52 protein-coding genes and 2 tRNA genes (2 of these 54 cut by a window edge) are annotated in these 57,671 nt (G+C 41.4%); 31 read left to right on the top strand and 23 right to left on the bottom strand.

Annotated elements, in window-relative coordinates:
• From secDF to EGN73_RS15680, 7 genes are all read left to right on the top strand, one after another.
• Positions 1 to 1,706, top strand: the 3' portion of a protein-coding gene (gene secDF / locus EGN73_RS15650; RefSeq protein WP_219291912.1) for a protein translocase subunit SecDF. It extends 1,276 nt beyond the left edge of the window; 1,706 of the gene's 2,982 nt are visible here — the last part of the coding sequence; its start codon lies beyond the left edge, outside the window; the stop codon is at positions 1,704 to 1,706.
• Positions 1,707 to 1,893: 187 nt separating this feature from the next.
• On the top strand, positions 1,894 to 2,694 hold the full coding sequence (locus tag EGN73_RS15655; protein ID WP_246611609.1) for a hypothetical protein: 801 nt from the start codon (positions 1,894 to 1,896) through the stop codon (positions 2,692 to 2,694).
• A 37-nt stretch (positions 2,695 to 2,731) separates the two neighbouring features.
• The gene (locus EGN73_RS15660) at positions 2,732 to 3,157 is read left to right on the top strand and encodes a hypothetical protein (RefSeq protein WP_219291915.1); all 426 of its coding nucleotides are present in this window, start codon (positions 2,732 to 2,734) and stop codon (positions 3,155 to 3,157) included.
• A 9-nt stretch (positions 3,158 to 3,166) separates the two neighbouring features.
• The gene (locus EGN73_RS15665) at positions 3,167 to 3,847 is read left to right on the top strand and encodes a hypothetical protein (RefSeq protein ID WP_219291918.1); all 681 of its coding nucleotides are present in this window, start codon (positions 3,167 to 3,169) and stop codon (positions 3,845 to 3,847) included.
• 176 nt (positions 3,848 to 4,023) lie between these two features.
• The gene (locus EGN73_RS15670; RefSeq protein WP_219291921.1) at positions 4,024 to 4,785 is read left to right on the top strand and encodes a sensor histidine kinase; all 762 of its coding nucleotides are present in this window, start codon (positions 4,024 to 4,026) and stop codon (positions 4,783 to 4,785) included.
• A 36-nt stretch (positions 4,786 to 4,821) separates the two neighbouring features.
• A complete protein-coding gene (locus EGN73_RS15675) occupies positions 4,822 to 5,448 on the top strand; it encodes a response regulator (RefSeq protein WP_219291923.1) in 627 nt (208 codons plus the stop codon).
• Positions 5,449 to 6,448: 1,000 nt separating this feature from the next.
• Positions 6,449 to 7,051 (top strand): nitroreductase family protein, encoded by a 603-nt coding sequence (locus EGN73_RS15680; RefSeq protein WP_219291928.1) that lies wholly within the window; start codon positions 6,449 to 6,451, stop codon positions 7,049 to 7,051.
• 80 nt (positions 7,052 to 7,131) lie between these two features.
• On the opposite strand, the gene EGN73_RS15685 is transcribed toward EGN73_RS15680, so the two are convergent.
• Positions 7,132 to 7,665 carry a DinB family protein gene (locus EGN73_RS15685; protein ID WP_246611610.1) on the bottom strand — a complete coding sequence of 178 codons (534 nt, stop codon included), beginning with the start codon at positions 7,663 to 7,665 and terminating at the stop codon, positions 7,132 to 7,134.
• A gap of 77 nt (positions 7,666 to 7,742) precedes the next feature.
• Between EGN73_RS15685 and gldD the strand changes: the two genes are divergently transcribed.
• Positions 7,743 to 8,318, top strand: a complete 576-nt coding sequence (gene gldD / locus EGN73_RS15690) for a gliding motility lipoprotein GldD (RefSeq protein WP_219291931.1) — start codon at positions 7,743 to 7,745, stop codon at positions 8,316 to 8,318.
• Between the two features lie 64 nt (positions 8,319 to 8,382).
• Here the strand turns inward: gldD and EGN73_RS15695 are convergent, their stop codons facing one another.
• Positions 8,383 to 10,158, bottom strand: coding sequence for a sodium:solute symporter family protein (locus tag EGN73_RS15695; RefSeq protein ID WP_219291934.1), 1,776 nt, complete (start codon positions 10,156 to 10,158; stop codon positions 8,383 to 8,385).
• 173 nt (positions 10,159 to 10,331) lie between these two features.
• On the opposite strand from EGN73_RS15695, the gene EGN73_RS15700 reads away from it, so the two are divergent.
• Positions 10,332 to 11,384 (top strand): phosphotransferase enzyme family protein, encoded by a 1,053-nt coding sequence (locus EGN73_RS15700; protein WP_219291937.1) that lies wholly within the window; start codon positions 10,332 to 10,334, stop codon positions 11,382 to 11,384.
• A 268-nt stretch (positions 11,385 to 11,652) separates the two neighbouring features.
• On the opposite strand, the gene EGN73_RS15705 is transcribed toward EGN73_RS15700, so the two are convergent.
• Positions 11,653 to 13,704 carry a protein-disulfide reductase DsbD family protein gene (locus tag EGN73_RS15705; protein ID WP_219291940.1) on the bottom strand — a complete coding sequence of 684 codons (2,052 nt, stop codon included), beginning with the start codon at positions 13,702 to 13,704 and terminating at the stop codon, positions 11,653 to 11,655.
• A 110-nt stretch (positions 13,705 to 13,814) separates the two neighbouring features.
• Positions 13,815 to 15,203 carry a dipeptidase gene (locus tag EGN73_RS15710; RefSeq protein WP_219291943.1) on the bottom strand — a complete coding sequence of 463 codons (1,389 nt, stop codon included), beginning with the start codon at positions 15,201 to 15,203 and terminating at the stop codon, positions 13,815 to 13,817.
• A gap of 122 nt (positions 15,204 to 15,325) precedes the next feature.
• On the opposite strand from EGN73_RS15710, the gene EGN73_RS15715 reads away from it, so the two are divergent.
• The 11 genes from EGN73_RS15715 (at position 15,326) to EGN73_RS15765 (ending at position 27,510) form a co-directional block, all read left to right on the top strand.
• The gene (locus EGN73_RS15715) at positions 15,326 to 16,858 is read left to right on the top strand and encodes a zinc-binding dehydrogenase (protein WP_219291946.1); all 1,533 of its coding nucleotides are present in this window, start codon (positions 15,326 to 15,328) and stop codon (positions 16,856 to 16,858) included.
• A gap of 173 nt (positions 16,859 to 17,031) precedes the next feature.
• Positions 17,032 to 17,745 (top strand): LytR/AlgR family response regulator transcription factor, encoded by a 714-nt coding sequence (locus EGN73_RS15720; protein WP_219291949.1) that lies wholly within the window; start codon positions 17,032 to 17,034, stop codon positions 17,743 to 17,745.
• Between the two features lie 55 nt (positions 17,746 to 17,800).
• Positions 17,801 to 19,561 carry a ligand-binding sensor domain-containing protein gene (locus tag EGN73_RS15725; protein ID WP_219291952.1) on the top strand — a complete coding sequence of 587 codons (1,761 nt, stop codon included), beginning with the start codon at positions 17,801 to 17,803 and terminating at the stop codon, positions 19,559 to 19,561.
• Positions 19,562 to 19,633: 72 nt separating this feature from the next.
• Positions 19,634 to 20,719 (top strand): sensor histidine kinase, encoded by a 1,086-nt coding sequence (locus EGN73_RS15730; protein ID WP_219291955.1) that lies wholly within the window; start codon positions 19,634 to 19,636, stop codon positions 20,717 to 20,719.
• A gap of 1,031 nt (positions 20,720 to 21,750) precedes the next feature.
• Complete coding sequence (locus EGN73_RS15735; protein WP_219291958.1) at positions 21,751 to 21,975, top strand: DUF6140 family protein; 225 nt, start codon at positions 21,751 to 21,753, stop codon at positions 21,973 to 21,975.
• A gap of 23 nt (positions 21,976 to 21,998) precedes the next feature.
• Positions 21,999 to 22,451: a hypothetical protein gene (locus EGN73_RS15740; RefSeq protein WP_219291961.1), complete on the top strand. Its 453-nt coding sequence runs from the start codon at positions 21,999 to 22,001 to the stop codon at positions 22,449 to 22,451.
• 3 nt (positions 22,452 to 22,454) lie between these two features.
• The gene (locus EGN73_RS15745; RefSeq protein WP_219291962.1) at positions 22,455 to 23,672 is read left to right on the top strand and encodes a hypothetical protein; all 1,218 of its coding nucleotides are present in this window, start codon (positions 22,455 to 22,457) and stop codon (positions 23,670 to 23,672) included.
• A 66-nt stretch (positions 23,673 to 23,738) separates the two neighbouring features.
• Positions 23,739 to 24,101, top strand: a complete 363-nt coding sequence (locus EGN73_RS15750; protein WP_246611611.1) for a hypothetical protein — start codon at positions 23,739 to 23,741, stop codon at positions 24,099 to 24,101.
• 2 nt (positions 24,102 to 24,103) lie between these two features.
• Positions 24,104 to 24,472, top strand: a complete 369-nt coding sequence (locus EGN73_RS15755; protein WP_219291968.1) for a hypothetical protein — start codon at positions 24,104 to 24,106, stop codon at positions 24,470 to 24,472.
• A 726-nt stretch (positions 24,473 to 25,198) separates the two neighbouring features.
• Positions 25,199 to 26,905: a GMC oxidoreductase gene (locus EGN73_RS15760; protein ID WP_219291972.1), complete on the top strand. Its 1,707-nt coding sequence runs from the start codon at positions 25,199 to 25,201 to the stop codon at positions 26,903 to 26,905.
• Positions 26,906 to 26,916: 11 nt separating this feature from the next.
• Positions 26,917 to 27,510, top strand: coding sequence for a gluconate 2-dehydrogenase subunit 3 family protein (locus EGN73_RS15765; RefSeq protein ID WP_219291975.1), 594 nt, complete (start codon positions 26,917 to 26,919; stop codon positions 27,508 to 27,510).
• Positions 27,511 to 27,608: 98 nt separating this feature from the next.
• On the opposite strand, the gene EGN73_RS15770 is transcribed toward EGN73_RS15765, so the two are convergent.
• Positions 27,609 to 27,854: a hypothetical protein gene (locus EGN73_RS15770; protein WP_219291978.1), complete on the bottom strand. Its 246-nt coding sequence runs from the start codon at positions 27,852 to 27,854 to the stop codon at positions 27,609 to 27,611.
• Positions 27,855 to 28,652: 798 nt separating this feature from the next.
• On the opposite strand from EGN73_RS15770, the gene solA reads away from it, so the two are divergent.
• Positions 28,653 to 29,807, top strand: a complete 1,155-nt coding sequence (solA, locus tag EGN73_RS15775; protein WP_219291981.1) for an N-methyl-L-tryptophan oxidase — start codon at positions 28,653 to 28,655, stop codon at positions 29,805 to 29,807.
• Positions 29,808 to 29,900: 93 nt separating this feature from the next.
• On the opposite strand, the gene EGN73_RS15780 is transcribed toward solA, so the two are convergent.
• Complete coding sequence (locus EGN73_RS15780) at positions 29,901 to 30,602, bottom strand: NUDIX hydrolase (RefSeq protein ID WP_219291984.1); 702 nt, start codon at positions 30,600 to 30,602, stop codon at positions 29,901 to 29,903.
• Positions 30,603 to 30,953: 351 nt separating this feature from the next.
• Here EGN73_RS15780 and EGN73_RS15785 point away from each other — a divergent pair, with 351 nt between their 5' ends.
• Complete coding sequence (locus EGN73_RS15785) at positions 30,954 to 32,594, top strand: carboxylesterase/lipase family protein (RefSeq protein WP_219291989.1); 1,641 nt, start codon at positions 30,954 to 30,956, stop codon at positions 32,592 to 32,594.
• Between the two features lie 394 nt (positions 32,595 to 32,988).
• Here the strand turns inward: EGN73_RS15785 and EGN73_RS15790 are convergent, their stop codons facing one another.
• The 3 genes from EGN73_RS15790 to EGN73_RS15800 form a co-directional block, all read right to left on the bottom strand.
• On the bottom strand, positions 32,989 to 33,903 hold the full coding sequence (locus tag EGN73_RS15790; protein WP_219291991.1) for a sterol desaturase family protein: 915 nt from the start codon (positions 33,901 to 33,903) through the stop codon (positions 32,989 to 32,991).
• A gap of 188 nt (positions 33,904 to 34,091) precedes the next feature.
• Positions 34,092 to 35,045, bottom strand: coding sequence for a proline iminopeptidase-family hydrolase (locus EGN73_RS15795; RefSeq protein WP_246611612.1), 954 nt, complete (start codon positions 35,043 to 35,045; stop codon positions 34,092 to 34,094).
• A 10-nt stretch (positions 35,046 to 35,055) separates the two neighbouring features.
• Positions 35,056 to 35,520: a GlcG/HbpS family heme-binding protein gene (locus tag EGN73_RS15800; RefSeq protein WP_219291994.1), complete on the bottom strand. Its 465-nt coding sequence runs from the start codon at positions 35,518 to 35,520 to the stop codon at positions 35,056 to 35,058.
• Between the two features lie 115 nt (positions 35,521 to 35,635).
• Between EGN73_RS15800 and EGN73_RS15805 the strand changes: the two genes are divergently transcribed.
• Positions 35,636 to 36,739, top strand: a complete 1,104-nt coding sequence (locus EGN73_RS15805; protein WP_219291998.1) for a Gfo/Idh/MocA family protein — start codon at positions 35,636 to 35,638, stop codon at positions 36,737 to 36,739.
• A gap of 145 nt (positions 36,740 to 36,884) precedes the next feature.
• Here the strand turns inward: EGN73_RS15805 and recG are convergent, their stop codons facing one another.
• The 6 genes from recG to dapF all read right to left on the bottom strand — a co-directional run bounded on the left by recG (position 36,885) and on the right by dapF (position 46,324).
• Entirely contained in the window at positions 36,885 to 38,978 is a 2,094-nt protein-coding gene (recG, locus tag EGN73_RS15810) for an ATP-dependent DNA helicase RecG (RefSeq protein WP_219292001.1), read from the bottom strand.
• Between the two features lie 259 nt (positions 38,979 to 39,237).
• Entirely contained in the window at positions 39,238 to 40,020 is a 783-nt protein-coding gene (locus EGN73_RS15815; RefSeq protein WP_219292003.1) for a S1/P1 nuclease, read from the bottom strand.
• A gap of 300 nt (positions 40,021 to 40,320) precedes the next feature.
• On the bottom strand, positions 40,321 to 41,508 hold the full coding sequence (locus EGN73_RS15820) for a M20 metallopeptidase family protein (RefSeq protein ID WP_219292006.1): 1,188 nt from the start codon (positions 41,506 to 41,508) through the stop codon (positions 40,321 to 40,323).
• Positions 41,468 to 42,034, bottom strand: a complete 567-nt coding sequence (locus EGN73_RS15825; protein ID WP_219292009.1) for a hypothetical protein — start codon at positions 42,032 to 42,034, stop codon at positions 41,468 to 41,470. The genes EGN73_RS15820 and EGN73_RS15825 overlap by 41 nt, the downstream gene beginning before the upstream one ends.
• Positions 42,035 to 42,047: 13 nt before the next feature.
• Entirely contained in the window at positions 42,048 to 45,425 is a 3,378-nt protein-coding gene (gene secA / locus EGN73_RS15830; protein ID WP_219292014.1) for a preprotein translocase subunit SecA, read from the bottom strand.
• A gap of 110 nt (positions 45,426 to 45,535) precedes the next feature.
• Complete coding sequence (gene dapF, locus EGN73_RS15835) at positions 45,536 to 46,324, bottom strand: diaminopimelate epimerase (protein ID WP_219292017.1); 789 nt, start codon at positions 46,322 to 46,324, stop codon at positions 45,536 to 45,538.
• Between the two features lie 192 nt (positions 46,325 to 46,516).
• On the opposite strand from dapF, the gene EGN73_RS15840 reads away from it, so the two are divergent.
• From EGN73_RS15840 to EGN73_RS15850, 3 genes are all read left to right on the top strand, one after another.
• On the top strand, positions 46,517 to 47,293 hold the full coding sequence (locus EGN73_RS15840) for a superoxide dismutase (protein WP_219292019.1): 777 nt from the start codon (positions 46,517 to 46,519) through the stop codon (positions 47,291 to 47,293).
• Positions 47,294 to 47,504: 211 nt separating this feature from the next.
• Positions 47,505 to 48,269 (top strand): hypothetical protein, encoded by a 765-nt coding sequence (locus EGN73_RS15845; RefSeq protein WP_246611613.1) that lies wholly within the window; start codon positions 47,505 to 47,507, stop codon positions 48,267 to 48,269.
• A 79-nt stretch (positions 48,270 to 48,348) separates the two neighbouring features.
• The gene (locus EGN73_RS15850; protein WP_219292025.1) at positions 48,349 to 48,813 is read left to right on the top strand and encodes a pyrophosphohydrolase domain-containing protein; all 465 of its coding nucleotides are present in this window, start codon (positions 48,349 to 48,351) and stop codon (positions 48,811 to 48,813) included.
• A gap of 111 nt (positions 48,814 to 48,924) precedes the next feature.
• On the opposite strand, the gene EGN73_RS15855 is transcribed toward EGN73_RS15850, so the two are convergent.
• From EGN73_RS15855 to mutS, 4 genes are all read right to left on the bottom strand, one after another.
• Positions 48,925 to 49,008 (bottom strand) — tRNA-Leu (locus EGN73_RS15855).
• A gap of 68 nt (positions 49,009 to 49,076) precedes the next feature.
• Positions 49,077 to 49,152 (bottom strand) — tRNA-Gly (locus EGN73_RS15860).
• Positions 49,153 to 49,298: 146 nt separating this feature from the next.
• Complete coding sequence (locus EGN73_RS15865; RefSeq protein WP_219292028.1) at positions 49,299 to 50,099, bottom strand: LuxR C-terminal-related transcriptional regulator; 801 nt, start codon at positions 50,097 to 50,099, stop codon at positions 49,299 to 49,301.
• Between the two features lie 47 nt (positions 50,100 to 50,146).
• Complete coding sequence (mutS, locus tag EGN73_RS15870) at positions 50,147 to 52,759, bottom strand: DNA mismatch repair protein MutS (RefSeq protein ID WP_219292031.1); 2,613 nt, start codon at positions 52,757 to 52,759, stop codon at positions 50,147 to 50,149.
• A gap of 86 nt (positions 52,760 to 52,845) precedes the next feature.
• Between mutS and EGN73_RS15875 the strand changes: the two genes are divergently transcribed.
• Positions 52,846 to 53,391, top strand: a complete 546-nt coding sequence (locus EGN73_RS15875) for an RNA methyltransferase (protein ID WP_246611614.1) — start codon at positions 52,846 to 52,848, stop codon at positions 53,389 to 53,391.
• 47 nt (positions 53,392 to 53,438) lie between these two features.
• On the opposite strand, the gene EGN73_RS15880 is transcribed toward EGN73_RS15875, so the two are convergent.
• Positions 53,439 to 53,816, bottom strand: a complete 378-nt coding sequence (locus EGN73_RS15880) for a hypothetical protein (protein ID WP_219292033.1) — start codon at positions 53,814 to 53,816, stop codon at positions 53,439 to 53,441.
• Between the two features lie 79 nt (positions 53,817 to 53,895).
• On the opposite strand from EGN73_RS15880, the gene EGN73_RS15885 reads away from it, so the two are divergent.
• On the top strand, positions 53,896 to 54,231 hold the full coding sequence (locus EGN73_RS15885) for a tRNA-binding protein (RefSeq protein ID WP_219292035.1): 336 nt from the start codon (positions 53,896 to 53,898) through the stop codon (positions 54,229 to 54,231).
• Between the two features lie 116 nt (positions 54,232 to 54,347).
• On the opposite strand, the gene EGN73_RS15890 is transcribed toward EGN73_RS15885, so the two are convergent.
• Positions 54,348 to 54,671 (bottom strand): Rieske (2Fe-2S) protein, encoded by a 324-nt coding sequence (locus tag EGN73_RS15890; RefSeq protein ID WP_219292038.1) that lies wholly within the window; start codon positions 54,669 to 54,671, stop codon positions 54,348 to 54,350.
• A 51-nt stretch (positions 54,672 to 54,722) separates the two neighbouring features.
• On the opposite strand from EGN73_RS15890, the gene EGN73_RS15895 reads away from it, so the two are divergent.
• Positions 54,723 to 55,466 (top strand): hypothetical protein, encoded by a 744-nt coding sequence (locus EGN73_RS15895; RefSeq protein ID WP_219292040.1) that lies wholly within the window; start codon positions 54,723 to 54,725, stop codon positions 55,464 to 55,466.
• Positions 55,467 to 55,698: 232 nt separating this feature from the next.
• Here the strand turns inward: EGN73_RS15895 and EGN73_RS15900 are convergent, their stop codons facing one another.
• Both EGN73_RS15900 and EGN73_RS15905 read right to left on the bottom strand, forming a co-directional pair.
• The gene (locus tag EGN73_RS15900; protein WP_219292043.1) at positions 55,699 to 56,289 is read right to left on the bottom strand and encodes a DNA-3-methyladenine glycosylase I; all 591 of its coding nucleotides are present in this window, start codon (positions 56,287 to 56,289) and stop codon (positions 55,699 to 55,701) included.
• A 5-nt stretch (positions 56,290 to 56,294) separates the two neighbouring features.
• Complete coding sequence (locus EGN73_RS15905; protein WP_219292045.1) at positions 56,295 to 56,600, bottom strand: DUF4286 family protein; 306 nt, start codon at positions 56,598 to 56,600, stop codon at positions 56,295 to 56,297.
• Positions 56,601 to 56,706: 106 nt separating this feature from the next.
• Here EGN73_RS15905 and EGN73_RS15910 point away from each other — a divergent pair, with 106 nt between their 5' ends.
• Positions 56,707 to 57,384 carry a carotenoid biosynthesis protein gene (locus EGN73_RS15910; protein WP_219292048.1) on the top strand — a complete coding sequence of 226 codons (678 nt, stop codon included), beginning with the start codon at positions 56,707 to 56,709 and terminating at the stop codon, positions 57,382 to 57,384.
• Positions 57,385 to 57,430: 46 nt separating this feature from the next.
• Positions 57,431 to 57,671 carry the 5' portion of a sterol desaturase family protein gene (locus EGN73_RS15915; protein WP_219292051.1) on the top strand. The gene runs 206 nt beyond the window's last position, so the window shows 241 of its 447 coding nt (coding positions 1-241); its start codon is at positions 57,431 to 57,433; its stop codon lies beyond the right edge, outside the window.

Consider the following 57,671-nt stretch of genomic DNA (forward strand, 5'->3'; position numbering starts at 1 on the left):
CAGTAGTGCTTGATGATTATGTGTATACTGCCCCTGTGGTACAAAGTGAAATCCCATCCGGACAATCTGAAATCACCGGTAATTTCTCCATTGAAGAAGCGAAGGATTTGGCCAACATCCTAAAGTCAGGTTCACTTCCTGCTCCGACCAGAATTGTGGAAGAAGCGATCATAGGACCGACATTAGGTAAAGAAGCCCTCAACCAAGGTTTGATTTCCATGGTAGCGGGTCTTGTTTTGGTAGTATTGTTTATTGTAGCCTACTATGCTAAAGGTGGCTTGGTAGCCATCGCAGCATTGGTATTCAACATCTTCTTTATCTTAGGAATTCTTGCCCAGTTGGGAGCGGCACTTACCTTGCCCGGTATTGCGGGTATTGTGTTGACCATTGGTATGTCTATTGATGCCAACGTACTTATTTTCGAAAGGATCAAAGAAGAATTACGAAACGGAGCAGGGCTACTTGTAGCCATCAACCAAGGTTATAATAAAGCATTCTCCGCCATTCTTGACTCCAACGTAACCACTTTCCTTACCGGTGCCATTCTCTATGCTTTGGGACAGGGGCCTGTCAAAGGATTTGCCATCGTATTGATGATCGGTATTGCTTCTTCTTTCTTCTCTGCGGTATTTATCACAAGAGTAATTGTAAGCTGGATGACCACTAAAGGTGAAAAGAGCAAGGTTTCCTTTGAAACTCCGCTTGCAAGAAATATCCTCAGCGAACTTAACATTGACTTCCTGAGCAAAAGAAAAGTGGCCTACCTCATTTCTACCTCTATCATCGTAGTTGGTCTAGCTATCGCTGCGATCAATGGCCTGAAATTCGGCGTGGACTTTACAGGTGGTAGGTCTTACATAGTAGAATTTTCAGAGCCAGTATCTGCTTCAGAATTAAAAGTTGGATTGGACGGAGAGTTCGATGGCTCTGTAGAAGTAAAAACTTATGGTGCAAACAATATCATGAAAGTCACTACTTCTTACCTCATCAATGAGGATGATGATGCTTCCAACCAGGAAGTGGAAACCAAAGTGAGAGAAGGTATAGCCTCGGTATTGGGCTTGACTTATTCCACAGATGCAGAAAATCTGGGCGAAACACAATTCGCGATCACGGGCTCTTCCAAAGTAGGTGCCACCGTAGCAGACGACATCAAAAACTCTTCTGTCAATGCGATGTTCTTTGCTTTGGTAGCCATCTTCCTTTACATCTTGTTGAGGTTCCGTAAGTGGCAGTTCTCATTGGGTTCCATCATAGCTTTGGTACACGATGTGTTCTTTGTGATTGCTGCTTTTGCGATCGCTACGGCTTTGGGAGCTACATTTGAGATTGACCAGGTATTTATCGCCGCTGTACTGACAGTAGTAGGTTACTCCATCAACGATACCGTGATTGTATTTGACCGTATCAGAGAAAACATCAGCAACAGAGGTACATCCAAGCTGGTGAAGATGTTTAATGATGCCATCAATCAGACCATGGCCAGAACATTGATCACTTCTGCCACTACTTTGATAGTGGTATTGGTCTTGTTGATTTTCGGTGGTGAAGTATTGAGAGGCTTCTCTTTTGCTTTGATGATCGGTGTATTGGTAGGTACTTATTCTTCGATTTATATCGCTACACCTATCGTAGTGGATTTGATGAAAAGAGAACTGGAAGCGGACAATTCTCCGCAGACAGCACCTGCCAAAAAGACGGCATAATGTCTAACGGTTTTAGATAAATAAACGTATTGATGCCAGTTTGTTAACTGACTTACAAAATAGTCTGAATAGATACTAATTGATATTCGATATTGGTTGATATTCTATAAAAACGATCTTTGATACTAAGTTTCAAGTTTACTGGCAAAGCAACGTATAATAAGATAATTTTATAAAGTAAAAGGAGTTGGAGTCATCCAGCTCCTTTTTTTGTGTCATTTTGCTTCAAAATTACCCTGTACAGGGGATTTTTTCGCTTTTATATTTACACTACTTTGCAGACTTACCAAACGAAGAAGTCTTGCCTGGTTTTTATCACTTTATAATAGGGTTAAGTTTAATCCTACTCCTCATTTTAAGACCCAAATTCGGGAAGAGGAGCAAAACCCAAATCAACCTTATCTCCATTACTCTTTTTGTGGTGTTGGTTCTCGAGTTGGCCGGGGCATATACTGCTTCCCAAAAAATCAACAATACGCTCTTGTACAATATAGGGTGGATATATTTGGAGTCTTTTCTGCTCATTGCCTATTTTTATTCCCTCGAACAGTCCTTGGTATGGAGAAAAAGGATAGTACAGCTGACTGGTCTATTGGTCATCTGGGCAGTTCTTAACAGTCTTTTGTTTGAGCCCATTTCAGGTGCCTTACAGTATTATTCTTTATTGCCTTTTGGTATTTTACTTATTGTATTATCCTCCCGACTTATCCAGCAGATTCTGACACTGAGGATCGATCCTGAAGAAAAACTCATTTACATTCCGCACTTTTGGATAGGCTTCGTAGTACTGTTTTTTTATTTAGAAGCCCTGTTACTATTTGGAGCATATCAATTTTATCCGGAATTTGTACTCAAAAATGTCAATATCATGTTTAATTTGAATAAGCTAATGGCAAGTTTGATGTACTTGGTCTTTGGGTTTGCATTTGTCCTACCCAATCTCCGGTCACCAATGGCTAAAAGAGGCTCCATACCACTGTATTCCTAAAGTATTTACTTATAAGAAAAATCTAACAATAGCGATCATGAACAGAAAAGAACTTGAAGCATTCAGAAAGGCCTACCAACAAGCAGCCAAAAAAAGTATCAAGGCCAACAACGGCAGAGGAAAGCCCATAGAGGAGCAATCTAACTGGGTTTGGTTTGACAGGGATTCCATCCAAAAACTCTTGGATATGACAGATCCCAAAACCGGCGGAATCAAAATCTACTTCGGACAATATGACAAGGAAAATGTAGAAATGCTCCCTCGCGAAAGACGTGAAAAACACGATTATATTGGAAGACTCTCCCTCGCACTTGTTGCTTCCAACAAGACAAAAACTGAATATGAAGACATATATTCAGAATCACCTCAAGAATCTGATAAAGATACACTAAGCCTTAAAAGCAGTGGTGGTCCCAGCCCATTAAATGCAGGAAGTGTGTGTCCTCCAGATTGTACTCCTTAAACCAAAAATATGGGAGTTTTATTTTGGTATAACATTTTGATCATCGCAGGGATGCTAGTCAGTATCCCTTACTTCTTTTTTGCTCAAAAAGAATACAGGAAAAAACATCTTATCATCTTCTTGGTCTTGTTGGGCACCAGTATTACTGAGGTAATGGCCCGTGACCTTCAGCTTTCTAAAATCAACAATTCCCTGGTTATCAATATTGGTTATATCACCATCAGTATATCTTTATTGTTTATATTTTTTTACTTCATTCTCAACCGAAACAAATCGATCCTTTTATTATCTGGCGTTTATATCACCTGGATAATTATCAACTCTATTTATTTTCAACCCATAGCAAGCACCTTTCATAATTATTCTTGGGCTTTAAGTAGTTTCATCATTATAGGAATGTGTTTTTATTATTTTTATGAGGTTTTGACCAAAGACAAATATTTAAACCAAAGTTTGATTTCAATTCCTGATTTTTGGATAGTCTCTTTTGTACTGTTCTTTTATTCCTGCTCATTTCTCTATTTCGTATCTTTCAACTTTTTCTATGATAAAATTGATATTGCTTATTACACACAATTAAATTTTTTAATGAAAATTCTAGGATCCAGCATGTACCTGGTCATGGGCCTGGCTTTTTATGCCCCTTTGATTTTCAAAAATGAAAGCATAATAAATAAGTCAATATCCTGACCAATAGGTTTTGTACCTACATTTAGTGATTTTTACACCCCAATTTTCATCCTTTGATCAAATTCTTTCTTAGGGAAATCAGAATTTGTAAACATAAATTGCAGATAAAACCATAATTTAAAGGGTTGATTGTCCTTTCAATTTAATCCCCAGTGGTTCCCTTATAGCATTTACCAATGGAAAATAACGGTTCAGATCTGTTTGTAATCATTCTTTTGGGCTTTTTTCTGATGCTCTTGATGGTGTCTTTTATTGTCATCATGGTCATCTATCACAGGCAGCGCCAACTGGAAAACCGCCAAAAGGTAGCCACCATGGAGGCAAAATTTGAAAACACCATTCTCAATGTGGAAAAGGAAATCAGGGAAGAGACTTTATCCTATGTTGGCAGAGAGCTCCACGACAATATTGGTCAGATGCTTTCCCTCGCCAAAATCAACCTTGGTAGTTCCCGGCCCAACGGAATCTCCGAAAGTAAAAGTATCATCAATGAAGTCATCAAAGAGGTTAGGAGCCTTTCCAAGAGCCTCAACCTGGATTGGGTGGAATCCATCAGCTTGGAAGATTATATAAAAAAAGAGCTGGAAAAACTCAGACATGCCGAATTCTGTGAAGTGGAGTGGGTGCAGGAAGGCGCAGAGCTACAGCTGGCCAAAGACAAAAAACTTATCCTGATCCGGGTCTTTCAGGAAATCCTCAACAATGCCATCAAACATGCTGCTCCGGACCTGATCAGTGTAGGAGTATTCAACAAAGATGGCAAAGCAAGGATCGAAATCAAGGATGATGGAGAGGGATTTGATCTAACCGAACAGTCAGAAGGGTCTGGAATGAGTAATCTCAAAAAAAGAATGGAAACCCTCGGAGGTACCATAGAAATACAGTCCATACCAGAAAAAGGGACGTTTATCAAGCTTAATTTGCCTGAACAGAATTAGATTGAGTAAATTAGTTTTTAATCACCCCCAACAACCATGATCAGAATAGTACTGGCAGATGACCATAAGATGTTTGCAAAAGGAATCAAAGGCCTTTTGGAAGAAGAGGATGACCTTTTGGTAACTGCCATGTTCCACAACGGAAAAGACTTGGTGGAACATGTGAAAAAAAACAAGGTGGATATTATTCTGACAGACATGAACATGCCCAAACTCGATGGGATAGGGGTGATCAATGGGATCAGGAAACATGTACCCCATGCCAAAATAATTGTTTTGTCCATGTATGACGATCAGTTGGTCTATGACAAAGCCATCAACAGCGGTGCCAATGCGTATGTGCTCAAAGGATCGGATCCAGATGAGCTGATCTATACCATCAGGGAGGTTTTTGAAGGCAGTTATGTACTGGATTATAAGAGAGTTCTTTTCCAAAGCGAACCAAATGGATACCCAGATCACTTTAAAGAAAAATTCAAACTCTCAAGAAGGGAATTGGAAATTATCAGGATGATCAAAGATGGCAAACTCAATAAAGAGATCGCAGAAATGCTCAGCCTCAGTCAGCATACCGTGGAAGCGCACCGAAAGAGAATTCATGCCAAGCTCGGTGTCAGCACAGCAGTGGAACTGGTGAAAAAGGCCATTGAAATGAATGTGTAATTCTCAGTCTTATCATTGACTGTTAAGAGTAACCGTCATCCTGAGATTTTAACATTTAGGAAATGTATAGAAAAGAGAATGACCTCTGTTGCTGCGTCATTCTGAGTTATTAAAATTGACATTTACAGAAAGAGGATGACAGTTGATTAAAAACCCCAAAGGGGTTAAACCATGAATAGCCCCGGGTAGCAACCCGGGGAATTCATGAAATAGAGTTGAAGCCCAACCCTAAAGGGGTTGAACTAAACCAGAAATAGGCTTATGTCAATGGTAATCGGAGCTTGCGGAGATGAAAGCCTGTCCCGCAGCATTGCGGGAGATCTCGTCTATTTTGGGAGACTCTTCCTTCGTCAGAGTGACGTACGTTTCTGTCAATGGTAGATATTAAAATTTGGCATTTACAGATAATCAAATGACAAAAAGTTTCACGCAGCGATCGCCGCGTGAAATAGCTAATTTTCATTGGTACGAAGGAAGAATCTCCTGCCTTTTTTATCAAGAGACTCTTCGCTTCACTCAGAGTGACGTGTCGCCCCGATCGATGTCAATGGTAGTAAGGAAGGGCCTATTCAAAATATGCTAACACGGATTTTTCACTTCGTTCAAAATGACAAGTTGAAGTCTTCTTTGTGACTTTATGTCTTCATGGCAATTAAGGTTCACGCGGCGGGCGCTACGATTTCACGGAAGACGCAGCGAATTGCCGGTTCAAGGCCTTTAATATTATTATGGTCAATCGGGACAAAAGACGCTAGACATAAGATGGATTGGAGTATGGTCAAGGCCTAGTACTTCGTAAATCATAAATAAAATAACCCTATCATCTTAGCGTCCTTGCGTCTTGGCGAGAAATAAATGGTTCACGCAAAGGACGCTAAGGCAATAAGGATTCAAAAGGAAATAGATGTCTCATTGCATTCCCCATGAAATTACAGAAACAAAGAAACCATTTTTCAAAAATCAGCATTACAACTCATAGCAAATTAATCTAAAACCAATTATGGAAAGACCGGAATTCAATATAGAAGAAGTCAATAAAATCATCCGCGGACGTAGGTCCATGTTTGTCGCACAATTCAAGGAAAATGATCCTGTAGACGATGCCATCATTCTTGAAATGTTGGAAAACGCCAACTGGGCACCTACCCATAAACTGACCGAGCCATGGTCATTTACTGTTTTTTCCGGGGAAGGTCTCAAAAAATTTGCTGATTTCCAGGCCGAACTATATAGAGAAAGGGCAAACAAAAACGGAAATTTCATAGAAGCGACCTACAACAAATTCAAAGAAAATCCGCTAAAAGCCTCCCATATTATTGCCATCAAAATGAAAAGGGACCTAAAGGCAAACCTTCCTGTCATGGAAGAAATTTCCGCGGTCGCCATGGCTGTTCAGAACATGTACCTGACAGCCTCAGCACACGGATTGGCGGCTTATTGGGGTACTGGCGGCCCTACTTTCTGGCCTGAAGCAAAGGCTTGGTTTGGCCTGGAAGATGAGGATATGTTGATGGGATTTTTCTATGTGGCAAAGCCAGCTACTGACAGGTGGCCATTGGGAAGAAGACGTCCTGTGGCCGAAAAAACTGAATGGGTAAGGTAAAAATTTCTAATTGACCCTATTAAAAAAGCCCATTGTTTTCAAATGGTAAAACAATGGGCTTATAGTTTGCTTGATCGGGATTAAAGTCCCCTGAATGCAGGAGGTTCAATGCCGTTGGCTCTGATATAAGAGATCGCAGCACCTCTGTGATGTGTGGTGTGGTCATCTATCAAAGACATCACCTGTCTTTTAGTAGCTGTATTGCCACCAAAGATTTCAATGCTTTCACCCCATTCACTTTCAGGCACAGATTGGAATACCTTCTTTGCATATTCAAAGCAAAGCTTTACATGGGCTTTGATTTCCTCTTTTCCAGAAGGAGTTGCTTCCAAAATGTCCTTGGCATCAGGTCCGCCGAGAAACCTTTGGCTAATTCCGGCAGCAGCACCGGAAAGATGCAAAATCTGCTCCTTAAAACTCATTGCGGACTCATGTGGCTTGTAATCCAATTTGTCCTCAGGCATTTTATCCACCACATCCATAGTAAACTGCATGCTTCCCTCCCACTTTGAAAGAAACTCCTCCATAGTAGTCTGGGCATTGGCACCTAAAGAAGCCACTAGAAATAATCCAATGGCACAGGCGGCTGAAAAGAATTTTTGTCTGATTGTCATAACATCTGTATTTAGAATAAAGTATAAATATCCGTTGATCCCGGTTGATTTCAAACCATTTTGATAACTTTGAATGTATGCGTAGAGTTATTGCCACATTGATACTAATATCTTTACTCTCTGCCTGTCAGGGAGATTACTTTCCAAAACCCAAAGGTTATAACAGAATAGACCTTCCGGAGAGGGAGTTCACCCAGCTGGAAAAAGACAAACCATATACTTTTGAGCATTCTGTACATAGCATTGTAGAACCTGATAGTTTCAATCTGGCAGAAAAATACTGGATCAACCTCAATTACAGGGATCTGGGAGGAAAAGTACACCTTACCTACCTGCAACTGGACACCAAGGACAAGGATGTCAAAGCAGTCCTTAATGATGCCATCAACCTCACTGCCAAACACCAGGTAAAGGCTTATGGCATTGATGAATCAGTAGGACTGACACCAAATGGATATACCGCTGTAGTGGCGGAACTATCGGGCGAAGTCCCTACACAGTTTCAATTTTTTGTGACTGACTCAACCAAGAATTTCCTCAGGGGAGCACTTTACTTTGATACCGCGATGAAAAATGATTCTTTGGCACCCTCCATTGAATATATCAAAACAGATATGGTACACCTGATGAATACTTTGGAGTTTAAAAAATAAGGTTTGCCAAAGCATTAAAGCTTTTCCAAAGTACTCCACTTTGGAAAAGCTCTTCTGCTATCTTTTAACGCATCTTTTTCCAGCTCCTGAATATAATCACTCCTCCTGCAATAGCTACTACAGTGGCTATGATCGCAGAAAGCGTATTTCCATAAATCCAGAACCCTACTGCAAAAAGTACGGCATAGACCATAATAGAGCCGATAAGCATCAAGCCAATTTCCATAGGAAGCTGACCCTGCTCCTGCTTTTCTTCAGGAAATCTGTCCAGTACTTTTTTCCAGCCAAATGAAGCAGGTCTCACTTTTCTATAAAATGACACCAAAACCTCATCTTTTTCAGGTTTGGTCATTAAGGTGGCCAAAATCCAGCCTACAGTAGTAATGCCCACTCCGTATAAAAGCTTTAAATAAGCCATATCTTCCGGTATTGGGATCAATTGAATATTTGGATTGATAACCTCAAAAAAGATAGCCACTGCAAATGAAATCACCATTGCGTAAATCTCTGTGTAAGCATTGATCCTCCACCAAAACCAACGGAGAATAAATATCAATCCTGTTCCCGCACCGATCTGTAAGAGTATGTTGAAGGCTTCCAATGCATTGGAAAGAGCCAACGCAAGAAATGCTGCCAAAACCATCAGCAGGACTGTGGATAACCTACCTACCATAACCAGCTCCTTGTCTGTGGCCTCAGGCTTGAGAAATCTAAGGTAAAAATCATTGACCACATAAGAAGACCCCCAATTCAGGTGTGTGGATAAAGTGGACATCACCGCTGCTATCAGAGAAGCCAGGACAATACCTATCAAACCTGTGGGCAGAAAGGTCAGCATGGCAGAATAGGCCAGGTCATTGCCCAACTTATCCACAGGAATATGCGGAAATGCTTCCTGCATATCAGAGACATTTGGGAAAATGATCAGGGAAGAAAGGGCTATGATGATCCAGGGCCAAGGCCTCATCCCATAGTGGGCAATATTGAAAAACAAGGTGGCACCAATGGCATTTTTTTCATCTTTGGCAGAAAGCATCCTTTGTGCGATATACCCTCCGCCACCAGGTTCCGCACCGGGGTACCAGGTTGCCCACCATTGTATGGCCAATGGCATGATCAAAAGGGGAACGACCAAGTTCCAATTGTTGAAATCCGGGAAAAAATCCAACTTATCAGAAACATTAGGATGGGTCAGGAGATTATCCAAAGATCCTATCTCCGGCATATCCAAAACGTAAATAGCAGCCCCTATCGCACCGGCCATGGCGATAAAAAACTGGAAGAAGTCTGTCAATAGTACGCCTTTCAAACCCCCAAGAGAAGAATAAATTACAGTCACTACAGAGGCTATCAACAAGGTCTCTACCGGACTCAGACCTAACATCACCCCACCTATTTTTATTGCCGCTAAAGATACAGTGGCCATAATGACCACATTGAAAAAAACACCTAAGTAAAGGGCACGAAAGGCCCTAAGAAATGCCGCCGGCTTGCCACCATACCTCAGCTCATAAAACTCCAGGTCCGTGGTCACCTCTGACCTTCTCCAAAGTTTGGCGTACACAAATACGGTCAACATTCCCGTCAAAAGGAATGCCCACCAGACCCAGTTGCCCGAAACCCCGTCCTTTCTGACTATGTCAGTGACCAAATTAGGAGTATCAGCGGAGAATGTGGTAGCAACCATGGACACCCCGAGTAGCCACCAAGGCATATTCCGTCCGGAAAGAAAAAATTCTTTGGCGGACTTTCCCGCCTTCTTGGAGGTAAAGACACCGATCAGCATAGAAATGACAAAGAAGGCTAAAATAATGCCCCAGTCGATCAGAGAAATATTCATAGGCTTTGGGATTCTTAGGTAATATTGGGAAGGGTTTGTTAATTTTTTTAATTTTCCTTATTAAACTTCTTTAATAAATTTTACTAATGTAAATATTTATGCAGTATTTGCAAAGGGTCTGATTCCAAATTAGACAAATTTACCGCAGTTTTGGACTTTGATTTCCCTTATTTATGTCTGAAAAATTAGACCATACAACAAAACCGCCTTTTTGGATTTCCGAATTAGAGAATAAATATGATTTTAGGCTGGAACCTAATAGTCTTGTTCCCTTTGGCGATGGACATATCCACAAAACTTTTCGTGTAGACAGTACAGAAGGCCAATTGATTTTACAACAATTCAACAGCAAGGTCTTTACTGCACCTGAAAAAATCTCACACAATCACCTGATAATGCTCAGGGAGATCAATAGAAAAAACATTCCTTTTGATCTGCCCTTGCCTGTTCCCAATAAAAACGGAGAGGTATTTACCCAATTGACAGATGGTCTTTTCAGGTTTTCTCCTTATGTGGAAGGGATTTGCATGAATGAAATTGAGGATCCCCATCATGCTTTTATGGCGGCTAAAGCATTTTCACAGCTGATCAATGCGGGAAAACATATTCAGGCCAATGACCTACAGGAAGTGATAGGGGGTTTTAATGACCTGGAACTGAGATACAGGCAACTTTTAAAGGCTGTGGAAAACACCAAGAGGGAGCTAAATCATGAATTGAAGGAGCTGATTGACTTTTATCTTGATCAAAAAAAACTAGTAGAAGAATACAGGATTTGGGCTACTAAACTGCCTTTGAGACTTACTCACAATGACACTAAGATCAACAACCTCATTTTTTCTAAAGACTTATCCACAGTACAGGCAGTAATTGATCTTGATACCATTATGGCGGGATTTGCTTTTTACGATTTCGGAGACCTGGTGAGAACGGTAGCCTGTACAGAGCATGAGCATTCCATAAATTGGGAGAATATAAATGTGGATAAATCAAAGTATAAGGCGCTTTACGAGGGTTTTTTAGAAGGAGGTAAGGACTATTTGACGAAGAGTGAAATTGCTTCTTTAAGCTTCGGGGGAAAATTGATGACCTGTATCATGGGCTTTAGGTTCTTGGCAGACTACCTGAACGGTAATATTTACTACCAGATCAAATACGAAGCACAAAACCTCCACCGCGCCAAAAATCACATGTACTTGCTTCATGCTTTGGACCAAATAAATTAATATGTATATCCGCAATTATATCACTAACCAATTTAAATAAGGACCTAGATCAATCCGATACTTATAGATATTTGATATTCATGGATAACTTGTCCCGGTTTATCGGGATTGGCTTGAAATCATAGGTTTATTTCAATATTTAGGTTCTACTAGTAAGTAAGCGGATAATCATGTAAATTAAAATTGGCCACACAGATCGTTCTTCTAACAGAGTAAAATGATGGCCTTATTATCTGTGCGGATCTATGAAAATCTGTGGTTCAAAAACCTACCTCCTTGTAAACTCATCCTTGGCTTCTTCGAGAAACTCAACAAAATTCTGCACATTGGTATCATAGGCTTTGGGTCTTACAAGGAGCTCCTCATTGTGGTCCAAAATCACATAATAAGGTTGTGCATTATTGTTAAACCTGGTGATTTGAAAATCAGCGTTTTGCTTACCGATCGTCTTTTTCACTTTTCCATCATACTCCGAAGTATACCACTCCTCCTCCGGCAGTTCATAGCGCTCGTCAATGTACAAAGCCACCATCACAAAGTCTTCCTTCAATCTTTGCAATACGGGTGCCTCGGACCATACCCTGGCCTCCATCTCCCGGCAATTGACACAACCATGACCGGTGAAGTCTATAAAAAGAGGTTTGCCATTTCTTTTGGAAGCTTCCAAAGCCTGTTCATAATCAAAGTACCCTTGAATTCCATGTGGGAAATGGAGAAATTCCGCATACTTAGGTACATCATCTAACTGATTCTCCTGGCTGCTGGCAATTCCTCTGTTTTCAGTCAGGTTAAAATCATGCGTAGCCATCGGAGGGAGGTACCCAGAAAGTGCCTTAAGAGGAGCACCCCACAAGCCCGGAATCAGATACACCACAAAAACAAAGGTGCTGATAGCCAGCATTAACCTCGGAACACTTATGTAATCCAAAGGAGAATCGTTCTTTGTCCTGATTTTTCCCAAAAGATAAAATCCAAGCAATGCAAAAATCACAATCCAAATGGCGATGTAAATGTCCCTGTCCAGAAGGCCCCAATGGTATACCTGATCAGCTACGGAAAGGAACTTGAAGGCCAGGGCCAATTCCAAAAAGCCCAAAACCACCTTTACCGAATTCAGCCACCCACCTGATTTAGGCAAGGAATTCAACCACTCGGGAAAGATCGCAAACAAGGTAAAAGGGATGGCAAATGCCAATGAAAAAGCAAACATCCCGGCTATGGGAGTAATGAAGTCTCCACCTGCTGCTTTGATCAAAATGGATCCTACAATAGGTCCAGTGCATGAAAAGGAAACCAAAACCAAGGTGAAAGCCATAAAGAAAATCCCGGTAAGGCCACCTTTATCCGCTTTGGCATCAATCTTATTTACAAAACTGCTCGGCAAGGTAAGTTCAAACATGCCCAAAAAGGCAAATGCAAAAAAGATAAATACCAAGAAAAAAAAGACATTGGGCACCCAATGCGTGGACAACCAGTTGGCAAATTCAGGACCTTGGATGGCTGCCACTGCGGTACCTGCAATGGTATATATCGCAATGATGGACAGTCCATATATCGAGGCATTTCTGATTCCCTGTATCCGGGACTTGGACCTGCCCGTAAAGAATGTCACCGTCATTGGGATCATAGGAAACACGCAGGGGGTAAGTAAGGCTGCCAAACCTGCCAAAAAAGCCACAATCATAAACCCAATCAAACCTGCCTGATCTTCTTCTTCCAAATCTATAAAAGAACGGCCCGAATCCTGATTTTCGCCATTACCCTGTTCGACCTGCGGTTCTTCATTTTCAACTTCACTTGATTCTGGGCTATCAGTATTCCCCACATCTGAATTGGCAGACCCCTCTGCTTGGGCAGTCAGTATAAAATCTTCATCAAAGGGAATGCATTGCCCGGTAACATCTGAACACATTTGATACCCAATGGAGCCCTCGATGGAGACATTACTTCCCGTAATTTTGATTTTTTGTTCGAAAGTCCCTGTCCCTTCAAAATAAGTCACATCACCTTCCCAGATTTCGTCAAATTTGGATTTGGGATTGACGGCCTTTAACTCCCCTGTCAATTCCAGCCCAGAAGACTTATCCACATTCAGTTCTGTCAACATTGGCCCCAGATCCGGGTCAAAGTCATTGCTGTAAATGTACCAATCTTTGGGAATTTGGGCTTTGAATACAATTTTAGCCTCCTCTCCGACCTTTAGGTTCTTTTTATCCAACTCAATGGACCAGTTAGGCGGAGCAATAAGCTGCGCAAATGACTGTACGCTGATCAGCAGGGAGAAAAGCAAAACCAAAGTAGACTTGAAATATGCAGACATTTTTGGGGGTTGTTATTCTAAGGATTAATAATGAAGAATTTCAAGGTTTAGTTCATCTTCACTAACTCAAAAAGAAAATCACCGGAAATTTTATTCCGGTGATGATTCAATTATTTAGAAGCTTCTTCTTTAAAGTGTTTGAAGAAAGAAGCTATCGTTTCGATTCCCATCAGGTAATTTTTGACACCATAGTGCTCATTAGGAGAGTGAAGGGCATCGGTATCCAATCCGAAGCCCAAAAGAATAGGATCTAGGCCCAACTCTTTTTGGAACAAAGCACATATCGGAATTGATCCTCCTTCTCTGGTAGGGATCGCTTTTTTCCCAAAAGCTTCCTGAATCGCCAAATCGGCCGCTCTATATCCCGGTGTTTCCGTGGACACTACCGCAGCAGCCCCACCGTGATGTGGTGTAACTTTTACTTTTACTGATTTGGGGGCGATGGACTTGAAGTGTTCTTCAAAAAGCTTCGCAATCTCCTTATGGTCCTGATTGGGCACGAGCCTCATGGAGATTTTAGCATAAGCTTTGGAAGGCAAAACAGTCTTGGCACCTTCTCCGGTATAACCGCCCCAGATACCGTTCACATCTAAGGTCGGCCTGATTCCCACTCTTTCAATGGTAGAAAAACCCGCCTCACCATGTACATCTTCTATGTCCAGTTCCTTTTTGTATGCTTCCAGGTCAAATGGAGCTTTGTTCAGGTTGTCACGGTATTCCTGGGAATACTCTTCCACTTTGTCATAAAAGCCCGGAATTGTAATATGGTTGTTTTCGTCCTGAAGGGAAGCGATCATTTTGCAAAGGATATTGATCGGGTTTCCAACAGCTCCACCGTAAGTACCGGAATGGAGATCCCGGTTTGGCCCGATGACTTCCACCTGCATATAGGCCAAGCCTCGCAGTCCCACTGTTACTGATGGGTTTTCCAATGAAATCATGTGAGTATCGGAGACGAGCACCACATCGGCTTTTAGCTTTTCTTTATTTTCTTTTACGAAAATATCCAAGTGTTCAGAGCCAACTTCCTCTTCTCCTTCAATCATAAATTTCACATTGCAAGGCAAAGCCTCATTGGCCATCATGGCTTCAAAAGCTTTCACATGCATATAAAACTGACCTTTATCATCAGCTGAACCTCTGGCGAAAATAGCACCCTCGGGATGTCTGGGAGTTTTTTTAATAACGGGTTCAAATGGAGGTGAATCCCAAAGCTCGTAGGGATCTGCGGGTTGCACATCGTAATGTCCATAAACCAGCACTGTAGGCAAGCTAGGATCAATTATTTTTTCCCCATAGACTATTGGGTATCCGGCAGTCTGACAGACCTCGACCTGATCAGCACCTGCTTTTTCAAGACTCTCTTTTACAAATTCTGCTGCCTTGAAGACATCATCTTTAAATTTTGGGTCTGCACTTACTGAGGGAATCCTCAATAATTCAAAAAGTTCTTCAATAAACCGTTGTTGATTCTCTGAAATAAATTGTTTAACTGACATTATATTTGAGTTTTTATTCTATTCGCAATTTGTTTTTAAAAGGCTTATTGCCAAGTCCAAAACCAATTTATAAAATTACGCTATATTTAAAGAATTGCCTATTTTACAAAAAACTTTTATCCATGAAAGCCATTCTTTGCACCACATACGGAGGTCCTGAGCTGTTGAAATATACCGAAACCTCTGACCCTCAAATCGGAGAGCAAGAGGTCCTGATTCAAGTGGCAGCATGCGCTGTCAACTACCCCGATGTATTGATCATTCAGAATAAGTATCAGTTTAAACCAGAACTTCCTTTTTCCCCTGGAGGTGAGGTTTCCGGAATTGTCCTAAAAGTAGGAACAGCTGTGAAGCACCTGAAGGAAGGTCAAAAAGTGCTTGCCCTTTGTGGCTGGGGTGGTTTTGCAGAAAAAGTCAAAGTGGAAGCAAACCGGGTATTTCCCGTACCACCACAAATGGACTTTATCACAGCGGCCTCTACATTGTACACTTTTGGTACTTCATATTATGCACTAAAAAATCGTGCACAAATTAAATCAGGGGAAACACTTCTGGTTCTAGGGGCATCGGGAGGCGTTGGATTAGCTGCTGTAGAGTTAGGCAAATTAATGGGCGCTAAAGTGATAGCGGCGGCTTCCAGGGCAGAAAAACTAGCCATTTGTAAAGAAAAAGGAGCAGATGTTTTAATCAATTATGAGGAAGAAGACCTAAAGGAAAAAGTCAAATCACTGACAGATGGCAAAGGGGTAGATGTCGTATTAGACGTGGTCGGAGACAAATATGCGGAGCCTGCCCTTCGCAGTATGGCCTGGAAGGGAAGATACCTTGTGGTTGGCTTTGCAGCTGGAGAAATCCCGAAACTCCCCTTCAACTTGGCCCTGTTGAAAGGCTGTGCCGTGATGGGTGTATTTTGGGGAAGGTTTTCTTCAGAAGAACCTAAAGAGGCGCAGCAAAATCTGATGGAATTGGTAAGCTATATTCAGAAAGGTAAAATCAAGCAGCACATTTTTAAGACTTATTCCCTTAAAGATTCTCCATCGGCATTGGCCGACATGATGGAAAGGAAAGTCATCGGAAAGGCCGTAGTGGTGGTCAATGAAGGCTTATTGGCAAAAGACAAGGAAAAAAGTACCCAAAAAGCCGAAGAAGTTGCCAAAGAAAACGGTCAACAAGACTCAGCCCATCAAGAGACTAAGCCGATAAAAATCAAGAAGGCAAGTGATCTACAAAAACTGATTGGTAAAGCGCTGGGAAAAAGCAGGGCAGTCACCGTGAGTCAGGATTTGATTCAAAAATTTGCAGAAACCACCCAAGACCTACAGTGGATACACACCGATGTGGAAAAAGCAGCCCTCCTGCTTCCTGAAGGAAAAAATCTGGCCCATGGCTACCTCACATTATCTTTGATCCCACATTTACTTTATGAGCTGCTTCCATTGGACGGATTGGAAATGGCTCTGAATTATGGAACTGAAAAAGTCCGCTTCCCGGCACCCGTACATTCAGGTGATCAAATTCATCTGGAGGCATCAGTTTTAAAAATCGAACAGGGTCAGGAGGGTACAGCAAAATTGTTTTTGCAGGCTCAATTATTTTCCAATCGATTCGAAAAGCCGGTTTGTGTAGCTGAGATGATCAGCCTTTTAAGGTTTTGATTTTCCTTCCTGAAATAAAGAATAGTCAAATACCCTGATAAATTTTCACTTAATCGCCAAAAAGTGGAAAAATATACCCTGTAATGGGTATTTCGAGTTAGAGAAATAGCTGTTAATTTTACTTATCATCCATTGGCTGCTCACCCCAGCCCTTATTCAAAAGTGCCACAGCTATGTACACAGTAATCATAATTGACGATGAACCACATGCACAGGAATCTCTTGTCCTTTTGCTGGCGAAGTATTTTGAAGGTAAATTCCTGGTATTAAAAAAGTGCGCATCAGTAGATGAAGCGATACCTTACCTTCAGGAAGAAGAGCCGGATCTTGTATTTTTGGATATTCAGATGCCAAGAAAATCGGGATTTGCACTGTTGGAGCTGTTTCAGGACAGGGGTTTTGATGTGATTTTTACTACCGCCCATAAGGATTATGCCATAGAAGCCTTCAAACACAGGGCATTTGATTACTTATTGAAGCCTATTGACATTGCAGAATTTCAAAAAACCTTGTTCAGATACCTCAGTTTCAAAGAAGAAGACAATTCATTGATTGCAAAAGGAAGAAGACTTGAAATCAGCGCTTTTTCTATGGATGGGAACTTGGAGTTTGTCCACCATGATGAAATTTACTATTGCCAATCAGATAAAAACTACACCAGAGTTTTTATCTCTAATCGCACTGAACCTTTGTTTGTTTCGAAACCCTTGAGTTACTTTGGACGAAAGCTTTCAAAAGAAAAGTTTGTCCGTATCCATCAATCCTTTCTTGTCAATATCAGCAAAATTAAAAGATATGACCGGGGCTCAGGTCAGCTGTATCTGGTCAATGGTGATGAAATACCTGTCTCAATACGCCGGAGGAGTGAAATCCAAAAGTTTGCGTAGTTTTATATTTACCTTTTTATTTAGTACACATTTTATTTGTGCACAACAGTATCCGGTGCGCCAATACAGCACTGTAGAAGGTTTGCCCAACAATGCGGTGAGGGCACTGCATGTAGATTCTAGAGGTCTCCTTTGGATAGGTACGGAAAATGGCCTCTCCAAAATGGAAAATGGTACTTTTCGGAATTTTTTTGAATCAGATGGACTAGCATTCAACAGTGTCTGGGCGATTGGGGAAGACCATTTAAATCAAATGTGGTTTGGGAGCTATGGTGGCGGACTGACCATGTTTGATGGAAGGAGCTTCCACATTTTCAATACCGAAAATGGCCTTATTGACGATCGCATTAGACACCTGTACTCCTATCAGGATAAAATGCTGGTAGGTACGGAAAACGGTATTTCCATTATTCATGTAGAAAACGGAAAAGTAGAGTCACTGCCGGAAACCCAAAGAGACGCAGCAAGAAATTACACCTCAGGATTTTTTGAATCCACTGGGAGACTGTTTTATACCACATACAGGCATGGGGTTTACGAAATCATTTTTCACCCATCTGGAACCACTGTAAAAAAAATACATGATCATGCGCCTATTTATGCCCTAGGGCATTTGAATGATAAAATTTTTACTTCCAACAAGGGACATGTGGATGTATTTGAAGTTGAAAAGTTTATTGCTGCAAACCCAAAACAAGAAGGGGCCTTTGGTCAGTCTGTAGTTTGGTCATACATCCCCGGTCCAGAGCAAACGGTCTTTGGTACCGCTTGGGGCATTTATCAGCAAGATGGAGGCCTTTTTGTAATTTCAGAGAATAACATGAAATCCTTTAAGAGGCATACCAATCTGGAATCAAGAAATTTTATCTCCGGAGTGTATGATCAGGAAACCCAATCCCTTTTCGTCGGTACCACAGACAAAGGACTTTTCAAAATAACGCTCAATGAAAGTGTCCTCTTTTCAGGAGAAAGACCTTCCGAGACCAAAGGTTTTGCAGGATCAGACAAGTTGGAAGCCATACTATATGAAGATGGTTTATCACTTGTGGAGTCCGGTAAGTTTTTGAAAAATTCCAATTTTAAAGAAGCCCAAGAATCATTTTTAAAAAAGCTGAAATATCCCTTGCCAAAGCATGAAGAAGATTTTTTTGAACTGAATTATGATATGGAAGCAGATGACATGGTTTTTTATTCTTTGCTAGAAAATAATTCCTTGCTTTGGGTCAATACCAATATCGGGATATTTGGAATATCAAAAGAGGGTGAATTCATAGAATATGTCCCCATTCACAGCTATGTAATAGGGTTTAACCCAGAAAATGAACTTATCACCAATCACCCTTATGGAGGCTTAAGGATTTTTGATGACTTAAAGCACTTCAGGCACAGGTATTTTGCTCCCGAAGATCCCCTAACTCCAACACAGTTGGCAGGAATTATCCAATCAGATACTGTCAGTTATTTCGCATCCGTCTTTTCAGGACTCTATTCCTATTCCAGACAAACTGGGTTCAGGTCATTTTTGGATGAAGGAACATGGGAGGAAAAGAAATTTAAAACCATTCACCGGGGAGAAAACGGCAAAATATTCCTGGGTGGTGAATTCGGAGACCTTTTCATATATGATCCCAGGCAAGGTTTTGGAAACTTAGAAACTATTGCTAAAGATAAAATTGTAGGCAATGGAATTATTTTCATTGAAACTTTCAAGGATGCCATATTTATAGGAACGGAAACAGGCTTGAATATTTATCAGGAGGGTACAGTGAGATTTTTCAACCATGAACAGGGCCTGGGTTCAGGATTGATTTCTTAGGCAAAAGTCATAGGTGAAACGCTCTATATCGGCTATGATAAAGGCTATTACACGATCAAAATTCCTGAAATCATGGAGCAAAGCATGCATCAACATAACCTCGAAATCAGGGAAATCTTGGTTAACAACAAACCTTATGGAACCGAAAACTCACTTTGGTTTACCTTTGGTTTGGATAAAATCTCCCTCAAAAACTCTGAAAATACCCTTTCCATTGAATTCAAACCAATCGGCCATCCATATCCTCAAAAACTGCTTTTCAGATACCGCCTGCACGATGATGAAAACTGGAGTCCATATGCTTCGGATAACAATATTACCCTGGCATCCCTCTCCCATGGAAGGTATCAACTCGAAATAGAAACCCTAGACCTGCATAGCGGAAAGTCAGTTTCCACAGTAATTCTTGAGCTTTACATCGCAGCACCCTTTTACCTCAGGTGGTGGTTCGTGCTGGGGCTTATCCTGTTTTTGGCTGCTACAATAATAGCTGTGTTCCGATGGAGAATTCAGCAAGAAAGAGAAAGGGCAGAAATCAGGGAAAATATTGTCAAAACCAAATTGGAAGCCCTACGCTCCCACATGAATCCCCACTTCATTTTTAATGCTGTCAACTCTATCCAATACTACATCCTGGGAAATCAGGGAGACGAAGCCCTTGACTTCTTGGGTAAGTTTTCTAAGTTGATGCGCAAAACTCTGGAAAACAGTATCCAACCACACATCCGATTAAAGAGTGAACTTGATTATCTTAACAATTATATAGAATTGGAAAACAAGAGGGTCAATAATAAGGTAACTTACAAAATGGAAGTCCCATCAGAAATAGATCCAGAGCACCTGCATATACCATCCATGTTGATTCAGCCTTTTGTCGAAAATGTATTTGTACATGCTTTTTGCCCTGACCATCCCGACCCCCAGCTGTTAGTAAGCTTTTCTGTTCCTGATGAGGGAATGATCACTTGCGCTGTTTGGGACAATGGGAGGGGAATAAAAGTCAATGAGAAAGAGTCCTTATACAAATCAAGAGGAATGGACTTGGTCAGGGAACGTTTGTCCCTTTTGCCGGGGTACAACGCTGAAAGTATCAAGGTATTTTCCAATGAAGATAAGGGTACAGAAGTGCTAATCAGGATACCCTGTTTTTACAAATAAATGAAAATAACGACAGTTATCTGGCAAAACACGACGAATGTTAAATAAAAATCTATGGATAGGAATAAACCTTAAATTTGTATATACCTGAATAAGCACCAGGGATTTTTTAAGGTAAAAGCCGTGTCTGTATCTGGGTGAGAGCAGGCGCGGTTTTTTTTCTTGTTTTGGGTTGCGGTTCACGCATAGACCTTTTTTGCTACAAAGGCACTAAGTCACAAAGAAGGCTTCAACTTGTCATGTCGAATGAAATGAGACATCTATTTCCTTTGCTTGAACTATTTATTTCTCGCAAGGACGCTAAGATTTTGAATAGATTAATCCCGTGATTCTACCCGATTGACTTCAAAACCCATAAAGAACTGAAATAGACAAGTCGCTGAGTCCGCCGTGTTGTCGCTGCCCTTGCCGCGTGAACCTTAATGGCCACGAAGACACAAAGGCACGAAGAAAACTTCACCTTGTCATGTCGAATGCAATGAGACATCTATTTCCTTTGCTTGAACTATTTATTTCTCGCCAAGACGCAAGGACGCTAAGATGACAGGGTTATTTTATTTGTGATTTACGAAGTACGAATTACGAGGCCTTGACCATACTCCAACCCATCTTATGTCTAGCGTCTTTTGTCTTGAGTTGATTAACCATAAGTCTAAACAAAGGCCTTGAACCGGCAAGTCGCTGCGTCCTCCGCGAAATCGTGGCGCCCTCCGCGTGAACCTTAATGGCCACGAAGACACAAAGGCACAAAGAAAACTTCATCTTGTCATGTCGAATGAAATGAGACATCTATTTCCTTTGCGAGCCTTGTCATCTTTGCTTTCTCTGCGTGAACCATTTATTTCTCCGCAATCCTCAGCCCCTTTGCATCCTTGGCGTGAACCTTTTCCAAAAAAACACCAAATATTAAAATTCCCAATCAACGAATAACCTCAAAAACACAACGAATTTCCTCGGATTCTCTACGAATGTTCATTTTTTCTCTTTTGCATTGATCAAATATCTAACTTACCTCCATACCCCGATTACCTATGGCACTATTTAGAATCACTGTCAAAAACCCGTTATTCCGTAATGGTATCCGCCTGGAAAAAGGCATGTCTGTAGAAGTGGTCATGACCACACCTGCCCACTACCCCCTTCACCACAATGGAGGCCAAGCCGTGGTAGACGCCTTCCTCCGGATCTACGGCATAGACTTACGAAAAGCCAATGCAGTGAATTCGGCGATACTGGAAGTGGTGAAGGTGGGGTGAGGAAACTAAAAATAAAAGGAATTATGGACCATTCAAATGACTCGAATATCCCCATGAGGGTAGATGCTGAAATTATTCACGTAGAAAATGAAAGTGCCTTCACAAAAACTGAAAGCATATTAGTCAAATTAAATCAATCAGGTGAAATATTATTTAGTTCAGTTGAAAGAATAACCAGCACTATAGAAAGAGTAAAGGAATTAAACAATCAAATTAAAGAAATAGAATTAAATTTTAGGTTGAAAGAAAAAGAATTTGATTTAAGAATAGAAAAGATTAAAGCTAATAAAGAAGTTATTCAGGCTATTCTTGAAAAATCCTCTAATGTCGTTGATAAGTTACTCGATAAAATACTTGAAATGAATGAGGTTGATTCTAGCCCTGAATATCTTAAAAGAAGATCCGAATTAATGGATCAGCTTAGATACTCTTCAGATAACTTATCCTTAATGTTTATTTCATTCTTAAAATCTTAAAAAATGGAAAAGTCAATTCAAGAACAACAATTAGAAGGGCTAAATGAGTTATTTTCTGAAATCAGAAAAGATGTTGAAGAAGCAACCCTTATGGCGAGTAAAGTTTCAGAAAAGTTTAAAACTCTTTCCGAAGGTATCCATGATATGTCTGGAGTTTTTGCCAAAGCCTTTAAGAACGACGCTGCTGGAGCAGCAGTTCATGTCGCGGGTTATGCTGTTAATTTAGCGGGTAAAGCTTTTTCATCAATAAAAAAAAGTTATGAATTACAGAAACTTTTACCTAAGAAGAAGGAATTAGCAAGAAATAAAAGGTCAATAATTGAAAGCCATTCTCAAAATCTTGAATCTAGGTTGCCTAAATTAAAAAGATTATTGGAATTAGAGATTGCGCATGAGTTTGAATCAAATGATATTAAACTCTTTGAAGAGGGACATGGTAAAAATTGTTGCTCCGCTTTTGAAGTTTATGTAATGTCTCTACATCTTTACAAAGTGTGTGATTTTTTGGTTTCAGAATTTGATGCTTGGGAGAAAGATTTTCATGATTCAGACAAGGCTTTGCCTTATTTACATAATTCTTTATATCAAATTATAAATGAATGTTTAGCCCCTGAAGGATTGAATAATCTTGTTAATAAAAGCAATGGAGCATTGTTTTTATTTGTCAAGTACGAATCTTTATTAGGTTCAATCTTAATTAACGAGTACAATGAAGCTTTACAGCTTGAGAAAGAAAATGAAAAATATGATAAAAAGGTTGCGTTCTCAGACAAAGAATCATATCTCAAAATTAGAAATAAAGTTGCGTTCTTAAATGATTTATATAGTAATAATGATCCAAAAAAGAATTGGATAAAGAACAACTATTTTTTTCAGGAAGTAAATAAGGTTCAAAATATTCAATCTCTCTTTTTTGATGTGTCAAAGTATATATTTATGGGGTCATTTGCATTAATTGTAGTGATTACTTTCGATGTTATTAGTGCTATATTGGGAGCTGCATTTATAACTCCAATAGTTTATTTGATAGATCAAGCTTTACAATTTAGCAAAAACAGAAGGTTTAGATTTCAGAATACCCCTATATCTGAAAGAATTTTAGGTGGCATAATAAATATTATTTGTTTAGGAGGCTTGTGGTATGGCAAAAAGAGAAGGAAGGAAAAAGAAGAAAACTATGTTACTCTTTTTACAAATTTAAATTCGCTTAATTCATTTTAATTGCTTCCCTCCCGCCCCTACCTCCGCTTCGACATCGACAAAGTCTTTAACCAAGTAAAATCCGCTATGCATCAAGAAGCTTTAAAAAGAGGAAATGGACGTGCGGTTTATCAGGATTGCTATACCGGCAAGACCCTTTTGGGTGGTGATCCATATGACTACGAACATATCTATGGTTCGGAATGGGTGCATTCCAATTACAAGCACCTGCTGAGTGATGAACAGATCGCCTTGGTGGTCAATTGCCCGGAAAATGTCAAAGTCACCCTGCGCACGATCAATCAGTCCAAAGGTAAAACCGACCCGGAAGTCTGGTTGGCCAATCCCCACAATATTGAAAAACATCAAATTGATCTCCGGCTGGCCATGGAAAATGCAAAAAAAGCAAAAGCCGGAATTGAGAAAATGGTGAAGCAGCTGACCCCTTAAATATGGAAATCCTGTATGTACTTGGTTCCATCGCCAAAGTCATTGTATTTTTTGCAATAGGTTATGGTCTTTGGTCCTACGGCAGGAGTTCTTATGGGTTCAATATTTATGGACTTGGCACTGCGGTCCGAGGTTTGTTGAGTTATCTCACCCTTTTTCTTGCTATTGTGGCAAGTTCGCCGGACTACAGGTTGATATTTTTGGTCTTGACCGGCATACTTTGGCTGTGGACCTTTGTTCTTACCGCTTCCAAAACCAATTTGTTACTCGCCCTTTTTGCCTTACCTTATCAGGCCGTAGCTGCCATTATATTCTATTTCCTTCTAAATAGAGCAGCCAAGGTTTTTTATAGTGTGAAGGATAGATTTTAAAGTTTGTAGTATATAGGTTCACGCATAACTTGTCCCGAATCGGGAGAAATAAAGAGGCTAAGGATCACAGAGGAAAGGGTCTGGCCCGCAAGGAAAAAAATTCCGTATAAATCATTTGATCATTAGGTAAAAAAGCTCAAAAAACCATCATCTGTGAAGATCAGTGTCCATCTGTGGTTACCTTATTATCTGCGCACATCTGCGAAATCCGCGGGAGGAAATATTTAAGCAATAAAAGCATGTATTTTTTGGGATTTCACCGGGTGTAATTTTGTTTTTAGTTCAACCCCTTCAGGGTTGTTGCCTTTTACCACCATTCACCTTCACCCCAGGTTTCACCTAGGGCTATTGAAAGGTTCGACGGCTTCACCGTCGTTTCATGTATCAATTTTTGCAAGGAAATTCCTGACCCTGAAAGGGTCAAACCTCTCAATAGCCATGGGTGAAACCCGTGGTCTACAATGGAAGAATACCCCTTCGACCCTTTCAGGGTCGAACTTACTTTGATTTTTTATCTGCGCCTGTCCTCCAAAACTACAGATTAAACCAAGCGTTCAGCCTCGTAAATCGTAAATCGTAATTCCCCCGTACTTCAAAATTTTCCCCACATATTTTGACATTTTATTTCTCACAATTGACCATCCATACAATCTCCTTTTTTCCAAAATCCTTTTTCACTACATTGAGAGGTTGATTGTCACAATTAACCTATTAAACCCTATCTACATGAGTAACCTCAATATCAAAGCAGTGGCAGAAAATACCTATGATGCCATTGTAGTGGGTTCCGGAATAAGTGGTGGCTTTGCTGCCAAGGAACTCTGTGAAAAAGGCCTGAAAACCCTGGTGCTGGAACGCGGGCGCCTCGTCACCCACCTTCAGGATTATCCTACCATGCAAAAAGACCCTTGGGATTTTGATAACCATGGACGTCTTACACATCAGGAACGTGAAGATTACTACGTTCAGACCCGATCGGGTTTTATCAATGAAGACAACAAGCACTTTTACCATAACGACAAGGCTGATCCCTATATAGAAAAACAGCAGTTTGACTGGATCCGTGCCGACAATACCGGTGGCCGTTCCCTGATCTGGGGCAGGCAATGTTACCGTTGGTCTGACCTGGACTTTGAAGCCAATGCCAAAGAGGGCATCGCCATAGACTGGCCCATACGCTACAAGGACCTTGCGCCATGGTACGATTATGTGGAAAAATATGTGGGTGTTTCCGGTCAGGCTATGGGCTTGGACCATGTGCCGGATGGACAGTTTTTGCCTCCAATGGAGCTGAACTGCCTGGAAAAACACATCAAAAAAGAAATTGAAGCCAAATTCCCTTTCCGGTACATGACCATAGGAAGGGTGGCGAACCTTACCCGTGAACATAATGGCAGGGGAGCTTGCCAGTCCCGAAACCGCTGCCACCGTGGATGTCCTTATGGAGCCTATTACAGTTCCGTTTCTGTTTCCTTACCTGACGCTGCCAAAACAGGCAACATGACCCTGCGGCCTAATTCCGTGGTGCATTCTGTCATTTATGACGATGCCTCCGGCAAAGCCAAAGGGGTCAGGGTAGTGGACAGGGAAAGCAAGGAAATGATCGAGTACTATGCACGCATCATTTTCCTCAATGCCTCTGCGCCTGCGACAGCACAGATCATGCTGAATTCTACTTCAGACAGATTCCCGAACGGATTGGGCAACGATTCCGGTGAACTGGGACATAACATCATGGATCACCATTACCGCTTGGGAGCTTCCGGTACTTTTGATGGTTTTGAAGACCAATATTACAAAGGGCGCAGGCCAAACGGCATTTATATTCCAAGATTCCGAAATATCAACGAACAGACCAAAATGAAGGAATTCCTCAGAGGATACGGCTATCAGGGATCCGCTTCCCGGGCCAACTTCGGAAGAGGAGCAAACAGCAAGGAATTCGGGGCTGACTTCAAAGATGGGTTGATGCAGGCAGGACCTTGGACTTTTGGTATTACAGGATTTGGAGAAATTCTTCCCTATCATGAAAACCAGATGTACCTCAGCAAGGACGAAACGGATGAATTTGGAGTTCCCAAAATGGTTTTTGATGCCAGTTACAAAGAAAATGAAATGGCCATGCGGGAATTTATCAAAGCTGACGCAGCAGAAATGCTGGAAGCGGCAGGCCTCAAAAATGTACATACCTACGACAACAGCGGGGCAATAGGCATAGGAGTCCATGAGATGGGAACAGCCAGAATGGGACGGGATCCTAAAACATCCGTTTTGAACGGCAACAATCAACTGCATGCAGTACCGAACGTTTTTGTGACCGATGGTGCATGCATGACTTCCTCAGGAACCCAAAATCCCTCCATCACTTACATGGCCATGACCGCCAGGGCAGTGGATTATGCCATGAAAGAAATGAACCGTAACAACCTTTAAATACAGACACGATGAACAGAAGAGAAGCCCTCAAGGGCACAGCAATGATTTTCGGATATGCATTGACAGGGTCTACGGTGGCCGCTTTGATGCAATCCTGCGAGTCAGGTCCCAAGCTGGACTGGACACCAAAAGTACTGAGCAAGGAACAGGCCCAGATCCTTTCCAGGATAGTAGATAGGGTATTGCCGGAAACTGAAACTCCGGGCGGTTTGGATGTTGGAGTCGACCAGTTTATCGATAAAATGCTGAATAATGTATTTCCTGAAGTGATCCAAAATGGTTTTGCAGGAGGTATAGACAGCTTTAACCAAGAAGCAAAAAACCTGCACGGAAAAGACTTTGTCAAACTGGAAGGTGAACAACAGGATGATGTGATCAGGATTTTTGAAGAAAAATCTGGCCCACTTCCGGGTTCTATGTGGGGGTTTTCTTTTGGTGAACCCAAGGAGTTTCCTTTTTATAGGATGATGAAGGAGTTGGCCTTGATCGGTTATTTCCATTCCGAAAAAATCGGAAAAGAGGTTTTGGCTTATAATCCTATTCCCGGTCCTTATGAAGGTTGTATTCCTTACTCGGATGTGGGAAAGATATGGACGGAGTAAAAAAATGATATATGCTGCGCGATATCGGAGTGAAACGGAGATCCCGAGTATTTAACATTTAGGGGAATGTTCAGAAAGGAAATGACAGTTGGTTTACGTCATCCTGAGTTATTAAAATTGACATTTACAGAAAGGGAATGACATTTGGTGTACGTCATCCTGAATCGGAGCTTGCGGAGATGAAAGCCTGTCCCGCAGCATTGCGGGAGATCTCCTCTATTTTGGGAGACTCTTCCTTCGTCAGAGTGACGTGTCGCCCCGATCGATGTCAATGGTAGCTGAGCTTGCGGAGACGAAGCATCTCCTAAGCAATGGGAGATGCTTCGCTCGTTCCTCGCTACCATTGACATAAGTCTATTTATGATTTAGTTCAACCCCTTTAGGGTTGGGCCTCAACTCTATTTCATGTATTCCCTGGGTTGCTACCCAGGGCTATTCATAGTTTAACCCCTTCGGGGTTTTACTCAATAGTCATTTTCTTTCTGTAAATGCAAAATTTTAAAATCTCAGAATGACGGTTACTCTTATCTGTCAAAGGTAACCGGAGCTTGCGGAGGTGAAGGATCTCCTTCCCTTAATAGTGGGAGATTCTTCACTGCGTTCAGAATGACGATCCCTCCATATCTGTCATTGGTAGAACAAAGTGATTCGGGGAAAGGTTGAAATATGTCTATGACAATCGGAATTGATATTGGATACTGATGGATATTATGGTATTGATATTTGCGGAGCGATACAAGGTTGGTATATGCCTTCGGCGATATAAGTTCTTAATCCAAATGTTTAATGGATTAATATCAGCGTTTCCCTAATATCGATTTAGTATCTATTTTATGAACATCCGCTTCATTGCACGTATCCATTGATTGTTTTGAACCAGTTCTTTCTGCTAAATTCTAATCAAAATTTGACTATGAAGCCACTTTTTCCTTGATGAAAAAGTAGCCAAAAAATCAAGAATTTCGAATCCTATCCGCGCTCAAGGCCTGCGCTGGCCCGGTCGAAATTCATCCCACCCTCCAAAATCCCAATTTACTGTTAAATGTAAAGTTGACGGTTTTGCTCTTAAGGTTTAACTTGTAAGGATCCGGATACTTATAATCTATTAATATCATTTAAACCAATTAGTATCAAAAAAAGGTATGTCCAAAACTTATGACATCGCGGTAATAGGTCTAGGGGCATTGGGTTCCTCGGCTCTTTGGCAATTGTCCAAATCCGGAAAAAGTATTTTGGGACTGGATCAGTTTTCGCCTCCGCATGACATGGGTTCATCCCACGGAGAATCCAGAATCACCCGGCTTGCTGTAGGAGAAGGGCAGGATTTTATTCCAATCGTAAAAAGATCTCACAAGATATGGCAGGAGCTGGAAAAGCTGTCCGGAAAACAGGTTTATTTCCAAACGGGCGGTTTGCTTTTTGACACTTCTTCTAAAGCCTGGTCCAAGCATGGGTCAGAAGGATTTTTTGAAAGAACGCTTGCTTTTGCACAGAGTGCGGACATCAAGCATGAGGTTTTGGATGGAAAAAAGGTAAAAAGCGTTCACCCCGAATTCTGTTTGGACGATCATGCCAAGGCCTATTTTGAGCCAAGTGCCGGGGTGCTCAAGCCTGAATTGGCCATACAAACGCAATTGGACCTGGCGGCATCCAATGGAGCAGTGATCAAAGCCCACTACAAGGTTATAGGGATAAGGTCAAGTCAACACGGGGTCCAAATATTAACGAATCATGGGGATTTTGAAGCGAGAAAAGTTCTTATCAGTGCAGGACCTTGGGTAAAGGATTTCCTTCCAGAAGATGTCAAATATCAATTTAAGATTTGCAGGCAAGTTCTTTACTGGTTGCCTGTCACCCCGGGATTTTATGAATTGGGAAAAACACCGGTTTTTATGTGGGGTTTCGGTCCACGACCCGAAGATTTTATTTATGGCTTCCCATCGCTGGACGGTCAGACAGCCAAGATTGCATCGGAATCATTTTTGGAAAGCCATCATCCGGATACCCTCAACCGAACGGTCTCAGAAAATGAAGGCCAGCTCTTTTTGGAAGAAAAAATCAAAGATAAATTCAAAGGACTAAGGCCGGAAATTATCAAATCCAAAGTCTGTATTTATACAGTGACAGAAGACTCCAACTTTGTAGTGGATGAATTACCTGATTTTCCCGAAGTCTTGGTAGCCTCTGCCTGTAGCGGGCATGGATTCAAACACTCCGCAGGTCTCGGAGAGGCCATCGCGCAAAAGCTTTTGAACCAAAAATCCGATATAGACATCAGTCCTTTTCAGTGGAAATAAGGGAGGCGTAACCTGCCAGGTTTTTAAAAATCTATTCGGGTTATTGATGATTTTTTGATAAATAAACCTGGCAGGTTTAAATTTATCAAAAAACTATTCTTTGAAGCTGTACAGGTAGGGTGCTTTGTGGCTTTTACCAGTAAAGAGCTTTTCATGCCTCTCCAAAATCTCCAAGCCCAGCATTTTTCGTTGAAAACTGGTCCTTCGCAATTTTTCCCCCAAAATAGATTCATACACCTGCTGCAGTTCTTTCATGGTAAACCTTTCGGGCAAGAGCTTTCCCCCAATCAACTTCCTGTCAAGATTTTCTCTTAGCGTCTGAAGGGCCTTTTGGACAATTTTTTGGTGGTCCAGGATCAATTCTGGAAGGTCCTCTATATCATACCAAGCGATAGAATCTGATAGCGTATCAGGCTGAAGGGTGACTTTTTCAAAATCGATGAGCGCATAATAGGCAATGGACAGAAACCTGTCCAAGAGCCAGAAATCATTCTCCACCTCATATCCGTTGGCAGCAAGAATGGTTTTCATCACCTGAGGCTCATGCCGCTTGAGGTTACCGAAAGTCTGGAACTGCTCCAGATAAATGTCTGCCAACCCTGTCCTTTCCTTCAGGCCCCTTTTGACAGCTTCATTAAGGTCCTCATTCCTGCCCACAAACCCGCCCGGCAATGCCAGCCAACCCGTGGACTTGTATTCCATCAATAGGATTTTCAATTGACCTTTGGAAAATCCAAAAATTACTGAATCATAAGCTATGTGGGGTAAAAAGTCAGATGTGGTCGGTAAAGGCATGTGTCTTGTTGAGAATATGAATTTGGATTTTACAGAAAGGAAATGACAAAATTACGCGTCATGCTGAGCGGAGCTTGCGGAGTCGAAGCATCTCTCACATGGTAGGAGATTCTTCACTGCGTTCAGAATGACGATCCCTCAATATCTGTCAATGGTAGTGAGGAACGAACGAAGAATCTCCTGCACTCAAGTCAAAGAGACCCCCCGAAAGAATCGGGGCAGGCTTTCGTTTTACTCAGGGTGACGTGCCGCCCCGATTTATGTCATTAATATTTCGGTCCTAAGTAAATAGGTTTTTTCCAAACAAACAATTATTATTGTCTCAATAGGTAACAATAGACTGCTTTAACCATGAAATTCAAACTTATCATCAACTCATTTCTATTACTGCTGATTGCAGGCAATGTTTTGGCCCAGCAATCCGGCAATTACTACTTACCAGTGCAGACAAAAATCAAAAACGGCCTGATCGAGGGAAATTACGATACGGAGTCCAGAGTGGCAAAATATTTCGGAATTCCTTTTGCCAAGCCGCCGGTTGATGAGCTGCGGTGGAAAGCTCCCCAAGCACCAGAAAATTGGGAGGGAGTAAAAGAAACCAAGAAATTCGGTCCTAGGCCAGTACAGGCCAATGTATTTGGGGACATGAATTCCTGGTCGGATGGCCTGAGTGAAGATTGCCTGTACCTGAATGTCTGGACACCTGCCAAAAGAGGGGAAAAAGGACTCCCAGTCTTATTTTACATTTATGGAGGTGGTTTTGTAGCCGGTGATGCCTCCGAGCCAAGATACAATGGTGAGAGCATGGCCAAAGAAGGTGTTGTGGTAGTTACGGCCAATCACAGATTAAATATTTTTGGCTTTTTGGCACACCCGGAACTCAGTTCCGAAGCAACTTACAAGGCCTCCGGCAATTATGGTTTACTCGATCAGGCCTTAGCTTTACAATGGGTGAAAGATAACATTGAGGCATTCGGGGGTGATCCTGACAAAATCACCATAGCCGGTGAATCAGCAGGCTCCATTTCAGTATCTTATCAAATGGCTTCACCCCTGTCCAGAGGGCTGATTGCGGGTGCTATTGGCGAAAGTGGGGCAGGGATTTTTCCTACTTTGGCTCCAGTAAGCCTGAAAGAAGCTGAACAAACAGGAAAGGAATTTCTGGAAAGCAAGGGAATAAATTCCATAGCAGAGTTGAGAAAGATGTCTACTAAGGACATTTTTGAAATGTATACCGAAACGGGAAGGTTTGGCTTTCCGGTAGTATTGGACAATTACTTTTTGGATAAAACCCTACCTGAAACCTTTGAAGCTGGTCAGCAGGCCCAGGTACCACTCTTGGTAGGTTGGAATTCAGCTGAAATGAACGGAATGGCCTTTATGCAGGGAAAACCATACACCAAAGAGAATTTTGTAGCAAAAGTAAAAGAAACTTATCCTGAGGATTATGAAGAAGTTTTGAAAATGTATCCTCATAGCAATGCAGAAGAAGTAGCCCAATCTGCCACAGATTTGGCCTCTGACAGGTTTATCGTATACAGTACCTGGAAATGGGCTGATTTGCATAGAAAAAACTCAGAGCAACCTGTCTACCGCTACCTATTCAGCAAACTTAGACCGCCATTGGTGGACAAGTCTTTGACATCAGGATTTGCAGGAGGTACGGTTAGGGCAGAGAGCGCTGAACCGGCACCAAAAGCTATTGGTGCACCTCATGCCATGGAAATTGAATATGCCATGGGCAATCTTCATCTGATTAAGGATTATGAATGGACAGCAGAGGACAACAAAGTTTCAAAAACCATGTTTGGCTACTTTACCAATTTTGTGAAAACAGGAGATCCCAATGGTGATGGATTGCCGGATTGGCCAAAAGTAGGTAAAGAAGAAAAGAACCCTTCTATCATCAATATTGATGTCAAAACTGAAAAAGAAAAAGCCGAAAAAGATCATCGCTACCATTTCCATGATCGGTTTTATCAGAAAAACTAATTACATGAAAAGTATGAAAAGGGGCCAAAAGCCTCTTTTTTTGTTAATTGCGCTAGCCATCTAGCCTAATTTATATAAATTGAGCTATTCAGTTAGCGTATTTTATGTACATTCCGCTAATTTGATAAACGAATTTAGGCATGAAAATTTCAAGATATGTATTTGATTGCTTGAAAAGCAGATAGGAAAACAAAAAAACCTGAAAGCATTAAAATTGCTCTCAGGTTTATTTCATTTTACTCTGACCAGAAATATCAAAGCCTGACACTTACAATACATTATGAATTCCCAATTTTAGAATACGGTCGAACTTTCAATTCTTAATATCCCAGTATCCAATCAATCTCGATCAATGTCCGCAGGTTCAGGACCTGTAATACATGAAGCAATTCATTTATCCATTCACCTTCACCCTAGTCTTCTCCTCATATTCTTTCTGAAACTCCATCTTTTTGGCTTCCAGTTCACTTGGCCTGGTAAACACCATGGCATAAGCTTCTTTGAGTGAGCGGGAATTTCTGACATCCTTTACAATGTCAGACCATTCGTGAAAATTTAGGGTAATGGGATTATAAGATTTGATCTGTTTTGTCAGACCGTAGTCCGGTCTTTCTTCCTCTGGTTGGAAAGTACCAAACATCCTGTCCCAAATGATAAATGTGGAGCCGTAGTTTTTGTCCAGATACTTCTCGTTACTGGCATGATGCACCCTATGATGTGATGGAGTGGTGAAGAAAAATTCAATCGGTCTAGGAAGCTTGGTGATGTACTCCGTATGGATCCAAAACTGGTACAAAACAGCCAATTGATGGACTATAAAGAACACCACTGGGTGGAAACCTGCCAATGCCACAGGAATGAAGAAAATGATCTTGATATGCTGGGTCCAGCTTAGACGGAAAGAAACTGACCAATTGTACTTTTCTGAATTATGGTGTGTCACATGTGTAGCCCACCAAAAACGGTTTTCATGTGCTATTCTATGTGCCCAATACCTCCAGAAATCCAACCAGAACAAACACAGTACAAATGACCACCAGGTCATAGGGATGGTCCAAGGAACGAGGTTGTAGAAAAACAGGATGATCCCGAATGTTACCACTTTGATCGCGGCGCTCATGGCCACATTCACCAAGCCAATCACTGTAGCTGCTATCGTATCTTTACTGTCATAATAGTCTTTTTTCTGTCTGTAAGACAGGTACCATTCCAAAGCAACCAGCCCAATCATAATCGGGGCTGCAAACACAATAATGTTAGGGAGGTCCATTTCAGCGATTTGCTGAAAAGTCAATTTTTCTTTATTCATATACTTCTAAAAACTCAAAATACTCTATACTTTCTAATTTCTTAATATACTCAATTCCAACTAATATTCCTTGTAAATATTTACCACTGGGTTCAATTTTACTTGAAAGCTTATTGTAACTCTATCTTTTCATTGAAACACAAATCATTACCATTCAGTGTTTTCCTCTAAAAATCCTAGAAAAAATTTTATCTATTGATCTCATCCAGAAAATCTTTGACAGTCTTAAGGGTAAAATCTTTATTATCATTTAAAGTAGCATGGGCAGCATCCGGAATAACTACAAATCTGGCATCGGGGATCAGGCTGGCATAGTATCCCACCGTACTGGGCCGGGCTTCATCATACTCACCCGTAAAAATCAGAACCGGCACTGCTATTTTTCCCAAATCATTGAGCCTGTCAAAAGTCCTCAAAGTACCTGTGGAAGTAAATTCACTAGGCCCCCACATGTATTCGTAAATTTGCTTCCCAGGGCTAAGGTTCATGTGACTACGGTCTACCTGAGGGCTTTCTTTCCTCCTCACATAAAGGCTGTAATATAATTTGACCGCTTCCTGATAATCTGGATGGTCAAATTCCCCCAACTCCTCGTGGTAGCGGATGACCTGCTGTACAGAATCCGGCAAAGTTGCAATCAAAGTATCTGCATCCGCTATCCACATGTCTGTACTGAACAAAGGACTGCTGAATACTATACCCTTGACCGCGTCAGGATATTCTGAATAATATGAAACCCCCAACATAGTCCCCCATGAAGACCCATAGAGAATAAACTCTTCAAGATCCAAGTGCTTTCTTAACTTTTCTACCTGATCCACATAATGCTCTACTGTCATCAAGCTGGTATCTGATATGGCAGAAGACCTCCCCGAACCCAATTGATCCATAAAAATCAATGGCCCATCATAGGACATTTCTTTGAGTGGTTCGAAACCGAAACTCGCCCCTCCTGGCCCTCCGTGCAGAAGCAATACGGGAAGCTTATTGCCTTCCCCCACGACTTCATACCAGACCTCTCCACCATCCACCTTTACGAAACCTTCTCCGGATTCAAGTTTTTTGACCTCTTTTGTATGACAGGAAATCAAAAGCATCAAAATGCCTGTCATCGTTATGAATAGCTGTCTATAAATTTTCATGTCGTATTTTTTATTTTTCTTCCAATACTTCCAATCCCGCGGCCGCAATTACTCCGTCCTGATCAGATCTGACTCCGGAAATGCCAATAGCGCCTATGCAAAATCCATCCTTAAAAATAGGCAGACCTCCTTCCAAAGCCACTGCATTGGGCAGGGAAAGCATTCGCACATTTCCCTCATTGACCCCATCTTCAAAAACCTTTGTACTCCGCTTAAAGTAAACTGCCGAGCGGGCTTTGGCCTGTGCCACTTCCACACTGCCAATCTGTGTTCCGTCAATTTTCCGAAGTAAAATCAAGTGCCCACCATCATCTACAATGGCGATGACCACAGTCCACTCATTTTCCAAAGCTTTTGCTTCAGCAGCATCAGCTATTTTCTTTGCTTCGGCCAGACTGATATAAGGTTTACTCTGTTGGGAAAAAGACGGAATGCTCATGATCAAGCATAAAAAAAAGGCAAGGTAGTACCTCATGATTCAATGGTTTTAAGATTTTCAGATATTCTAATGTACGGAAAATTTTGCTCCCCTCCCCAAAAACCTTAAATTGAAGGTTTAGCTAAACCTTTTACATTAAACCTATTGAACCATGAAAAATCTGAGTAGAAGAGACACCTTAAAAACCATTTCCTTGGTGTCCGGAATCGGCCTTGTTTCACCTTTTTCCCTTTTTGCTTGTGCTGATCCACCTAAGGACAAAAAGCTCGGGGTAGCACTGGTAGGGCTGGGTTACTACAGCACAGACCTGCTGGCGCCTGCATTGCAGCAGACCAAAAACTGTTACCTGGCCGGAATTGTCACCGGCACCCCATCCAAAGCTGAGGCCTGGAAAGAAAAATACAACATTCCTGAAAAGAACATCTACAACTATAACAACATGGACGGCATCGCCGAAAATGATGATATTGATGTGATCTACATTGTTCTTCCTCCTTCCATGCACATGGAATATACCATCAAGGCAGCAAACACAGGAAAGCATGTTTGGTGCGAAAAACCCATGGCTGTCACAGCGGAAGAATGCCAAGCCATGATCGACGCCTGTAAGAGAAATAATGTTACCCTTTCTATTGGCTATCGCTGTCAACACGAGCCCAACACTTTGGCCTATCAGGATATTGTGAAAAACGAAAAGCTAGGTAAGGTTAAAGCCGTGGACTGTGCAGCGGGATACAGAGAAAACCGGACCGACCACTGGAAACAGAAAAAGGAAATGGGTGGTGGTGTCATCTATGACATGGGCGTATATGCCATTCAAGGTGCCCGTCTGGGCAGTAATATGGAACCCATAGCTGTGAAAAGCGCAAAAATATGGGCCGAAAGGCCGGAAATTTACCAAGATGGGCTTGGAGAAGTGGTGGAAGCCGAACTGGAATTTCCTGGAGGTGTGATCGGTAAAATCAAAACTTCATTCTATGAAAACACAAATTTTCTAACTGTGACCTGTGAAGAGGGCAAGATAGAGATTGAGCCATTTTCATCTTATGCAGGAAACAAGGGGAAAAGCCCACTTGGAGAGATCAATTATCCGTATGAAATTCCTTGGCAACAAGCCAATCAAATGGATATGGACGCTTTGGCAATCATGGAAGGACGACCTATGCCTGTACCGGGAGAAGAGGGATTGCAGGACATTAAGATTGTCGAAGCAATACTTAAATCAGGTGAAACCGGTGAAAGAGTAGCTATTTAAGTCCTATTCATCTGCGCTTACCAGCCATATCTTCAGGAATACAAATACCTCCCGAAGATTTCGGAGATAAGCGCAGATGATTTGAATTGAATTAATCAAACCAATCCCAACCTTCTATCAGCGAAATCTGCGGGAAAAGGAAGCATTAGGAGATCCTACTCCAGTTGATCTGGTGTTTCTTATGGGACCTGATCTGCCGAAGCACCATAGTGTTTTCAGGTTTACTGAGCTCCGGATCATCCTGAATCAACAATGAGGCTGCATCCCTCGCCATGGTAAGAATCGGAGCATCCTTGCTCAGGTCGGCAATCATCAAATCAGCAACGCCACTTTGTTGGGTGCCCATCAGGTCCCCAGGTCCTCTTAGCTTGAGGTCCACATCTGCTATTTCGAAGCCATTATTTGTCCTGACCATGGTGTCCAACCGTACGCGGCTGTCCTTGGACAATTCATATTTACTCATCAAAATACAATAAGACTGATCCGCTCCTCTTCCTACTCTTCCCCTCAATTGATGTAACTGGGAGAGACCAAATCTTTCGGCATTTTCTACAATCATTACCGAAGCATTGGGCACATTCACCCCAACCTCAATAACAGTAGTGGCCACCATGATCTTGGTTTCACCTTTTACAAATCGCTGCATCTCAAAATCCTTCTCGGCTGCTTTCATGTCCCCATGCACGATACTCACCGGAAATTCGGGAAAAGCCCTACAGATACTGTCATAGCCATCCATTAGGCTCTTCAAGTCCATTTTTTCTGACTCCTCGATCAATGGATAAACGATATACACCTGCCGACCTTCCAAAATCTGCTTACGGATAAATCCAAAAACCTTCAACCTGTCTTTGTCATACCTGTGCACGGTCTGAATTGGCTTTCTTCCTGCCGGAAGCTCATCTATGACTGAAATGTCCAGATCACCATACAGGGTCATGGCCAAGGTACGGGGAATAGGAGTAGCTGTCATCACCAGCACATGAGGAAGAAACTCTTTGTTTTTTTCCCAGAGTTTGGCCCTTTGTGCCACTCCAAAGCGGTGCTGTTCGTCTACTATGGCCAATCCCAAATTTCTGAACTGAACAATATCTTCCAAAAGCGCATGCGTACCAATGAGAATATGCAATTCTCCTGAAAGCAACATCTCATGAATGATCTTCCTTGTGGACTTTTTGGTAGACCCTGTCAGCAAAGCAATGCGGAGGCCCATCATGTCAGCATATTCCTTCAGCCCCTCGTGATGCTGATTGGCAAGTATCTCGGTAGGTGCCATAAGACATGCCTGCGCTCCGGAACTGATGGCAATGAGTATGCAGATAAATGCCACCATGGTTTTACCACTGCCCACATCCCCTTGGATAAGCCTGTTCATCTGCTTTCCTGATTTCATATCGGCAAAGGATTCCCTGACTACCCTTTTTTGTGCCTCCGTCAATTCAAAAGGAATGTGTTCTTTGTAAAATTTGGTAAGCAAATCTGTTTGGGAAAGTACCTGACCCCTGGATTTTTCGGTTCTTGTCAGCTTGAGTTTCAACAGCCGGAGTTGTACAAAGAAAAATTCCTCAAACTTGAGCCTAAACCTTGCCTTCTTTAAAATTTCGGGATTATCCGGAAAATGGATTTGACGGATGGCTTCTCTTTTGGAAATTAGATTGAACCTCTGTATGATATCCATGGGCAAAGTTTCCTGAATCTGCGGCAGTGCAGCTTGGACAAGTCCCTCCATAATTTTTGAAATCCCTTTGGAGTCAAGGAACTTTATCCTCAGTTTTTCAGTGGTGGAATATACCGGAAGAAAAGAGCTTCGCTGCTCCAGCCCTTGATTCAGAGGTTCCATCTCAGGGTGGGCAATACTGAATTTTCTACCATACCGGTTTGGCTTTCCGAAAAAAACAAAAGGAACGCCAGTCACCAGTTTTTTGACCACCCATTGGATCCCTTTAAACCAAGTAAGTTCCATTTCCCCAGTATCGTCAAAAATATGGGCTACCAGCCTTTTCTTCCTTCCTTCACCAATGCTTTCTACTTTGCGAATTTTGGCGACGACCTGAACATTTTCCAGTTCTTCGCTTATCTCTCTGATCTTGTAAAACCTTGATCTGTCTTCATAGCGAAAAGGATAATGCTGCAAAAGCTCCCCATAGGTAAAAATATTCAGCTCCTTGTTGATCAAAGCAGCCTTTTGCGGACCCATGCCGCGAAGAAATTCTATTTTGGTGTCAAAAAAAGAGGCCAAGGCTTATTTAAAATTAATTAGGGTTTCAAAATCCTCAGTGAATTTATCAAAGTAAGCTTTGATATCCCTTCTAAAATCTGAAATGGAGGTACTGAGCACGATTTTAAATTTTTGTACACTTACATGTACAAAATAGTTGATTCTTTTTAATCCATAAATATGAAGTACTTTAATTTTTCCTGAAGTCATTATACATTTTTGGTAAAAAAAAGCCGATGATCAATCACCGGCTAAACAAAAGTCGCTGTAAGGTTCAAACTCAATTGGAACCGTAGATTTCTTCCAGAATATCAGCAAGTCTGATTCCGGCAGCTGTAAGTCTCTCTTCAGTATGGTGGTAGTGCTTATAGATATAATCGTACCCTATGCGATTATTTTCAGGAATATCGTACATATCAGGACGGATAGCGGCCGCTTCTCTCAACCAATCCGCTGGTGTTTTGCTGGTGTATTTTTCTTTCAACTCAGGAGTAATTCTTTTATTCAGCTCATGAGCGATTTCTGTGTAACTCATCTTTTTGTTTTCAATCATATCAGAATCCCAGATCGCATGGATGTTGGTTTCCTTATTGAAAAAACTCACTTTTACGTCATTTCCACCCCTATCACCAGGCTTGCCCACGTGAAAAGGCTGATGCAAATCTCCTACAATGTGGATCAGCATTCTGAGTTGATCTCTTTCTTCCTCAGCACTCAAGCCCCCTTTTTTCAGGTTTTCTTTCAGCTGTAGCAAGGCTGAGTATGCATCTCCTCCTTCTTCTTGGATTTCGGGATCATATTCCCCATCCACGGTAGTCACCCAGTGCCAAGTATAGGTATAATCGTATTTTTTGTCTGCGCGGATATTGTCCATCCACACCCCAACACCAGAGATGGATTGCTTCTGTAACACATCCTCTACTTTTTTGACTGTTTCCGGATTCATGTGCCATTCTGCAAGCTTGCCGATTACATAATGCCCGATTCCTCCCCAGGCAAATGATTGGGTATTGATGCTGAAAGCCATCAAAATGGCCAAGATAAGGGTTTTAATTCTTTTCATGTTTTCTTTAATAAACTAGAAATATTATGGATATAATGTAGAAATAAGGTTGAAATATTATTGAAACTGGAGCTTTAGCGGAAGTCCCGAGAGCGAAGCGATTCGGGATAGGCTTAGGGATATTCGTGGATACTGGTAGATATTTATAGATATTGGCTACTTAATGATTGAAATACAGTAGAAATACAATGGAATTATAGTTGAAATAAATTAGAATGAGGGTTGTTTATTATTCTGGCGAACTTGTCTTTCAATAGGTAGAATTAATTTTCTATTTATTTTGCCAAGGGCTTATTTCTTTTATGCTTTCAATTCATTGACTGCAATCCATGCCAGCAGTCCGGCACCGATTTCCATGGCATCCTCATCTATGTCGAAAGTCGGGGTATGAACCCCTGAAGTGATTCCTTTGGATTCATTTCTGGTTCCTAAACGATAGAAACAGCCGTCTATTTCCTGTGTATAGTAAGAAAAATCCTCTGCAGCCATCCAGATGTCCAGGTCTTCTACATTTTCTTCGCCCAAATAGTCTTTAGCAGCATTCTTTGCTCTTTCGGTAAGCTCTTCCGCATTTTTTAGAAAGGGATATCCTTTCCTTACTTCAAAATCCACTTCACCCCCCATGCCTTCTACAATGCCTTTGGCGATTTTCACCATTTGGATATGGGCTTTTGCTCTCCATTCTTCATTTAGCGTGCGGAAAGTACCCTGGATTTTTACTTCATTAGGGATAATGTTGGTCGCACCCAGCGCTTCTATCCTACCAAAAGAAAGAACTGAAGGAATCTTTGGGGAAGCATTTCTGCTCACTACCTGTTGCAATGCCACTATCATATGACTCGCCATCAAAACAGGATCAGCCAGCATTTCCGGCATAGCGCCATGGCCTCCTTTACCTTTCACTGTAATATAAAGTTCATCTGCACTTGCCATGTACATGCCTGAGCGAAAGCCTACTTTCCCGACAGGGATCAAAGGCATTACATGCTGCCCTACTATACCGGAAGGTCTTGGATTTTCAAGTGCTTTGTCCTTGATCATCAATGAAGCTCCGCCGGGGATCAGCTCTTCACCAGGTTGAAAAATCAACTTCACGGTGCCTTCAAATTGGTCTTTCAGCTCATGAAGAATCTTGGCTGCTCCAAGGAGTGAGGAAGTGTGTACATCGTGACCGCAGGCATGCATCACTCCGGGATTCTGGGATTTGTAGGCCACGTCATTCTCCTCCATTATCGGCAATGCATCCATATCTCCCCTAAGAGCAATCGTCTTTTGGGATGGATTGAACCCTTCAATCAAAGCAACAATTCCTGTACCTGCCTTTGTTTCGATTTGGGTTATCCCTATTTCTTTCAGCTTGGAAGTTACAAACTCAGCCGTTTTGTATTCCTGAAAAGAAAGTTCGGGATTGGCATGAAGGTGCCTTCTATTGGAAATAAATTCGGATTTATAGGTCTTGGCTAATGTTCTGATCTGGTCTTTCAACATCCTCTACGGGGTCTGGATTTACATATCCTTCCCTTTGAAACCTGTCCTGTATGATTCTGACAGTAGGGAATTTTTCAATTAATTGGTGGTAATAAGGCTGGGCTTCTATTCTGTTGACAAATTTGCCAACCTTCAAAAGGTAGCGGGGCTGCTGATACTGCATATCTGATTTGATATCAGGAAAGGATTCCTCTAGCTCCTTCTGGGTCTTAAAGGCTTGTTCTCTGTCTACTCCGCTGAACACCAAAACGGTAAAACCGTTCCAGTAACGCTCACCCTTATTTTTATCCTTAAATGCTTTCAAAGCATATTCTAAGTCATCATCAACCGCTTCAGCACTTTCTCTGGGCGCAGCATCTGACACTTTCTTGGCCTGCTCACTCAAATCAGAAAAAGTGATCCTTTCACCGCTGATGTCTTCAGTGTAATCGGCAAACTCATCCGCTTTTGGGCCAGATTTTTTGAAGATGGCACAAGAACTTAACAGGAAAACCGACACTAAAATTGCAATCAAGGATCTTTTCATGATTTCTTTTACTTTATCCGATAATGACACACTTCCCACTTTCGATGTCTTGTTCCACACTTTTGTACTTGACGTCTTTGACTGTTTTACCATCAGCATATTGAACGGTAACACGGTCATTACGTCCATAAACTTTCTCGGATTTTCTAGGCGCTACCACCTGAGGGGCTTCAGTCCGACTGGCTACTGCTGCAGCAGCTTGCCTGCTGGCCCCAGGATTTAGCGTACTGCCAACTTCCTCTTTGGAAGCCGTGACTCTGTTGTCCTCTCGTCTAGGAGCTTGTGCAGCTTTGACCTGATTGGGATCTTGTGTAGGCAGTTCCGCTTTGGCCAAAAATGAAATGGTATCCTCATTGAGTTTGCCTACAAACCTTTTGAACATTTCGAAAGCTTCAAACTTATAGATCAAAAGCGGATCTTTCTGCTCATAAACGGCGTTCTGAACGGACTGTTTCAAGTCATCCATATCCCGAAGGTGCTCTTTCCAGTTTTGATCGATGATGGCCAAGGTTACATTTTTCTCTATAGCTCTGATCAGATCCCTTCCTTCATTACTGACAGTGGATTCAAGGTTGATCACTACACCGATTTGTTTGATACCGTCTGTGATCGGCACCATGATTTCTTTGACTGTGGCGCCACGGTTGTTATATACATCACTCAAGACAGGCATAGCCTTGGTCAGGATGCGTTCATTTTTGGAAACGTAACTTTGATAGGCTGCATCAAATAGTTCTTGAGTAAGCACATTGACATCTTTGGTTTTGATGTCATCCTCGGAGAATTGATGGTCAATTCCAAGTGAACTGTATATGTTCATTCTGAGGTTTTCGATGTCTTCAGTGGTTTTGGCCATCTGAACAATATCAAATGCCACATCATACATGATATTCAGTATGTCCAATTCAAGTCTTTCGCCTTTGAGTGCATTTTTCCTTCTTTTGTAGACCACTTCCCTTTGGGAATTCATGACATCATCATACTCAAGAAGTCTTTTTCTGACACCAAAGTTGTTTTCTTCTACCTTTCTTTGCGCCCTTTCGATAGACTTGGTAATCATGGAATGCTGAATCACTTCTCCCTCTTCCAGTCCCATTCTATCCATGAGCTTGGCAATTCTGTCCGAACCAAACATCCTCATTAGGTTGTCTTCCAGGGAAACAAAGAATTGGGAAGAGCCCACATCTCCTTGACGACCTGATCGACCTCTAAGCTGACGGTCGACACGTCGGGACTCATGCCTTTCAGTACCGATGATGGCCAATCCACCTGCTGCACGGGACTCGGGAGTAAGCTTAATATCTGTACCACGGCCTGCCATGTTGGTTGCGATAGTCACCGTCCCGGGCTTACCTGCCTCTGCTACCACATCTGCCTCACGAGCATGCTGCTTGGCATTCAATACCTGATGGTTGATCTTTCGGATCGTGAGCATTCTGGAAAGCACTTCTGAAATTTCCACAGAAGTAGTACCTACAAGTACCGGTCTTTTGGCCTGGGTTAGTTCTACGATCTCGTCTGCTACTGCATTGAATTTTTCCCTGACTGTTTTGTAGACTTTATCTTCTCTATCGTCTCTGATAATTGGCTTGTTGGTAGGGATCACGACCACATCCAACTTATAAATGGTCCAAAACTCTCCAGCCTCTGTCTCAGCAGTACCGGTCATACCGGCAAGCTTATGGTACATTCTGAAGTAATTCTGAAGGGTAATGGTAGCGTAAGTCTGCGTGGCATCTTCTACTTTTACATTTTCCTTGGCTTCTATGGCCTGGTGTAAGCCATCTGAATACCTTCTTCCCTCCATCACACGGCCTGTCTGCTCATCCACAATCTTCACCTTGCCGTCTACAATTATATATTCTGTATCCTTTTCAAACATACAGTATGCTTTCAGCAACTGATTGACCGTATGGATACGCTGGGCTTTTACACCATAATCTTTGATAATTTCCTCTTTGCGGATCAATTTCTCTTTATCGTCCAAATCTGGATTTTTCTCCATTTCGGCTATCTCCACACCTATATCAGGCATGATAAAGAAGGTAGGATCCTCATTTTTGGCAGTGATAGTTTCTATCCCATTGTCTGTCAATTCTATCCCGTTTGTTTTTTCTTCTATGGTAAATAAAAGCGGTTCGTCCGCCTCAGGCATATTTCTTTTGTTGTCCTGTAGGTAAAAATTTTCGGTCTTTTGTAAAATAACCCGGATACCTGGTTCTGAAAGGTATTTAATCAAAGGCTTATATTTTGGCATACCTCTGTACGCCCTGAAAAGTGCCAATCCACCTTCTTTTTCTTTTCCCTCCGCAATCAATTTTTTGGCAACTGTCAGAAATCCCTGCACAAGCTTTCTTTGCTCATCCACCAAGGTAGCCACTCTTGGCTTCATCTCGTCAAATTCATGCTGATCTCCTCTTGGTACAGGACCGGAGATAATCAAAGGCGTCCTGGCATCATCAATCAATACAGAATCGACCTCATCAATCATGGCAAAATGATGCTTTCCCTGTACCAGATCATCTGCATTTCGGGCCATATTGTCCCTTAGGTAATCAAACCCGAATTCATTATTTGTCCCATAAACAATGTCTGAAGAGTAAGCTTTTCTCCTCGCGTCGGAATTGGGCGGATACTTGTCTATGCAATCCACTGTCAGGCCATGGAACTCAAACAGAGGTGCATTCCACTCAGAATCCCTTTTGGCAAGGTAATCATTGACCGTCACCAGGTGAACACCTCTTCCGGCCAATGCATTGAGATAGGCGGGAAGTGTAGAAACCAATGTTTTACCTTCACCTGTTGCCATTTCGGCGATTTTACCTTTGTGAAGTACCATCCCGCCAATCAGCTGTACGTCATAATGGACCATGTCCCAGACCACTTCACTGCCGGCTGCCATCCACTTGTTGTGCCAGATGGCTTCCTCTCCCTGTATTTCTACGTTTGGTTTTCTGGCCGACAATTCTTTGTCTGCAAGCGTGGCTTTTACCACAAGCTTCCCATTTTCCTTAAATCTTCTTGCAGTCTCTTTTACCACCGCGAAGGCATCTGCCATCACTTTGTCCAAAACGACTTCCAGCTCTTCGTCTCTATCTGCCTCGATTTTTTCGATTTGGGTAAAAAGTGCATCTTTCTCATGAACTTTGTCAGGAGACAGAGCATCAATCTGCTTTTTGAGATCTGCAATATTATCATCAAATGATTTCAGGTCGGCATTGATGATGGACTTGATTTCTTGGGTCTTTTCCCTCAGCTGATCATCTGTCAAAGCCTGTAATTTTTGGAAGGCTTCATTTATTACAGCAACTTTTGGGGTAAACTCTTTTATATCTCTATCCGATTTGGTTCCGAAAACTTTTGCCAAACCTTTGGCTATAAAATCTAACATAATTCTGTTTATATAATTGGGCCTTAAAATTACGGCGTTTTTATTAATTATTTCAATTAGATGGTAGTTTTGAGAAAGACCGCGATGAGCACGTTTTACATGATGACCTTCTAAACCTGAGGCCAGTCTATCTTAAATTTCCCTTCAAATACCTGTTCCGCGGGACCAATGAGGAAAATATTTTCAAAATTACCACCGGCAGATTCCGAAAAGCTCACCATCAAATCCCCTCCAAGTGTTTTGATCCTCACTTTTCTCAGTTCATTCCTGGAGCCAAAGACCAAAGCGCATCCGGTTACCCCTGTTCCGCAGGAAAGGGTTTCATCCTCCACACCTCTTTCATAGGTCCTGACAAAAATGTGATCACTTTCCAAGACCGACACAAAATTGACATTAGTGCCACCAGGTTCATAATCCTTACCATATCTTATCTTAGCACCTTCTTCGACTACCGGGTAGAGTTCTACATTTTCCACAAAACGTACATGGTGCGGAGAGCCGGTATTGACAAAGTAATCTTTTCCTTTGTTGGTAAGGCTTTTTACATTACCCATTTTGAGGCGCACAATTCCCTCGGAAATCCGGGCTTCATGAGCTCCATCTATAGCAAGAAAGTAGGTTGACTCATCAATTATCCCCAAAAACCTGGAAAAAGCCACTGCACATCTTGCACCATTGCCACACATGCTTTGGCTTCCGTCTGCATTGAAGTACACCATCTCGAAGTCATAACCCTCTTTGTGGCGTATAAGGATAAGGCCGTCTGCACCTACTCCAAACTTTCGGTCACAAATTCTGCTTACAAGCTTCAGATCTTGCTCCGGAAAGGCTGCTGACCTGTCATCTATCATTACAAAATCATTGCCTGTACCTTGATATTTATAAAAGGAAATTTCCATTGGCTATAGCCCACAATTGATTGGGAAAACTTTAATTTCAAAAACCAAACCAATAAGAATTGGTTATGCAAACATAAGCATCTTGTCAGAAAATCAGACTTATTGTCTTACTTTCGGTTTTTTTATCGGGCCGAAATCCCTAAATTGGACCGTGTTGTGTATGAATATTTCATTCAATTAAAACCAACTTATATGAAAAAGAAAACTTTTAGTGTGTCCCGTAGATCATTTCTAAGCCATAGCTCTAAGGCTACCCTAATGTTGGGTATTGGCAGCTCAGCTGTTGGTTCCGCATTCTTGACAGCTTGCGGTGGCCGAAATGTAGACTTCGAAGACAAGCCTGCATTGAGTACCGGTTTTGAGCAAACCCCACTGGCTTATGATTATGCTGCTCTGGAACCGCACATTGATGCCATGACCATGGAGATCCACTACACCAAACATGCTGCTGCCTATGCCAATAATCTTGCTGAGGCTGCATCAGAAGAAGGTGTAGATGTAAGCGAACCTCTGGAAGAAGTAATGATGAACATGTCCAAGTACTCCACCAAAATGCGCAATAATGGTGGTGGACATTACAATCATGAGCTGTTCTGGAAAATCATGTCACCAGACGGAGGTGGAGAACCAAGTGGAGACCTTAAGGAGGCTATTGACGGGGCTTTCGGCAGCTTTGATGAATTCAAAACAAAATTTGAAGATGAGGCCAAAGGGAGATTTGGTTCCGGTTGGGCCTGGTTGGTCTTGGACAGAAATAACCTCTTGCAAGTAGGATCTACGCCAAATCAGGATAACCCACTAATGGATCTTTCGGATTTTCAGGGAATTCCATTGATGGGAATAGATGTCTGGGAACATGCTTATTATTTAAATTACCAAAACCGAAGACCCGATTATGTGTCGGCATTTTGGAATGTGATCAATTGGGACGAAGTGAGTAGCAGGTATGCTATTCTTACTAAAAGCTGAGCAATTGTTGCACGGTAAAATATAAGAAAAAACGAAACAGTTAAAACTTAGCGGGCTCTAAAGGGTCCGCTATATTTTTTCCAAAACCTTTATTTTTTTCTTAATTATGGCCATTTTCTCAGGAATTTTGGTGGTGAAATAGGGACTTGGTGGCATACCAATTGCAAAAACAGGTAGCCAAACCAACAATTATTTCACTATGAAAAAAAGTATGAAGAATTACGCAAAAGGATTTTTAATGGTATCCGTTTTGGCTTTAGGATGGGCCTGTACAGAAGATCAAGACGAAACTTTTGACGAACCAAAGAGCAGTGCTTCCCTTTCTGCAACTGTAGAGGGAGAGAATACCAATCCTCCTGAACTCAATGAGAGGATCATTGTCAATGGGTTTTCTACTACCGATTTCAAAGTGGGGATCAAGGAAGTGGAAATGCGTTATGCTGCCAAAGCTGATTTATTGGCTGGGATAGGACTTGGGGGAATCACTCTCAATACTGCTGTCAATGCATCGCTACAAAGCAACGCCTCAAAAGAGCAGACTTTGATTCTTATGAACGGCGGAAGTGTTCAATCCGAAACCATTGCAGAAGGCCAGACTCCGGAAGGAAGTTATCAGGAAATTGACCTGAGACTTTACAAAAACACCGAAACTGAAGAATCAGAGACCATGCACAATAAATCACTTTGGATTTTTGGGCAGATCGATGGCGAAGATTCTCAAATCTGGCTCGACCAAGAACTTTTGATCAGTGCAAGTGCTGAAGAAGAAGATGGGGTAATGGTAGATGGAGAGACAGCCATGGAATTGGTATTTGATCTAAACAAACTTTTTGAAGGAGTGGACTTTTCTACCGCTGTGGACAGCAATGCTGACGGAATGATCGAGATCGGACCAGGTTCCGCTGATGACAATGCAACGATCCTGACACAGATAGAAAGTAACGTGTCTTCAGCAGTTACTTTTAGAAAGAAATAACAGACCATTAATATTATAAAGGGCCGGAAATTCCGGCCTTTTTTGTTTTATTTGAATTGGAAAAAAAGAAAAAGTCAACATGCAAGATCCGAAAAGTCTCACTTCTGTAGCCGCCTTTCACAAGACATTTAAGCACCCCATTTTGGATAATCCTCAAGTTCCTGACACTAACAGGTGTCAACTGAGAGTCTCATTGCTCGCAGAGGAACTGAAGGAACTGGAGGAAGGAATTCAAAACAAAGACATCGTGGAAATAGCGGATGCCTTATGCGATCTTCAATATGTACTTTCGGGTGCCATTTTGGAATTTGGGCTTGCTGAAAAATTCCGAGACCTCTTTGACGAAGTTCAAAGGTCCAACATGAGCAAAGCATGTAAAAGTGAAGAAGAAGCCAAAGCCACCATGGCCCATTATCAAAGTCAGGGTGTAGAATGCTATTTTGAAAAGGAAGAAAACCTGTATTTGGTTTACAGAGCAGGAGATAGAAAAACCCTTAAATCAATCAATTATTCCCCGGCAGATTTAACGTCAATTCTTAAGTGAAGTTGAAATGAAAGGATATTGAAGACCTAGATGTTAACGAATTTAAGCGTATATGTCCAAGGACAAATCATGAATAAAAACAAAAAGCCCCGCATTGCTGCGAGGCTTCTGTACCAGGAGCGGGAATCGAACCCGCACGGCCTAATGGCCACAAGATTTTAAGTCTTGCGTGTCTACCAGTTCCACCATCCCGGCTTCACTCCGACGCATGTCTGAGCTACTTTTTCTTCTAAACAACAAAGCCCTTTTTCAAGGGCTTTGGATGGAGCGAGAGACGAGATTCGAACTCGCGACCCCGACCTTGGCAAGGTCGTGCTCTACCAACTGAGCTACTCTCGCTTTTCAATACATTTGGAGGAAATCCTTTCGTTTTCCCCTTTTGTGTGTGCAAAGGTATACCCATTTTCCAAAATTGCAAAAGGCACTTCTAAAAAAAATTTTAAGCTTTACACTTCAGCACACCCTCAAAATTGATAATCAGCAACTTAATTTATCTTTAAATTGCTCAAAATCCTGATCATTTCTGCAGTATTTTTGGCATTTAACTTTTTCAGAATCTTTTTCCTATGCGTAAATACCGTATTAGCAGATATCGATAAAGCATCTGCTATTTCCTGAGACCCCATCCCCTGAGCAATCATTATTGCAATCTGTTTCTCCTTTTTCGTCAAAAGAGACTTCTCAACTATAAAATCTCCTTTCTTGTAAAGTATCTTTTTCCCTGAATCTTTTACATAAGAGAAACTCCAGTCATATCCTGTTAAGTGCTCGTTGTTGGTAACTTGAAAACCTATGTGAAGATCATATATAAAATTGCCGTGTTCATCTATCAAATAGGGCTTGGCTTTTGTGAAAAACCAAATCTCTTCCTGAGTAAATTTATGCAGCCACCTTAGGGTATAAGAAAGCTCAAAGGTTTTTTTTTCTTCCAAGCTGGCTGAATTGAAATGCTCCAATACCTTGTTGTTGAATGCTACATGCTCTCTGGCATCGTCTGGATGAAGGGCTGAAATCACTCCGGCGACACCATTACTTTCCAAATACTCTGCAGAATAACCACTAATTTCCTCAATATTTTTAGTAAAAAAAGCCAAACTGAGATCTCTGTAATCAAAACATCCCATGATCAAACCTTCCTTCATAGAAAGCGTCTGACTTAACTTTTTCAAATCTTCTATGATTTGTTTTTCATCTGGGATGGATACAGGCCCTTTATCTTTCCAATAAGAGAAAAATTCCGAGAGTTTTTTTTGTTTTTGTAGCTCCTCTATTAAGCTAATTCCCATAAGCAAACAGTCTAGTTTAAAAACAATCTACCTTTTAAACTGAATTTTCACCCTTCAAGTTTCTTTTTTATTTCATTTAGCTTTATCAGGGCCTCTACAGGAGATATAGTATTGATATCAATTTTTTCAAGCATCTCCTGAGCTTCTTTAAATTTTGGATCCATCTCAAACAAGCTCAGTTGGTAATTGTTCTTGGGCATTTCTTTGATTTTCTCCTTTGAATTGTTCAATGCTTTGTCCTTTTCCAGATGAAGCATAATTTCGGATGCCCTCAGTACAACAGCATTTGGCATACCTGCCATTTGAGCTACATGGATACCAAAACTATGCTCACTTCCACCTTCCTTCAGTTTCCTCATAAAAATGACCTTATTCCCTACTTCTTTGACCGAAACATTGAAGTTTTTGATTTTAGAAAAATCTTCAGTGAGCTGGTTGAGTTCGTGGTAATGGGTGGCGAAAAGCGTTTTGGCGCGGAATTTTGGATGGTTGTGCAAAAATTCTACGATAGACCATGCTATGGAAATCCCGTCGTAGGTAGACGTCCCTCGGCCGATTTCATCCATCAGTACCAAACTCCTATCGGAGAGATTGTTCAGGATACTGGCGGTCTCTGTCATTTCGACCATGAAGGTAGACTCCCCTTTTGAAAGGTTATCTGAAGCACCTACTCTTGTAAAAACTTTGTCGATAATCCCTATTCTGGCATAGGTCGCAGGCACAAAACTCCCCATCTGAGCCATTAGGACAATCAAAGCAGTTTGTCTCAACAAGGCTGATTTACCGGCCATGTTAGGGCCCGTAATGATGATGATCTGTTGGCTATCATTATCCAGGTAAATGTCATTGGGTACGTAAGGTTCCCCTACAGGTAATTGCTTTTCGATCACTGGGTGTCTACCATCTTTGATTTCAAGGGAATCTGTATCCGAAATCTTGGGCATACAATAACTGTTAGATCTAGCTACAGTAGCAAAAGAAAGCAAACAATCTATCGTTGCCAACACTCTGGCATTCTGCTGTACCTGGGTCACGTACTCCGAAGCATCCTGCACCAAAGCCAAAAAATATTTCTGCTCAATGGCAATCATCCTCTCCTCCGCGTTGAGGATTTTTTCTTCATATTCTTTGAGCTCTGGAGTGATGTATCTTTCTGCATTGACCAAAGTCTGCTTTCTGATCCATTCTTGAGGCACTTTGTCCTTATGGGCATTGGTGACTTCCAGATAGTACCCAAAGACCTTATTGAAAGCAACCTTAAGAGAGCTTATACCTGTACGCTGCATTTCCCTTTGCTGTAGGGCTACCAGATAATCTTTGCCTGTATTGGCCAAACCTCTATATTCATCCAGCTCCGCATCTACGCCATCGTTAATGATATTGCCCTGATGAACCAGCATTGGAGCATCTTCCTGAAGCTCCTTTTCTATTTTTTCGAGCAAAAATTCACAAGAGTGTATCTGGTCTGAAAGTTTTTTTAAGGTGCTGCTGCTGGATTGTCTGAGCAGCTCTTTGATAGGAAGGGTGTTTTTGAGGGCCTTTTTCAGCTGATTCATTTCCCTTGGATTGATTCTTCCTACGGCAACTTTGGAAATGAGCCTTTCCAAATCTCCTATATGCTTGAGGTGTAAGAGGATTTTTTCTCCCAATTCTGTTTCTTCAAAAAAGAACTCCACCACTTTGAGCCTTTCTTCTATCGGTTCTTTCTCTTTCAAAGGAAGCACCATCCATTTTTTCATCATTCGAGACCCCATAGGAGTGACTGACTGATCCAATATGGCGATCAAAGGAACCCCACCTTCTTGCTGGGGAAACACCAACTCGAGGTTACGGATAGTAAACTTATCCAACCAAACGTATTTTTCCTCTGCAATCCGGGATATGGACACAATATGCTTTACTTCCTTATGCTCTGTCTCTTCCAGATAATACAATATGGCTCCAGCAGCTATTGTAGCCATTTGCATGGTTTCTATCCCAAAGCCTTTGAGATTGGCTGTGGAAAAATGGGTGGTAAGCTTCTCATAGGTATAATCATACTGATACACCCAATCCTCACAATGAAAAAATGTATAGTTATCTTTGAGTATTTCCTGGGCTTTTGCTTTGAAAGCTTTCGAAAAAATGACCTCGGAAGGAGCAAAGCTCTGAAGTAGCTTCTCGATATAGGATTGGGAACCTTCTGCAGCCATAAACTCCCCCGTAGAAAGGTCCAAGAATGAAACTCCCAGTGCTTCCTTTCCAAAATAAATAGATGCGAGATAATTATTTTTTCTTTTGTCCAGGACATTATCATTGAAAGAGAGTCCGGGTGTCACCAGTTCGGTCACCCCCCTCTTTACGATTCCTTTTACCTCTTTTGGATCTTCCAGCTGATCACAAATGGCCACTCTATTGCCGGCTCTGACCAATTTGGGCAGGTAATTGTCCAGGGAGTGGTGGGGAAATCCCGCAAGTTCGATGTGTGAGGCGGCTCCATTGGCTCTTTTGGTGAGAACGATATCCAGAACCTTGCTGGCTGTGATTGCATCTTCACCGAAAGTCTCATAAAAATCCCCGACTCTGAATAGAAGCAATGCTCCCGGATGCTTTGCCTTGATCGCATTGTATTGCTTCATGAGCGGGGTTTCTTTTACTTCCTTTGATTTCACCTTGGCCATATCCTACGCAATTGTTTTCTTTCTGCTATTTTTGAAAATTCTTAAAAGCCTGAAATTATAATATATCAAAAGGGAAACAAAACAGCATGAGAAAATTAAGTATGGAAGAGCTGAACAGGCTCTCAGTGGAGGAATTTAAATCTGTAGAAAAATCCCCTTTAGTAGTGGTTCTGGACAATATCCGAAGCCTCAACAACGTCGGGTCTGCATTCCGGACTTCGGATGCTTTTTTGCTCGAAAAAATTTATCTCTGTGGAATTACCGGAACTCCTCCCCATAGAGACATTCAGAAAACTGCCTTAGGTGCTACCGAATCTGTAGAATGGGAACATATGCCCGATACTCTTGAGGCTATAGAATTCTTGAAAAAAAATGGCTACACCATTTGTGGTTTGGAACAGGTTGAAAATAGTATCCAACTGAATGAATTTCAACCAAAAGCGCAGGAAAAATATGCGCTTGTGTTCGGCAATGAAGTTTTTGGTGTAGATGACAAAGTCTTAAAGGCCTGTGACTATATTCTTGAAATTCCACAGTTGGGAACCAAACATTCACTGAATATAGCGGTGACTATGGGAATCAGTATTTGGGATTTTGTTGTCAAACTCAAATGCCTTTCCTCAAAAGAATAAAAAAAAGAGGCCATAAGCCTCTTTTTTTGGATTTATTGGTATTTGCATTAATCTTCTTTGAATTTGTCTACTATATAGAGAAATAGGTTAAATGATAGTGTAGACATGTTTTCCTTTTTGATGTCTTTTTCACCACCATGTCTGTAAATAGGATTATCCCGTTTGTTCTGTGAACTGGGTTTCAATATTGCTTCGTCTCTGGTCTGAGAAGTAGAATTACTTCTAACTGAATTTTCTACTCTGGTATCATAGTTGGATTCAGGACTTTCATAAGAATTGTAAATGTCCGAATTCCTTGGAAGATCATTAAGCTGCCTTTCTCGGTCTGATTGGGCAAAAGATGCAAAACTCGCAAGGAAACAAAAAGTGACTGCTACCAAGAACTGGACTTTGTTTTCAGTTAGAATTTTGGATATCAATGACATGTCTGAAAGGTGGCTGTAGAACTTAGGTTAAACTTGGTTTTTACCGAAATGTTTCCAAATTTACAAAAAATAAATACCAATGCAAACGATTGACTTTAGTGATTTTCAGAAAATAGACCTAAGAATAGGAACTATCATACAAGTAGAAAATTTTTCAAAGGCCAGAAAACCTGCATACAAACTTTGGATTGATTTGGGTGATATAGGAATCAAGAAGTCTTCTGCTCAGGTCACGGCCTTGTATGGAGCTTCAGACCTTATGGGAAAGCAGGTGTTATGTGTGTGCAATTTCCCTCCAAAGCAAATAGCAGACTTTATGTCGGAGGTCTTGGTAACTGGATTTGCAAATGAAAATGGTGAAGTAGTATTGTCATCCATTGATTTCCCAGTGCCTAATGGGGCCAAACTTCATTGACGGACAATCAATATTGTCTGGGTTAACTTTTCCAAAGTTTAAATTAGTTTTCAGTGTTTAATTTTACTTTTATTCGAACTTTGGAAAAGTTTATATTCAAGTCCAAATAAAACATTTTAAGGAAGAGAAATTTTAAGTCCCTTTTCGGTGATATCCGCTTTGAAAACCTTCAAATCTCCACAATCCCCACTCCTGACCTGTCCTGTAGAAAGGTCAAAACGGTATTCGTGTAAGGGGCAGATTACCTCACTTTGCTTGTTAACCCATCCTTGACTGAGGTTCGCCATTCTATGGGGACAGTTAGTCTCGAAGACATAAAACTTATCTGAAATTCTGACTACACATACCTTCATTTGACCAAGTTGTACTACTTTAATCTGCTTTTCTGGCAGCATTTTTTCTACCTGCTCTTTGCTATCTCCTAAGGTAAAGGTTTTCATATTGGCATTATATATGGTAAATTGGTAGTATAAACCTAACATAATCATATCATGAAAAAAATATTGTTACTGCCATTGTTGTTTATAACGGGACTTCTATGGGCCCAAAATATTGAAGGGGCCTGGAAAATGACCCACAAAAACGGACAGCCTGTAGACGATAAAGAGTATGTCAAACTTTTCCAAGATGGATATTTTGCATTCGGGGCCAAAGAAAGTGAAAGCAACAAATTCCTCGGTGCGGGGGGAGGAGAGTTCTCCTTAAGTGGAAATGATTACTCAGAGACTTTGGATTTTTACACCTTTAATCCCGAATTTGTAGGAAATACCACAAAATTTCACATCACTATGGCCGACGGAAAAATGGTCATCACCACTGAAAAAGATGGTCAGACTTTGGTTGAAATCTGGGAAAAAATCGGGGAAGGAAGCGATGAGCTCACCAATAATTGGGTCTTTACTGGAAGGAAAAGCGATGGTGAGATTTCCAGAAGCACTCCAGGTGATAGACGTACGGTCAAAATCCTAACTGGTGGACGATTCCAGTGGATTGCATTCAATTCTGGCACTAAAGAATTTATGGGCTCTGGTGGGGGCACTTACACCGCAATTGATGGAATATATACCGAAACGATAGAATTCTTTTCCAGAGACGATTCCAGGGTCGGGGACAGTTTAAATTTTAACTACAGTATAGTTGACGGAGAATGGCATCATAGCGGCTTAAGCTCCACAGGGAACCCTATTTACGAAATATGGAGCAGATATAAAGATGCCTACAAACCAAAAAAATAAGCGAGATTAAGGAATATGGTTTTTAAGCTTTATGAGAAGAGGCTGTCTCATAAGTCAATGCTTTAATAAATTACCAAAAATTTATTTTGTTTGTAATCAGTAAAACTTTGTGTCTTAGAGCCTTCGTGGCATTTTTAGCCACAAAGCCACTAAGTCACAAAGGAATTGACTCTTAAGCAGAATTTTGTTTGGTTAATAAATCTGAAGATCAATTTATGAGACAGCCTCTTTTTTAATGCATCAGTTCCTTGTGACGGAAGCAAGTAACCAAATGATCATTAACCAAACCAGTGGCCTGCATGTGGGCATATAAAATGGTACTTCCAAGGAATCTAAATCCAATCCTTTTCATTTCCTTGGCAAGTTTGTCAGAAATGGGGGTTTTTGCAGGAACTTCCCCCATATTCTTGAAATGATTCTGAATTTGTATACCATCTACGAAATCCCATATAAAACTGCTGAATGAACCGTGCTTTTCTATGACATCCAAAAACCTCCCGGCATTGTTGACCGCAGCTTCAATCTTCATTCTGTTTCTGACTATTTCCGGATTTTGAATCAAGGATTCAATTTGGGAAGGAGAAAAAGAGGCCACTTTTTCATAATCAAAACCTGCGAATGCTTCTCGATACCCTTCTCTTTTTTTGAGAATGGTCGCCCAACTTAATCCTGCTTGGGCACTTTCAAGAACCAAAAACTCAAACTGCTTTCTATCATCCCTTACAGGCGATCCCCATTCTTTGTCGTGATATTCCCGGTAAAGGTCAAAACCTGTACACCAGGGACATCTTGCTGAATCATCGACTTTTATAATTACGGACATCCCACCTATTCTACAGTTTCCAAAAGTGTCCTAAACACCACAAACTTATCTTTGAACTTGTTGATGGCGTCCTGTTGGAGGGCAGGAGCAAATTCCCTTTGATACTCCATGAGCCTATCCATATTTTCTGCAAAATATTGAACGGAGTAATTTGCGCTGCCATCTTCAGAATCATGCATGATCCTGTAAAACTTGTTTTCCACAAATTTGCCGGTAGCTAACACATCGGGAATATGGGTGCTTTTCATCCAGGTTACCCACTCCTCCTCGTATTGCTTTTCGATATTTACCGTCACATTATATAATATCATTGAATATCAATTTATTGGTTATTTTTGTCGCACTCTACAGATAACAAATATAGGTTTCTGAAGTTAAAATTCAGATTAATAGAAAAATTGATTCTTACCCGATATCATGTCCCAGCCAACTCTCGCAAAAAAGAATACCGGTCTGTCTGCTATACTGAACAATAAATTAAGTCTTTTCCAGGCAATCATCAGCATATTTTATTTGGTTGGCGTTTTTGGGATGGCTTTTCCCTTAACAAGGCCCTACTTTCAGCTACTCACACCCTTTCACTTGTTACTGAACTTTGGCATCTTACTTTATTTCCGTAGAGGCTGGAATATGGCATTTATGATGTTTTTATTAATAGGTTTCATTATTGGATATGGATCTGAGGTTTTAGGAGTGCATACCGGATTTCCTTTTGGCAATTATTGGTATGGAGAAGCCTTGGGTTTTCAATTGTTTGAGGTACCCTTGATGATTGGGGTCAACTGGCTGATTTTGGTGTATTGCACCGGAAATCTCTTGGCCCATAAGATTGACAACGATTGGCTGGCCTCAGCTTTAGCAGCTTTGATGATGATGGCCATAGATGTGATCATAGAACCAGTGGCAGTTCAATTGGATTTTTGGAGCTGGCAAGGCGATGTCATCCCACTTTCCAACTTTATTGGCTGGCTAGCAGTAGCTTTCCTCATTCAGGTTTTCTACAGAAAATTAAATTTTCATAAGGAAAATGCAATTTCTTGGTATCTTTTGTTCAATTTAATCGCCTTCTTTGCTGTCTTGAATTTAATTCTTTAATACAAAAACAAATCTTAAACAATCTGAATACTTTAAAGTTAACCCTATGATGTATGCCATTCTCTTTGTGATCATTGGATTTGTAGCCATGGAACTATCAGGTTGGTTTATTCACAAATATATTATGCATGGTCCATTGTGGAGCATCCATAAGACACACCATCAACCTAACAAAGGGTTCTTTGAACTCAATGATTTGTTTTCATTACTCTTTGGGTCCGTTGCTGTACTGCTGATCATACTAGGAATAGGTGAGTTGGACTATAGGTTTTGGATTGGTGTCGGAA

Source organism: Arthrospiribacter ruber, assembly GCF_019343195.1.
Taxonomy (GTDB): domain Bacteria; phylum Bacteroidota; class Bacteroidia; order Cytophagales; family Cyclobacteriaceae; genus Arthrospiribacter; species Arthrospiribacter ruber.

What these genes read in the sequence shown, in the direction of transcription:
- EGN73_RS15660 (WP_219291915.1), top strand. Translation starts at nt 2,732, where the DNA reads ATGAACAGAAAAGAACTTGAAGCATTCAGAAAGGCCTACCAACAAGCA.
- EGN73_RS15665 (WP_219291918.1), top strand. Translation starts at nt 3,167, where the DNA reads ATGGGAGTTTTATTTTGGTATAACATTTTGATCATCGCAGGGATGCTA.
- EGN73_RS15670 (WP_219291921.1), top strand. Translation starts at nt 4,024, where the DNA reads ATGGAAAATAACGGTTCAGATCTGTTTGTAATCATTCTTTTGGGCTTT.
- EGN73_RS15675 (WP_219291923.1), top strand. Translation starts at nt 4,822, where the DNA reads ATGATCAGAATAGTACTGGCAGATGACCATAAGATGTTTGCAAAAGGA.
- EGN73_RS15680 (WP_219291928.1), top strand. Translation starts at nt 6,449, where the DNA reads ATGGAAAGACCGGAATTCAATATAGAAGAAGTCAATAAAATCATCCGC.
- EGN73_RS15685 (WP_246611610.1), bottom strand. Translation starts at nt 7,665, where the DNA reads ATGACAATCAGACAAAAATTCTTTTCAGCCGCCTGTGCCATTGGATTA.
- gldD (WP_219291931.1), top strand. Translation starts at nt 7,743, where the DNA reads ATGCGTAGAGTTATTGCCACATTGATACTAATATCTTTACTCTCTGCC.
- EGN73_RS15695 (WP_219291934.1), bottom strand. Translation starts at nt 10,158, where the DNA reads ATGAATATTTCTCTGATCGACTGGGGCATTATTTTAGCCTTCTTTGTC.
- EGN73_RS15700 (WP_219291937.1), top strand. Translation starts at nt 10,332, where the DNA reads ATGTCTGAAAAATTAGACCATACAACAAAACCGCCTTTTTGGATTTCC.
- EGN73_RS15705 (WP_219291940.1), bottom strand. Translation starts at nt 13,704, where the DNA reads ATGTCTGCATATTTCAAGTCTACTTTGGTTTTGCTTTTCTCCCTGCTG.
- EGN73_RS15710 (WP_219291943.1), bottom strand. Translation starts at nt 15,203, where the DNA reads ATGTCAGTTAAACAATTTATTTCAGAGAATCAACAACGGTTTATTGAA.
- EGN73_RS15715 (WP_219291946.1), top strand. Translation starts at nt 15,326, where the DNA reads ATGAAAGCCATTCTTTGCACCACATACGGAGGTCCTGAGCTGTTGAAA.
- EGN73_RS15720 (WP_219291949.1), top strand. Translation starts at nt 17,032, where the DNA reads ATGTACACAGTAATCATAATTGACGATGAACCACATGCACAGGAATCT.
- EGN73_RS15730 (WP_219291955.1), top strand. Translation starts at nt 19,634, where the DNA reads ATGGAGCAAAGCATGCATCAACATAACCTCGAAATCAGGGAAATCTTG.
- EGN73_RS15735 (WP_219291958.1), top strand. Translation starts at nt 21,751, where the DNA reads ATGGCACTATTTAGAATCACTGTCAAAAACCCGTTATTCCGTAATGGT.
- EGN73_RS15740 (WP_219291961.1), top strand. Translation starts at nt 21,999, where the DNA reads ATGGACCATTCAAATGACTCGAATATCCCCATGAGGGTAGATGCTGAA.
- EGN73_RS15745 (WP_219291962.1), top strand. Translation starts at nt 22,455, where the DNA reads ATGGAAAAGTCAATTCAAGAACAACAATTAGAAGGGCTAAATGAGTTA.
- EGN73_RS15750 (WP_246611611.1), top strand. Translation starts at nt 23,739, where the DNA reads ATGCATCAAGAAGCTTTAAAAAGAGGAAATGGACGTGCGGTTTATCAG.
- EGN73_RS15755 (WP_219291968.1), top strand. Translation starts at nt 24,104, where the DNA reads ATGGAAATCCTGTATGTACTTGGTTCCATCGCCAAAGTCATTGTATTT.
- EGN73_RS15760 (WP_219291972.1), top strand. Translation starts at nt 25,199, where the DNA reads ATGAGTAACCTCAATATCAAAGCAGTGGCAGAAAATACCTATGATGCC.
- EGN73_RS15765 (WP_219291975.1), top strand. Translation starts at nt 26,917, where the DNA reads ATGAACAGAAGAGAAGCCCTCAAGGGCACAGCAATGATTTTCGGATAT.
- EGN73_RS15770 (WP_219291978.1), bottom strand. Translation starts at nt 27,854, where the DNA reads ATGGTAGCGAGGAACGAGCGAAGCATCTCCCATTGCTTAGGAGATGCT.
- solA (WP_219291981.1), top strand. Translation starts at nt 28,653, where the DNA reads ATGTCCAAAACTTATGACATCGCGGTAATAGGTCTAGGGGCATTGGGT.
- EGN73_RS15780 (WP_219291984.1), bottom strand. Translation starts at nt 30,602, where the DNA reads ATGCCTTTACCGACCACATCTGACTTTTTACCCCACATAGCTTATGAT.
- EGN73_RS15785 (WP_219291989.1), top strand. Translation starts at nt 30,954, where the DNA reads ATGAAATTCAAACTTATCATCAACTCATTTCTATTACTGCTGATTGCA.
- EGN73_RS15790 (WP_219291991.1), bottom strand. Translation starts at nt 33,903, where the DNA reads ATGAATAAAGAAAAATTGACTTTTCAGCAAATCGCTGAAATGGACCTC.
- EGN73_RS15795 (WP_246611612.1), bottom strand. Translation starts at nt 35,045, where the DNA reads ATGAAAATTTATAGACAGCTATTCATAACGATGACAGGCATTTTGATG.
- EGN73_RS15800 (WP_219291994.1), bottom strand. Translation starts at nt 35,520, where the DNA reads ATGAGGTACTACCTTGCCTTTTTTTTATGCTTGATCATGAGCATTCCG.
- EGN73_RS15805 (WP_219291998.1), top strand. Translation starts at nt 35,636, where the DNA reads ATGAAAAATCTGAGTAGAAGAGACACCTTAAAAACCATTTCCTTGGTG.
- EGN73_RS15815 (WP_219292003.1), bottom strand. Translation starts at nt 40,020, where the DNA reads ATGAAAAGAATTAAAACCCTTATCTTGGCCATTTTGATGGCTTTCAGC.
- EGN73_RS15820 (WP_219292006.1), bottom strand. Translation starts at nt 41,508, where the DNA reads ATGTTGAAAGACCAGATCAGAACATTAGCCAAGACCTATAAATCCGAA.
- EGN73_RS15825 (WP_219292009.1), bottom strand. Translation starts at nt 42,034, where the DNA reads ATGAAAAGATCCTTGATTGCAATTTTAGTGTCGGTTTTCCTGTTAAGT.
- secA (WP_219292014.1), bottom strand. Translation starts at nt 45,425, where the DNA reads ATGTTAGATTTTATAGCCAAAGGTTTGGCAAAAGTTTTCGGAACCAAA.
- dapF (WP_219292017.1), bottom strand. Translation starts at nt 46,324, where the DNA reads ATGGAAATTTCCTTTTATAAATATCAAGGTACAGGCAATGATTTTGTA.
- EGN73_RS15840 (WP_219292019.1), top strand. Translation starts at nt 46,517, where the DNA reads ATGAAAAAGAAAACTTTTAGTGTGTCCCGTAGATCATTTCTAAGCCAT.
- EGN73_RS15845 (WP_246611613.1), top strand. Translation starts at nt 47,505, where the DNA reads ATGAAGAATTACGCAAAAGGATTTTTAATGGTATCCGTTTTGGCTTTA.
- EGN73_RS15850 (WP_219292025.1), top strand. Translation starts at nt 48,349, where the DNA reads ATGCAAGATCCGAAAAGTCTCACTTCTGTAGCCGCCTTTCACAAGACA.
- EGN73_RS15865 (WP_219292028.1), bottom strand. Translation starts at nt 50,099, where the DNA reads ATGGGAATTAGCTTAATAGAGGAGCTACAAAAACAAAAAAAACTCTCG.
- mutS (WP_219292031.1), bottom strand. Translation starts at nt 52,759, where the DNA reads ATGGCCAAGGTGAAATCAAAGGAAGTAAAAGAAACCCCGCTCATGAAG.
- EGN73_RS15875 (WP_246611614.1), top strand. Translation starts at nt 52,846, where the DNA reads ATGAGAAAATTAAGTATGGAAGAGCTGAACAGGCTCTCAGTGGAGGAA.
- EGN73_RS15880 (WP_219292033.1), bottom strand. Translation starts at nt 53,816, where the DNA reads ATGTCATTGATATCCAAAATTCTAACTGAAAACAAAGTCCAGTTCTTG.
- EGN73_RS15885 (WP_219292035.1), top strand. Translation starts at nt 53,896, where the DNA reads ATGCAAACGATTGACTTTAGTGATTTTCAGAAAATAGACCTAAGAATA.
- EGN73_RS15890 (WP_219292038.1), bottom strand. Translation starts at nt 54,671, where the DNA reads ATGAAAACCTTTACCTTAGGAGATAGCAAAGAGCAGGTAGAAAAAATG.
- EGN73_RS15895 (WP_219292040.1), top strand. Translation starts at nt 54,723, where the DNA reads ATGAAAAAAATATTGTTACTGCCATTGTTGTTTATAACGGGACTTCTA.
- EGN73_RS15900 (WP_219292043.1), bottom strand. Translation starts at nt 56,289, where the DNA reads ATGTCCGTAATTATAAAAGTCGATGATTCAGCAAGATGTCCCTGGTGT.
- EGN73_RS15905 (WP_219292045.1), bottom strand. Translation starts at nt 56,600, where the DNA reads ATGATATTATATAATGTGACGGTAAATATCGAAAAGCAATACGAGGAG.
- EGN73_RS15910 (WP_219292048.1), top strand. Translation starts at nt 56,707, where the DNA reads ATGTCCCAGCCAACTCTCGCAAAAAAGAATACCGGTCTGTCTGCTATA.